Origin of the sequence: Rubrivivax albus, assembly GCF_004016515.1 — a bacterium.
Taxonomy (GTDB): domain Bacteria; phylum Pseudomonadota; class Gammaproteobacteria; order Burkholderiales; family Burkholderiaceae_C; genus Rubrivivax; species Rubrivivax albus.
Genome location: NZ_SACT01000009.1, coordinates 110531 through 165701, shown reverse-complemented (window position 1 = coordinate 165701; position 55171 = coordinate 110531). Strand labels below are relative to the sequence as shown.

54 protein-coding genes, 2 tRNA genes and 1 pseudogene (2 of these 57 cut by a window edge) are annotated in these 55171 nt (G+C 69.5%); 15 read left to right on the top strand and 42 right to left on the bottom strand.

Annotated elements, in window-relative coordinates:
* The 4 genes from ENE75_RS21535 to ENE75_RS21520 all read left to right on the top strand — a co-directional run.
* A protein-coding gene (locus tag ENE75_RS21535) for an ATP-binding protein (RefSeq protein ID WP_128200705.1) crosses the window boundary here: on the top strand, positions 1-401 show its 3' portion. Its footprint begins 973 nt before the window's first position; only the last 401 of its 1374 coding nucleotides appear in the window; the start codon falls outside the window, past its left edge; the stop codon is at positions 399-401.
* A gap of 419 nt (positions 402-820) precedes the next feature.
* Positions 821-3730, top strand: coding sequence for an eCIS core domain-containing protein (locus ENE75_RS21530; RefSeq protein WP_158289039.1), 2910 nt, complete (start codon positions 821-823; stop codon positions 3728-3730).
* The gene (locus ENE75_RS21525; protein ID WP_128200539.1) at positions 3723-4289 is read left to right on the top strand and encodes a T6SS immunity protein Tdi1 domain-containing protein; all 567 of its coding nucleotides are present in this window, start codon (positions 3723-3725) and stop codon (positions 4287-4289) included. The genes ENE75_RS21530 and ENE75_RS21525 overlap by 8 nt, the downstream gene beginning before the upstream one ends.
* Positions 4290-4308: 19 nt before the next feature.
* Positions 4309-4698 (top strand): DUF4280 domain-containing protein, encoded by a 390-nt coding sequence (locus ENE75_RS21520; RefSeq protein ID WP_128200537.1) that lies wholly within the window; start codon positions 4309-4311, stop codon positions 4696-4698.
* A 102-nt stretch (positions 4699-4800) separates the two neighbouring features.
* Here the strand turns inward: ENE75_RS21520 and ENE75_RS21515 are convergent.
* The 6 genes from ENE75_RS21515 to cysS form a co-directional block, all read right to left on the bottom strand.
* Positions 4801-4893 (bottom strand) — tRNA-Ser (locus ENE75_RS21515).
* A 61-nt stretch (positions 4894-4954) separates the two neighbouring features.
* A complete protein-coding gene (locus ENE75_RS21510; RefSeq protein ID WP_128200535.1) occupies positions 4955-6232 on the bottom strand; it encodes an aspartate kinase in 1278 nt (425 codons plus the stop codon).
* A 59-nt stretch (positions 6233-6291) separates the two neighbouring features.
* On the bottom strand, positions 6292-7203 hold the full coding sequence (tilS, locus tag ENE75_RS21505; RefSeq protein WP_233259200.1) for a tRNA lysidine(34) synthetase TilS: 912 nt from the start codon (positions 7201-7203) through the stop codon (positions 6292-6294).
* Between the two features lie 7 nt (positions 7204-7210).
* The gene (locus ENE75_RS21500; RefSeq protein ID WP_128200531.1) at positions 7211-8182 is read right to left on the bottom strand and encodes an acetyl-CoA carboxylase carboxyltransferase subunit alpha; all 972 of its coding nucleotides are present in this window, start codon (positions 8180-8182) and stop codon (positions 7211-7213) included.
* A gap of 13 nt (positions 8183-8195) precedes the next feature.
* Positions 8196-8846 (bottom strand): DNA-3-methyladenine glycosylase family protein, encoded by a 651-nt coding sequence (locus tag ENE75_RS21495; RefSeq protein ID WP_128200529.1) that lies wholly within the window; start codon positions 8844-8846, stop codon positions 8196-8198.
* A gap of 6 nt (positions 8847-8852) precedes the next feature.
* The gene (gene cysS, locus ENE75_RS21490; protein ID WP_128200527.1) at positions 8853-10235 is read right to left on the bottom strand and encodes a cysteine--tRNA ligase; all 1383 of its coding nucleotides are present in this window, start codon (positions 10233-10235) and stop codon (positions 8853-8855) included.
* Between the two features lie 137 nt (positions 10236-10372).
* Between cysS and ENE75_RS25130 the strand changes: the two genes are divergently transcribed.
* Genes ENE75_RS25130 through ENE75_RS21475 form a run of 4 tightly spaced genes read left to right on the top strand, consistent with a single transcriptional unit; the run spans position 10373 to position 13064 of the window.
* Positions 10373-10954, top strand: coding sequence for a peptidylprolyl isomerase (locus tag ENE75_RS25130; RefSeq protein WP_199232384.1), 582 nt, complete (start codon positions 10373-10375; stop codon positions 10952-10954).
* A 3-nt stretch (positions 10955-10957) separates the two neighbouring features.
* The gene (locus ENE75_RS25125; RefSeq protein WP_199232383.1) at positions 10958-11461 is read left to right on the top strand and encodes a peptidylprolyl isomerase; all 504 of its coding nucleotides are present in this window, start codon (positions 10958-10960) and stop codon (positions 11459-11461) included.
* 11 nt (positions 11462-11472) lie between these two features.
* A complete protein-coding gene (locus ENE75_RS21480; RefSeq protein ID WP_128200525.1) occupies positions 11473-12258 on the top strand; it encodes a UDP-2,3-diacylglucosamine diphosphatase in 786 nt (261 codons plus the stop codon).
* Positions 12255-13064: a M90 family metallopeptidase gene (locus ENE75_RS21475; RefSeq protein WP_375138503.1), complete on the top strand. Its 810-nt coding sequence runs from the start codon at positions 12255-12257 to the stop codon at positions 13062-13064. Before ENE75_RS21480 ends, ENE75_RS21475 begins: the two co-directional genes overlap by 4 nt.
* Before the next feature lie 31 nt (positions 13065-13095).
* Here ENE75_RS21475 and clpA read toward each other — a convergent pair whose 3' ends face one another.
* A complete protein-coding gene (clpA, locus tag ENE75_RS21470) occupies positions 13096-15402 on the bottom strand; it encodes an ATP-dependent Clp protease ATP-binding subunit ClpA (RefSeq protein ID WP_128200523.1) in 2307 nt (768 codons plus the stop codon).
* Complete coding sequence (gene clpS, locus ENE75_RS21465; protein WP_128200521.1) at positions 15399-15755, bottom strand: ATP-dependent Clp protease adapter ClpS; 357 nt, start codon at positions 15753-15755, stop codon at positions 15399-15401. The genes clpA and clpS overlap by 4 nt, the downstream gene beginning before the upstream one ends.
* Positions 15756-16020: 265 nt before the next feature.
* Here clpS and ENE75_RS21460 point away from each other — a divergent pair, with 265 nt between their 5' ends.
* Positions 16021-16254 (top strand): cold-shock protein, encoded by a 234-nt coding sequence (locus ENE75_RS21460; RefSeq protein WP_128200519.1) that lies wholly within the window; start codon positions 16021-16023, stop codon positions 16252-16254.
* Positions 16255-16327: 73 nt separating this feature from the next.
* Here ENE75_RS21460 and ENE75_RS21455 read toward each other — a convergent pair.
* The 11 genes from ENE75_RS21455 to ENE75_RS21405 form a co-directional block, all read right to left on the bottom strand.
* Positions 16328-16404, bottom strand: a tRNA-Pro gene (locus tag ENE75_RS21455).
* Positions 16405-16440: 36 nt separating this feature from the next.
* Positions 16441-16884 carry a MerR family transcriptional regulator gene (locus ENE75_RS21450; RefSeq protein ID WP_128200517.1) on the bottom strand — a complete coding sequence of 148 codons (444 nt, stop codon included), beginning with the start codon at positions 16882-16884 and terminating at the stop codon, positions 16441-16443.
* Positions 16885-16918: 34 nt separating this feature from the next.
* On the bottom strand, positions 16919-17296 hold the full coding sequence (locus tag ENE75_RS21445; RefSeq protein ID WP_233259199.1) for an integration host factor subunit alpha: 378 nt from the start codon (positions 17294-17296) through the stop codon (positions 16919-16921).
* A 14-nt stretch (positions 17297-17310) separates the two neighbouring features.
* Positions 17311-19728, bottom strand: a complete 2418-nt coding sequence (pheT, locus tag ENE75_RS21440) for a phenylalanine--tRNA ligase subunit beta (protein ID WP_128200513.1) — start codon at positions 19726-19728, stop codon at positions 17311-17313.
* Between the two features lie 12 nt (positions 19729-19740).
* The gene (pheS, locus tag ENE75_RS21435; protein WP_128200511.1) at positions 19741-20796 is read right to left on the bottom strand and encodes a phenylalanine--tRNA ligase subunit alpha; all 1056 of its coding nucleotides are present in this window, start codon (positions 20794-20796) and stop codon (positions 19741-19743) included.
* An 89-nt stretch (positions 20797-20885) separates the two neighbouring features.
* Positions 20886-21242: a 50S ribosomal protein L20 gene (rplT, locus tag ENE75_RS21430; protein ID WP_128200509.1), complete on the bottom strand. Its 357-nt coding sequence runs from the start codon at positions 21240-21242 to the stop codon at positions 20886-20888.
* Between the two features lie 27 nt (positions 21243-21269).
* Positions 21270-21473: a 50S ribosomal protein L35 gene (gene rpmI, locus ENE75_RS21425; RefSeq protein ID WP_128200507.1), complete on the bottom strand. Its 204-nt coding sequence runs from the start codon at positions 21471-21473 to the stop codon at positions 21270-21272.
* 117 nt (positions 21474-21590) lie between these two features.
* Complete coding sequence (gene infC, locus ENE75_RS21420) at positions 21591-22127, bottom strand: translation initiation factor IF-3 (RefSeq protein WP_128200505.1); 537 nt, start codon at positions 22125-22127, stop codon at positions 21591-21593.
* A gap of 81 nt (positions 22128-22208) precedes the next feature.
* Positions 22209-24116: a threonine--tRNA ligase gene (thrS, locus tag ENE75_RS21415; RefSeq protein ID WP_128200503.1), complete on the bottom strand. Its 1908-nt coding sequence runs from the start codon at positions 24114-24116 to the stop codon at positions 22209-22211.
* Between the two features lie 189 nt (positions 24117-24305).
* Positions 24306-25382 carry a patatin-like phospholipase family protein gene (locus ENE75_RS24930; protein WP_158289038.1) on the bottom strand — a complete coding sequence of 359 codons (1077 nt, stop codon included), beginning with the start codon at positions 25380-25382 and terminating at the stop codon, positions 24306-24308.
* A 7-nt stretch (positions 25383-25389) separates the two neighbouring features.
* On the bottom strand, positions 25390-27717 hold the full coding sequence (locus tag ENE75_RS21405; protein ID WP_128200501.1) for a Tex family protein: 2328 nt from the start codon (positions 27715-27717) through the stop codon (positions 25390-25392).
* 68 nt (positions 27718-27785) lie between these two features.
* On the opposite strand from ENE75_RS21405, the gene ENE75_RS21400 reads away from it, so the two are divergent.
* Positions 27786-28499: a DUF1223 domain-containing protein gene (locus tag ENE75_RS21400; RefSeq protein WP_128200499.1), complete on the top strand. Its 714-nt coding sequence runs from the start codon at positions 27786-27788 to the stop codon at positions 28497-28499.
* A 5-nt stretch (positions 28500-28504) separates the two neighbouring features.
* Here the strand turns inward: ENE75_RS21400 and ENE75_RS21395 are convergent, their stop codons facing one another.
* The 20 genes and pseudogenes from ENE75_RS21395 to ENE75_RS21300 form a co-directional block, all read right to left on the bottom strand.
* Positions 28505-28855: a hypothetical protein gene (locus ENE75_RS21395; RefSeq protein WP_128200497.1), complete on the bottom strand. Its 351-nt coding sequence runs from the start codon at positions 28853-28855 to the stop codon at positions 28505-28507.
* A gap of 175 nt (positions 28856-29030) precedes the next feature.
* A pseudogene (locus ENE75_RS21390) lies at positions 29031-30520 on the bottom strand (mechanosensitive ion channel).
* Positions 30521-30649: 129 nt separating this feature from the next.
* Complete coding sequence (locus ENE75_RS21385; protein WP_375138502.1) at positions 30650-31579, bottom strand: SDR family oxidoreductase; 930 nt, start codon at positions 31577-31579, stop codon at positions 30650-30652.
* Positions 31572-33242: an acyl-CoA dehydrogenase family protein gene (locus tag ENE75_RS21380; RefSeq protein WP_128200493.1), complete on the bottom strand. Its 1671-nt coding sequence runs from the start codon at positions 33240-33242 to the stop codon at positions 31572-31574. Before ENE75_RS21380 ends, ENE75_RS21385 begins: the two co-directional genes overlap by 8 nt.
* Positions 33239-33676, bottom strand: a complete 438-nt coding sequence (locus ENE75_RS21375) for a GNAT family N-acetyltransferase (protein ID WP_128200491.1) — start codon at positions 33674-33676, stop codon at positions 33239-33241. Before ENE75_RS21375 ends, ENE75_RS21380 begins: the two co-directional genes overlap by 4 nt.
* A 10-nt stretch (positions 33677-33686) precedes the next feature.
* Complete coding sequence (locus tag ENE75_RS21370) at positions 33687-34706, bottom strand: NADP-dependent oxidoreductase (RefSeq protein WP_128200489.1); 1020 nt, start codon at positions 34704-34706, stop codon at positions 33687-33689.
* Positions 34703-35146: a PaaI family thioesterase gene (locus ENE75_RS21365; RefSeq protein WP_128200487.1), complete on the bottom strand. Its 444-nt coding sequence runs from the start codon at positions 35144-35146 to the stop codon at positions 34703-34705. The genes ENE75_RS21370 and ENE75_RS21365 overlap by 4 nt, the downstream gene beginning before the upstream one ends.
* Before the next feature lie 13 nt (positions 35147-35159).
* A complete protein-coding gene (locus tag ENE75_RS21360; RefSeq protein WP_128200485.1) occupies positions 35160-35948 on the bottom strand; it encodes an SDR family oxidoreductase in 789 nt (262 codons plus the stop codon).
* Positions 35948-36139 carry a hypothetical protein gene (locus tag ENE75_RS21355; protein WP_128200483.1) on the bottom strand — a complete coding sequence of 64 codons (192 nt, stop codon included), beginning with the start codon at positions 36137-36139 and terminating at the stop codon, positions 35948-35950. Before ENE75_RS21355 ends, ENE75_RS21360 begins: the two co-directional genes overlap by 1 nt.
* Positions 36139-37935 (bottom strand): acyl-CoA dehydrogenase, encoded by a 1797-nt coding sequence (locus ENE75_RS21350; protein WP_128200481.1) that lies wholly within the window; start codon positions 37933-37935, stop codon positions 36139-36141. Before ENE75_RS21350 ends, ENE75_RS21355 begins: the two co-directional genes overlap by 1 nt.
* The gene (locus ENE75_RS21345) at positions 37932-38813 is read right to left on the bottom strand and encodes a haloalkane dehalogenase (protein ID WP_128200479.1); all 882 of its coding nucleotides are present in this window, start codon (positions 38811-38813) and stop codon (positions 37932-37934) included. Before ENE75_RS21345 ends, ENE75_RS21350 begins: the two co-directional genes overlap by 4 nt.
* Before the next feature lie 15 nt (positions 38814-38828).
* Positions 38829-39482 carry a hypothetical protein gene (locus ENE75_RS21340; RefSeq protein WP_128200477.1) on the bottom strand — a complete coding sequence of 218 codons (654 nt, stop codon included), beginning with the start codon at positions 39480-39482 and terminating at the stop codon, positions 38829-38831.
* Positions 39483-39634: 152 nt separating this feature from the next.
* Positions 39635-40810: an acetyl-CoA C-acyltransferase gene (locus tag ENE75_RS21335; protein WP_128200475.1), complete on the bottom strand. Its 1176-nt coding sequence runs from the start codon at positions 40808-40810 to the stop codon at positions 39635-39637.
* Positions 40811-40823: 13 nt separating this feature from the next.
* Positions 40824-42293: a M20 family peptidase gene (locus tag ENE75_RS21330; protein WP_128200473.1), complete on the bottom strand. Its 1470-nt coding sequence runs from the start codon at positions 42291-42293 to the stop codon at positions 40824-40826.
* A gap of 17 nt (positions 42294-42310) precedes the next feature.
* Positions 42311-44419 carry a 3-hydroxyacyl-CoA dehydrogenase NAD-binding domain-containing protein gene (locus ENE75_RS21325; RefSeq protein WP_128200471.1) on the bottom strand — a complete coding sequence of 703 codons (2109 nt, stop codon included), beginning with the start codon at positions 44417-44419 and terminating at the stop codon, positions 42311-42313.
* A gap of 148 nt (positions 44420-44567) precedes the next feature.
* Positions 44568-45263, bottom strand: a complete 696-nt coding sequence (locus ENE75_RS21320; RefSeq protein ID WP_128200469.1) for an ABC transporter ATP-binding protein — start codon at positions 45261-45263, stop codon at positions 44568-44570.
* A 1-nt stretch (position 45264) separates the two neighbouring features.
* Positions 45265-46038 carry an ABC transporter ATP-binding protein gene (locus ENE75_RS21315; RefSeq protein ID WP_128200467.1) on the bottom strand — a complete coding sequence of 258 codons (774 nt, stop codon included), beginning with the start codon at positions 46036-46038 and terminating at the stop codon, positions 45265-45267.
* Entirely contained in the window at positions 46035-47297 is a 1263-nt protein-coding gene (locus ENE75_RS21310; protein WP_128200465.1) for a branched-chain amino acid ABC transporter permease, read from the bottom strand. Before ENE75_RS21310 ends, ENE75_RS21315 begins: the two co-directional genes overlap by 4 nt.
* Position 47298: 1 nt before the next feature.
* Entirely contained in the window at positions 47299-48327 is a 1029-nt protein-coding gene (locus ENE75_RS21305) for a branched-chain amino acid ABC transporter permease (protein ID WP_128200463.1), read from the bottom strand.
* A gap of 97 nt (positions 48328-48424) precedes the next feature.
* A complete protein-coding gene (locus ENE75_RS21300) occupies positions 48425-49663 on the bottom strand; it encodes a branched-chain amino acid ABC transporter substrate-binding protein (RefSeq protein ID WP_128200461.1) in 1239 nt (412 codons plus the stop codon).
* A 150-nt stretch (positions 49664-49813) separates the two neighbouring features.
* Between ENE75_RS21300 and msrB the strand changes: the two genes are divergently transcribed.
* From msrB to ENE75_RS21285, 3 genes are read left to right on the top strand one after another with little or no spacing between them, the layout of a single operon-like run.
* On the top strand, positions 49814-50242 hold the full coding sequence (msrB, locus tag ENE75_RS21295; RefSeq protein ID WP_128200459.1) for a peptide-methionine (R)-S-oxide reductase MsrB: 429 nt from the start codon (positions 49814-49816) through the stop codon (positions 50240-50242).
* Positions 50239-50505 carry a BolA family protein gene (locus tag ENE75_RS21290; RefSeq protein ID WP_128200457.1) on the top strand — a complete coding sequence of 89 codons (267 nt, stop codon included), beginning with the start codon at positions 50239-50241 and terminating at the stop codon, positions 50503-50505. The genes msrB and ENE75_RS21290 overlap by 4 nt, the downstream gene beginning before the upstream one ends.
* 38 nt (positions 50506-50543) lie before the next feature.
* A complete protein-coding gene (locus ENE75_RS21285; protein WP_128200455.1) occupies positions 50544-51341 on the top strand; it encodes a peptidylprolyl isomerase in 798 nt (265 codons plus the stop codon).
* Positions 51342-51368: 27 nt separating this feature from the next.
* Here the strand turns inward: ENE75_RS21285 and ENE75_RS21280 are convergent, their stop codons facing one another.
* Entirely contained in the window at positions 51369-51707 is a 339-nt protein-coding gene (locus ENE75_RS21280; RefSeq protein WP_128200453.1) for a hypothetical protein, read from the bottom strand.
* Positions 51704-52375: an ABC transporter ATP-binding protein gene (locus ENE75_RS21275; RefSeq protein WP_128200451.1), complete on the bottom strand. Its 672-nt coding sequence runs from the start codon at positions 52373-52375 to the stop codon at positions 51704-51706. Before ENE75_RS21275 ends, ENE75_RS21280 begins: the two co-directional genes overlap by 4 nt.
* A 22-nt stretch (positions 52376-52397) precedes the next feature.
* Between ENE75_RS21275 and ENE75_RS21270 the strand changes: the two genes are divergently transcribed.
* The gene (locus ENE75_RS21270) at positions 52398-53054 is read left to right on the top strand and encodes an arylesterase (protein ID WP_128200449.1); all 657 of its coding nucleotides are present in this window, start codon (positions 52398-52400) and stop codon (positions 53052-53054) included.
* Here ENE75_RS21270 and ENE75_RS21265 read toward each other — a convergent pair whose 3' ends face one another.
* Positions 53055-54650 (bottom strand): DUF6600 domain-containing protein, encoded by a 1596-nt coding sequence (locus tag ENE75_RS21265; protein WP_128200448.1) that lies wholly within the window; start codon positions 54648-54650, stop codon positions 53055-53057.
* An 87-nt stretch (positions 54651-54737) separates the two neighbouring features.
* On the opposite strand from ENE75_RS21265, the gene ENE75_RS21260 reads away from it, so the two are divergent.
* A protein-coding gene (locus ENE75_RS21260; RefSeq protein ID WP_233259198.1) for a crotonase/enoyl-CoA hydratase family protein crosses the window boundary here: on the top strand, positions 54738-55171 show its 5' portion. It continues 535 nt past the right edge of the window; only the first 434 of its 969 coding nucleotides appear in the window; it begins with the start codon at positions 54738-54740; its stop codon lies beyond the right edge, outside the window.

The window sequence follows — 55171 nt, the reverse complement described above, 5'->3', positions numbered from 1 at the left end:
GCGTGGCCGATGCGCACGACCGCTACGCCAACCAGGAGGTGAGCTACCTGCTGCAGCGCATCGAGGCCCACGCTGGCGTGGTGGTGCTGGCGTCCAACCTGAAGCACCACATCGACGACGCCTTCCTGCGCCGTTTCCACAGCGTCGTGCACTTCGCCCTGCCACGGGCGGCCGAGCGGCTGCGCCTGTGGCGCGCCGCGGTGCCGGCGATGGTGACCGCAGAGCCGTCACTGGATTTCGCGGCACTGGCGCAGCAGCACGAGATCGCCGGCGGCACCATCGTCGCCGTGCTGCGCCACGCCTGCCTGCAGGCGCTGGCCCGCGGAGACGCCGTGCTGCGCGCGTCCGACGTGGACGAGGGCATCCGGCGCGAGCTGCGCAAGGAGGGCCGCGCGGCCTAGCGTGGCAACCCCATGCATCGCGACGCCGCGCGCCCGTTCCCCGCCATGTCCAGGAGGCACCCGTGAGCGGCGCCGCCGGCACCGCCCGGCAGCTGCTGCGCCCACCTCAGCCCGTCACCCCGAAGCCCGTGCGCAAGCCGCCTTCGGTGCAGGCTGTGCAGGCGGCGCAGGGTCAGCCGACGTTGGCGGTGTCGCAACCCGGCGACCCCGCCGAGCGCGAGGCGGCTGCCATCGCACGACGCGCAGTGGCCGCCCCGATGCCGGCCCGGCAGCGTCCAGCCGCACCGTCGCGCCGCGCAAGGCAGGCACCGGCCGCACCGCGTGTGGCGCCAACCGCCGCAGGGTTGCGCGTTCGACCAGGCCGATCCGCGCCGACGGCGGCCGCACCGGTCGCCGCGGCAAGCGCGGCAGGTCAGGCGATGCCGCTGCCCCTGCGTCGCGAGATGGAAGCGCGCCTGGACGCCGACTTCTCGCCCGTGCGGCTGCACACCGACGACAACGCCGCCCGCGCCAGCCGGCGCCTGAACGCGGCCGCCTTCACGGCCGGGCGCGACATCTTCTTCTCACGGGGAGGCTTCCAGCCCGGCCGCGCCGAAGGCCGTGAGCTGATCGCGCACGAGCTGGTGCACACGGTTCAGCAGCGGGGAAGCACCCAGTCGCCGGCGCTCGTGCAGCGCAGCATGGACACCACGGTGCGCCAGCGAGTGCCGGCCACCACGGTGCACCGGCTGGGTGTGCAGGATGCGCTGGAATATTTCGCCGACAAGGCGGCCTGGTTGCCGGGCTTCACGCTGCTGACCTTCCTGCTCGGCTTCAACCCCATCAGCCTGCGCGACGTGCCGCGCACTGCGGCCACGCTGCTGCGGGCGCTTATCCAGCTGCTGCCCGGCGGCCCGTTGATCACGCAGGCGCTGGACAACCACGGCATCGTCGAACGCGTGGCCGCCTGGGCCGAGGGCCAGCTCTCGGCGCTGGGCGACATCGGCGCGTCGATCCGCGGTGCGATCGACCGCTTCCTCGACGACCTCTCGTGGACCGACATCTTCGACCTCAGCGGGGTGTGGGCGCGTGCGCGACGCATGGTCACCGAGCCCATCGACCGCATCCTGGCTTTCGGCCGCGGGCTGGTCGGCGGCATCGTCGACTTCATCCGCGACGCCATCCTGCGCCCGATCGCCGGCCTGCTGGAGCCCACGCGCGGCTGGCCGCTGCTGTGCGCAGTGCTGGGCTTCAACCCCATCACAGGCGACGCGGTGGCCCGCACGCCGGCGGCGCTGATCGGCGGCTTCATGACGCTGATCGGCCAGGAGGAGGTCTGGCAGAACATCCAGCGCGGCAACGCGGTGGCGCAGGCCTGGGCCTGGTTCGAGGGTGCCGTCGCCGGGCTGACGGGTTTCGTCGCGCAGATCCCGTCGCTGTTCGTCGACGCGCTGCGCGCGCTGCAGCTGGTCGACCTGGTGCTGGTGCCGCGGGCGCTGGTGCGCGTCGGGCGTGTCTTCGCGGGATTTGCAGGCCGCTTTGTCGCCTGGGCTGGCGGCACGGTGCTGCGGCTGCTGGAGATCGTGTTCTCGGTGGTGGCGCCGGGCGCGATGGCGCACCTGCGGCGCGCCGGCGCGGCCATCGCGTCGATCTTCCGCAACCCCATCGGCTTTGCACTCAACCTGGTGCGCGCGGCGCGCCTGGGGTTCCAGCGCTTTGCCGGCAACTTCGTGCGCCACCTGATGGGTGGGTTGCTCTCCTGGCTGACCGGGGCGCTGCCGTCGGTCTACATCCCGCAGGCGCTGAACCTGCGCGAGATCGCGAAGTTCGTCTTCTCGGTGCTCGGCCTGACCTGGCAGAACCTGCGTGCCAGGCTCGTGCGCCAGGTGGGTGAGCCCGCCGTGCGCGCGATGGAGATGGGCTTCCAGCTCGTGACCACGCTGGTGCGCGACGGCCCCATCGCGGCGTGGGCGCAGCTGCGCGAATCGCTGGCCAACCTGCGCCAGATGGCCATCGACAGCATCCGCGACATGATTGTCGGCTTCGTGGTCACGCGTGCCGTGCCGCGCCTGCTGGCGATGCTGATCCCCGGCGCCGGCTTCATCAGCGCCATCGTGTCCATCTACGGTGCCATCTCCGCGCTGGTGCGGGAGCTGCGCCGCATCGCCGAGGTGGTGACGAGTTTCCTGGGCGCCATGGCGGCCATCGCCGCCGGCAACATCGGGGCTGCGGCGGCGCGTGTGGAACAGACGCTGGCCCGGCTGATTCCGCCGGTGATCAGCTTCGTCGCAGGCTTCCTGGGACTGGGCAGCATCGCCGCGCGTGTGCGCGCGCTGCTGACGCGTCTGCGGGCGCCGATCGATCGCGCGATGGATCGCGTGGTGACGTGGATCGTCGCGCAGGCGCGTCGACTGGGGCGCTTCGTGCAGCGCCAGGCGCGGCGCGTCTTCGACTGGCTGGTGCGGCCACGCAGCTTCGCGGCCGGCCGGGCGTCCCACCGCCTGTCGGTGGACGGACGCGGTCGCACCCAGATGGCTTCGGTGGCCGCGCCGGTGACCGTGCACCTGCAGGCCTGGCGGCGCACCGCACGCAACGCACCGGAGCCTCGGCGCGGGCAGGCCGAGGCGCTGATCGGTCAGGTCCAGCCTGCGGCCGAGCGCCTGGAGACGCTGGCAGGTCAGTGGACGGCGGCGCGACGCATTCAGGACGCCGCCGCAGGCGAGCGCGCGCAGGGCGCCATCGAGGCGATCTGGAACACGCTGATTCCCCTGTTGCAGCGGCTGCTGGTGCTGTTGGGCGGTGGCCCCTTCGACCCGCCTTTCCGCTTCAGCCCGTTCATCGCCCATGTCTCCGCGCAACCGGAAGCCGTTCGGCGGGTCTACGCCATGGAGTTCGCCCGCCAGGTGACCGACCACCAGGCTCGTCTGAACACCCTGCGGGTGCGCGACTGGAGCGCCAATCGCGCGGCCTTCGTGGCCCGTGGCCCGGTGTACAACGCCGAGTCGATGACGGCGCGCGAGACCATGGCCGACACCACCTGGCAGACGATCTTCAATGCCACCCTGCAGTCGCAGCTCCGGCGTGGACGGACACAGGTGGAGGCCGAAGCCGAGGCTCGGCGCACGGCCGACGCACAGCTGCGTGGGCGCCACGCAACCCACCGGGCCGATGCGATCTCCGGTGGCGACCACCAGGAGATCTCGCGCATCGGCCTCGGGCTGGCGAATTCGACCATCGGGTCGCAGTGGCGGGCCAAGCAGGCCCGCGAGATGTCCCTGCTCGAGCGTGTGGCCAGCACTGTCGATCAGGACGCGCTGATGAACATCGAGCTCACGGTGATCCATGACTGACACGGACACCTTCTGGGCCGGATCGGCCTTCGATCGGATGTGGGGCGCCGGCCCCGTGCGCAGGCCGGCCCAGGACAGCGAACTCGCGCGCCACGCTGCCCGCGTGGATCCGCTGATCACGGCGTTCTGGCGACGCTATGGATGGGGCCTGTTGGGCAGCGGCCTGCTGGTCGCGCAACCACCTGCGGAACTGGAATCGCTGTATGGCCGTTGGCGGCTGCCGGCCGGTCGTGTTCCGGTGCTGCGCAGCGCCTGGGGACACCTGCTGAGCGTCGATGGCGACGCGAGCTACCTGCTGGATCCACTGTACGGTGACGAGCGCACGTTGGGCTGCGACGGTGTGACTGCGCTCGACGCGCTGCTGGTCGTCGACGCCCTGCTCGACGACGATCTGCTGCGCCCAGCCTTTCGCGACGCGACGGTGCGCATCGGCCGCCCACCGAACATCGACGAATGCCTGGGTTTCGTGCCTGCGCTGCGGCTGGGTGGGCGGCCTGACGCAGAGACTGCAGCCATCGGCGCGCTGGCCGCCACGCTCGACCTGTTGGCCCAGCTCTGAACAACGGAGACCCGATCGCATGTCCCTGCTCTGCTGCACCGGCGCCAGCCTGTCCTGCTCGATGGGCACGGCGCCCGCCACGCTGAATGCCCTGGGCCCCACCGTCGCCACCCGCCCCGGCACGCTGGCGGCCACGGTGGCCGATCACGTGCCGATGCTCCACATCACGCCGTTCGGCCTGTGCCGCAGCCTGGCCAACCCGGCCGTGGCGGCGGCCACCACCGCCGCCGCCGGCACGCTCACACCGATGCCCTGCATCCCGCTAACGCCCGCGCCGTGGACACCCGGCTCGGCCAAGGTGCGAATCGCCGGTCAACCCGCGTTGGGGGACGACGGCATGCTGGTGTGCATGTGGGCCGGCCAGATCCGCGTGGCGGCGGCGGGGTCGACCGTCGAGCTCGCAGGCTGAAGGCCGGCGCCGGCATCGCGGCAACGGCGTACGCAAACAAAAAAGCCCCGCGGTGCGGGGCTCGGTGGCAGCGGATCGGCGTCCGCACGATGTGCTGGGCGGTGGCGGAGTCGGAGGGATTCGAACCCTCGATGCAGGTTTTGCCCACATACTCCCTTAGCAGGGGAGCACCTTCGGCCACTCGGTCACGACTCCCGCACAGCAGCGAGCATTCTAACCGCAAAGTGCAGCAGGTCCGGCGCCTGCCGGCGCGGGCTCAGGCCTGTGCTGCCGCTTCGGCGTCCAGCCCGAAGGCCTTGTGCAGCGCGCGCACGGCCAGTTCCATGTACTTCTCGTCGATGACCACCGAGGTCTTGATCTCGCTGGTGGAGATCATCTGGATGTTGATGCCCTCCTCCGACAGTGTGCGGAACATGTTGCTGGCCACGCCGACGTGGCTGCGCATGCCGATGCCGACGATGGAGACCTTGCAGATCTTCGGGTCGCCGAGCACCTGCGCCGCGCCGGTGGCGGGGCCGACCTGGTTCTTCAGCAGGTCCATCGTGCGCGCGAAGTCGTTGCGGTGCACGGTGAAGCTGAAGTCGGTCTTGCCGTCGTGGGAGACGTTCTGGATGATGACGTCGATGTCGATGTTGGCGTCGGCCACCGGGCCGAGGATCTGGTAGGCGATGCCGGGCTTGTCGGGCACGCCCATCACGGTGATCTTGGCTTCATCGCGGTTGAACGCGATGCCGGACACGACGGCTTGTTCCATCTTCTCGTCTTCCTCGAACGTGATCAGGGTGCCCGAGCGCGCTTCCTCGTCGAGCGGGATGTCCCAGGGGGTGAAGCTCGACAGCACGCGCAGTGGCACGCGGTACTTGCCGGCGAATTCCACCGAGCGGATCTGCAGCACCTTGCTGCCCAGGCTGGCCATCTCCAGCATCTCCTCGAAGGAGATGGTGTGCAGGCGCTTGGCCTCGGGCACGATGCGCGGGTCGGTGGTGTAGACGCCGTCGACATCGGTGTAGATCAGGCACTCGTCGGCCTTCATCGCCGCGGCCACGGCCACGGCCGAGGTGTCGCTGCCGCCGCGGCCCAGCGTGGTGACGTTGCCGGCGTCGTCCAGGCCCTGGAAGCCGGTGATGATGACCACGCGGCCGGCGGCCAGGTCGGCACGCACGCGGGCGTCGTCGATGCTCTGGATGCGGGCCTTGGTGAAGGCGGAATCGGTGCGGATCGGCACCTGCCAGCCGCCATAGCTGACCGCGGCCACGCCTTCGCTCTGCAGCGCCAGCGCCAGCAGGCCCACGGAGACCTGCTCGCCGGTGGCGGCGATGGCGTCGAGTTCGCGCATCGCGGCCGGGCCGGGCATCTCCGGCTGCAGTTCCTTGGCCAGGCCCAGCAGCCGGTTGGTTTCGCCGCTCATGGCCGAGGGCACGACGACGAGCTGGTGGCCTGCGCGCACCCACTTGGCCACGCGCCTGGCCACGTTGCGGATGCGCTCGGTCGACCCCATCGAGGTGCCGCCGTACTTGTGAACGATGAGTGCCATGGGTTGCGGGAGGTCACGGCCCGGCGCCGGTGTGGCACATGCGGGCAAACCCGCGGATTCTAGTCGCTGTGCTGTCCCGGTCCTGACGGGTCGCGCTGGTAGCTGAGGCGCCCCTTGCGCAGCACCAGCCGGCCCCCTGGCGCCGGCCACTGGCCCGATGCGGCACCGGGGAGTTCCGCCTGCAGACGCCGGACGAGCGTGCCGGGCACGCCACGGCCCGACCAGACCTCCACCTGGTGCCGCAACAGCAGCGCCTGCCGTGCCGGGGACAGGGCCCGCCACGCGGCCACGCGCAGCGCATCGCCGTCGGCACAGGCCGCGGCGTCCTGGGCGACGAACTCGCGCAGGGCTGCCGCTTCCTCGGCGGCCCGCGCTGCTGCCTGGGCCAACGCCGCCTCGGCCTGCGGGAAGGCGTCGGTCAGGGCCGGCCACACCACCTGCTGCAGGCGGTTGCGTGCGTAGCGCCCGTCGTCGTTTCCGGGGTCGTCGACCCAGCGCAACCGGTGCTGCCGCAGGTAGGCCTCGATGGCTTCGCGCGGCTGGTCCCGCCACGGCCGCAGCCAGCGGAGGCCGCCGCGCTTGGCGTCGGCCGGCATCGCCGCCAGACCGCGCGCGCCGCCGCCGCGCAGCAGCTGCAGCAGCACGGTCTCGGCCTGGTCGCGCCGGTGGTGGGCCAGCAGCACGATGTCGCAACCCGCTGCGCGCGCCATGGTGGCCAGCGCGGCATAGCGCTCGCGTCGCGCCCAGGCTTCCACGCTCTCGGCGGGCGCGGGTGCGCCGGACAGCCGGGTCGCGTGAAAGATCGCGCCCCAGCGACGGCACTGTGTCCTCACCTGCCGCTGCCACGTGTCGGCCTGCGGGTGCAGGCCGTGGTGCACGTGCAAGGCGTGCACACGCACACCCAGGGGCCTGGCCGCACGCAGCGTGGCATGCAGCAGCGCGGTGGAGTCACGGCCGCCGCTGGCGGCCACCGCGAGTTCAGCGGGCCGTGGTGTCGCTGTAGCGCCCATAGGCCTGCAGACGCTCGTAGCGGCGCTGCAGCAGGTCCTTGGGCTTGAGGTCGGAAACCTGGCGCAGCGCGTCGTTGAGCGCACGCTTGAGCGCCGAGGCCATCCACTTCGGGTCGCGGTGCGCGCCGCCCACCGGCTCGTTGACGATCTTGTCCACCAGACCCAGGGCCTTGAGCCGGTGCGCCGTGATGCCCAGCGCCTCGGCGGCGTCGGACGCGCGTTCGGCGGTCTTCCAGAGGATGGAGGCGCAGCCTTCCGGCGAGATCACCGAGTACACCGAGTACTGCAGCATCAGCACCTGGTCGCCCACGCTGATGGCCAGCGCGCCGCCGGAGCCCCCTTCGCCGATGATGGTGCTGATGATGGGCACCTCCAACCTCGCCATCTCGAAGATGTTGCGGCCGATGGCCTCGGACTGGCCACGCTCCTCGGCACCGATGCCGGGGTAGGCGCCGGGCGTGTCGACGAAGGTGAACACCGGCAGGCCGAACTTCTCGGCCAGCTGCATCAGGCGCAGTGCCTTGCGGTAACCCTCCGGGCGCGACATGCCGAAGTTGCGCGCGGTGCGCTCCTTGGTGTCGCGGCCCTTCTGGTGGCCCAGCACCATGCACGCCTGGCCGTTGAAACGGGCCAGACCGCCGACGATGCTGAGATCGTCGGCGTAGTGGCGGTCGCCGTGCAGTTCCTGGAAGTCGGTGAAGACCTCGGCCACGTAGTCCAGCGTGTAGGGCCGCTGCGGGTGGCGCGCGATCTGCGTCACCTGCCAGGGGCTGAGGCTGGCGTAGATCTCCTTGGTGAGCTGCTGGCTCTTCTTCGAGAGGCGGTCGATCTCCTCGGAGATGTCCACCGCCGACTCGTTCTGCACGTAGCGCAGCTCGTCGATCTTGGACTCGAGCTCGGCGATCGGGGTCTCGAACTCGAGGAAGTGTCGTTTGCTCATCAGGCGTTGCCCGTCAGTAGTCGACCGGCAGGGGATCCAGGCTGCGCCAAATGTACCAAACGGCGACCGAGCGATAAGGGGCCCAGCCGTCGCCCACCTCCCGCGCTTCGGCGCGTGACACCGGCTCGCCGCTGAAGTAGTTGACGCTGATGCCCTTGAGCAGGCCCAGGTCGTCCAGCGGCAGCACGTCGGGCCGCATCAGGTGGAAGATCAGGAACATCTCGGCCGTCCAGCGGCCGATGCCGCGGATGGCCACCAGTTCCTCGATGATGGCGTCGTCGGCCATGGCCTTCCACTGCGTGGGATGCACGCGGCCGTCGTCGAAGTGGCGCGCCAGATCCAGCAGGTACTCCGCCTTGCGCGCCGACAGGCCGGCGCCACGCAAGGTCTCGACTGGCAGCTGCAGCACGGCCGCCGGTGCCAGCCGGTGCGACGGGCCACCGACGGCGGCGGCAAAGCGGTCCCAGACCGACTGCGCCGCCTTCACCGAGATCTGCTGGCCGACGATGCTGCGTGCCAGCGTGGTGAACGCGTCTCCCCGGCTCTGCAGGCGGGCGTCGCCGAACTGCGGGATCAGCTTCTTGAGCACCCGGTCGCGGCGCGCCAGGTGGCGACAGGCGTCGTCCCAGTACTCGGGGGTGGCCGGGGCGGCGGGGCGGGCCATGCGCGCTCAGCCCTTGACGGTCCAGGTCGTGCCCTGCGGCGAGTCCTGCAGCTCGATGCCGGCGGCCAGCAGTTCGGCGCGAATGCGGTCGGCCGCGGCGAAGTCGCGCGCCTTCTTGGCCGCGGCGCGGGCCGCGATCTGCGCCTCGATGGCGGCCGCGTCCAGCGCCGCACCACCCTGCAGCCAGGCGCGCGGGGTCTGCTGCAGGATGCCCAGCACACCGCCGAGCTGCCGCAGCAACGACGCGGCGGCAGCATCACCCCGGTTGGCATCGCCTGCCAACTCGAAAAGCACGGCCAGTGCGGCCGGGGTCTGGAAGTCCTCGTCCATGGCCGCCCGGAAGGCGGCTGCGCGCGGCTCGGTCCAGTCGATCGGCACAACCACGTCCGCCGCCGGCGCCACGCCATCGAGCGCGGTGTAAAGGCGCCGCAGGCCCTGGCGTGCATCCTCGAGGTTCACGTCGCTGTAGTTCAGCGGGCTGCGGTAGTGCGTGCGCAGCATGAAGAAGCGCACCGTCTCGCCGTCGAACTTCTGCAGCACGTCGGCGATGGTGAAGAAGTTGCCCAGGCTTTTGGACATCTTCTCGTTGTCGATGTTCAGGAAGCCGTTGTGCAGCCAGTAGCGCGCAAAGCCCGGGCCGTTGGCGCCTTCGCTCTGCGCCAGCTCGTTCTCGTGGTGCGGGAACTGGAGGTCCAGGCCGCCGCCGTGGATGTCGAAGGTCTCGCCCAGCACGGCGCAGCTCATGGCCGAGCACTCGATGTGCCAGCCCGGGCGGCCGGGGCCCCAGGGGCTGTCCCACTTCGCATCCGCCGGCTCGTCGGCCTTGGCGGCCTTCCAGAGCACGAAGTCCAGCGGGTCGTCCTTGCCCTCGAGCACGGCCACACGCTCGCCGGCGCGCAGTTCGTCCACCGACTTGCCCGACAGCCGCCCGTAGCCCGGGAACTTGCGCACCGCGAAGTTCACGTCGCCGGTGCCTCCCTGGTAGGCCAGGCCGTTGTGCTGCAGGCGGCCGATCATGTCCAGCATCTGCGGCACGTACTCGGTGGCGCGCGGCTCCAGCGTCGGGCGCTGCACGCCCAGCGCGGCGAAGTCGCGGTGCATGGTGGCGATCATCTCGTCCGTCAGCTGGCGGATCGGCAGGCCACGTTCCAGCGCTCGACGGATGATCTTGTCGTCGATGTCGGTGATGTTCTGGACGTAGGTGACCTCGTAGCCGCTGGCCCGCAGCCAGCGCTGCACCACGTCGAAGGCCATCACCATGCGCGCGTGACCCATGTGGCACAGGTCGTAGACCGTGATGCCGCAGACGTACATGCGCACCTTGCCGGGTTCGAGCGGCTGGAAGGCCTCCAGGCTGCGGGTCAGGGTGTTGTGGATGCGCAGGGTCATGGCACGCAGGCAGGACTCGTCGGCACGGCTCGTGATCGTGCCGCCGGCATTGGCTTTCGCGAGGGGGCCGCAGTATAGCGGCGGGCCCCGGCTAGACTTCGGGCCCTGCCGACACCGGCCCATCACCGGAACCTGCGATGACCCCTGCCCTCTTCCGCGGCTCGCCTGTGCCGCGCTTCACCGCCCTGCTGCTGGCCGGCCTGACCAGCATGACGCTGGCCCTGCCCGCCTGGGCGCAGAAGGTGCGCCTGGCCACCAGCGCCGGCGACATCGTCGTCGAGGTCGACGCGGCCAAGGCACCGAAATCGGCCGAGAACTTCGTCGCCTACGTCAAGGCCGGCCACTACGACGGCACCATCTTCCATCGCGTGATCGACGGCTTCATGATCCAGGGCGGCGGCTTCACCAAGGACATGGCGCAGAAGCCCACGCGACCGCCCATCCCGCTGGAGGCTGGCAACGGCCTGAGCAACCAGCGCGGCACGCTGGCGATGGCCCGCACCGGCGATCCGAACTCGGCGACGGCGCAGTTCTTCATCAACGTCGTCGACAACCCGCGCCTGGACAGCTACGGCGGCGGTTACGCGGTCTTCGGCCGCGTGATCGCCGGCATGGACGTCGTCGACAAGATCCGCACCGTGCCCGTGGGCAACCGCGCGGGCCACCAGAACGTGCCGCTCGAGCCCGTCACCATCACCAAAGCCACCCTGGAGAACTGAACCATGTCCCAACAAGTCAAGCTCGAGACGAGTGCCGGCGAGATCCTGATCGAACTCGACGCCGAGAAGGCGCCGCTGTCGGCGCAGAACTTCATCGACTACGTGAAGGCCGGCCACTACGACAACACCGTGTTCCACCGCGTGATCCGCGGCTTCATGATCCAGGGCGGTGGTTTCGAACCCGGCATGAAGCAGAAGGCCACGCAGGCACCGATCCAGAACGAGGCCAACAATGGCCTGAAGAACCAGAAGTACACGCTGGCGATGGCGCGCACGAACGCACCGCACTCGGCCACGGCGCAGTTCTTCATCAACACCACGGACAACGGCTTCCTGAACTTCACGTCGGAGTCGCCCAACGGCTGGGGCTACGCGGTATTCGGCAAGGTCGTCGCCGGGCAGGACGTCGTCGACGCCATCGAGGGCGTGAAGACCAGCCGCAAGGGCTTTCACGATGACGTGCCGCTGGAGGACGTGGTCATCCAGCGCGCCACCATCGTCGGCTGACCACCCCGCTGATGGGCCTGCCGGCGCTGCCGCCGACGATGCGCTGGTCGGCGCCGGCGCACTGGCAGGCCATCGATGTGCTGTCCGACCTGCACCTGTCGGCGGCCACGCCCCGGACTTTCGATGCGTTCGCGGCGCATCTACTGCACACGCCAGCCGATGCCATCGTGCTGCTCGGGGACGTGTTCGAGTTCTGGGTTGGTGACGATCAGCGTGACCAACCTTTCGAGCGTCGGTGCCTGGACGTACTGGCGCAGACCGCGCGCCGGCGTCACCTGGCCTTCATGGCGGGCAACCGAGATTTCCTGGCTGGCGACGCCCTGCGCGAAGCCTGCGGCTGGCAGGTGCTGAGTGATCCCACGGTGCTGCAGGCCTTCGACCGGTCATGGTTGCTGACGCACGGTGACGAACTCTGCCTGGCCGACACCGAGTACCAGCGCTTCCGCACGCTGTCCCGCGGCGATGAGTGGCAGCGCGCGTTCCTGGCCCAGCCGCTGAGCGCGCGCCTGGCGCAGGCCACGGCCGCGCGTGCGGCAAGCGAGGCTCGCAAGCGTGAGACCGGCATCGATCCGGAACTGTGGGCCGATGTCGACCCCGATGCGGCGGCCGCCTGGCTGCGCGCCGCGGGCGCTTCCACCCTGGTGCACGGCCACACGCACCGGCCCGGCGCCGAGACGCTGGCGCCGGGGCTGGACCGTCAGGTGCTGAGCGACTGGGACCTGGACCACGGCAAGCGCGCCGAGGTATTGCGGTTGTCCGTGCGCGGTCTGGATCGCCTGCCGCCGGTGTCCCGGTGAGCGCCTTCGACTGGCTCCGGGCCCCGCTGGCCCGCTGGCGGGCCCTCGCCGAGGCGCGCGCGGTGGCGCGGCGGCCGATCCCCGACGATCTGTGGAAGCGCACGCGCATCCGCTATCCGTTCCTGCAGCGCCGCGATCCCGCCGACGAGGCCACTCTGCGCCGCATGACCAGCCTTTTCCTGGACCGCAAGGAGTTCACCGCCGCCGGCGGCCTGCGGTTGACCGACGACGTGGCCGTGGCCATCGCCGCCCAGGCCTGCCTGCCCGTCCTGCGCCTGGGGTTGGAGCGATACGACGGCTTCGTCGGCATCGTCGTGCACCCACATGCGGTGCGTGCCCGCCGCCAGGTGATCGACGAGGACGGCATCCAGCACGAGTACGACGAGGAACTGGCCGGCGAAGCGATGGAGGGCGGCCCGGTGATGCTGAGCTGGCACGACGTGCGCCAGGCCGGACGTGATGCCGTGGGCGCCTACAACGTGGTGATCCACGAATTCGCGCATGTGCTGGACATGGCCGACGGGCTCTCCGACGGCGTGCCGCCCCTGCCTGCCGACCTGCCGCGCCAGCGCTGGCTGCAGACGCTGCAGTCGGAGTTCGTTGCCTTCTGCCAGCGCGTGGAGGCCGAGGAACACACGTTGCTCGACCCCTACGGCGCCCAAGGTGAGGACGAGTTCTTCGCCGTGGCCAGCGAGGCCTTCTTCGTCGCGCCGCAGCCGCTGAAAGACGAACACCCCGCGCTATACGGGGTGTTCTCGCAGTTCTATCGCCAGGACCCGGCGTCGGACATGCCGAACCGCCGCTGAAGCGCGCGTCGGCCGTGGCCGGTCGTGCCGTTCAGGCCGGCGCCGCCTCGGCCTTGGGTTTGTCGCTCTTCTTCGGCGGCTGGATGTCCAGCACCACCTCGTCCTTGTCGTCCAGGTCCACCGTCAGGCGGCCGCCATCCACCAGGCGACCGAACAGCAGTTCGTCGGCCAGCGCGCGGCGGATCATGTCCTGGATCAGGCGCTGCATCGGGCGCGCGCCCATCAGCGGATCGAAGCCCTTCTTCGCAAGGTGCTTGCGCAGGTTGTCGGTGAAGGTGACCTCCACCTTCTTCTCCGCCAGCTGGCTCTCGAGCTGCAGCAGGAACTTGTCGACCACGCGCAGGATGATCTCCTCGTCCAGGGCGCGGAAGCTGACGGTGGCGTCCAGCCGGTTGCGGAACTCGGGCGTGAACAGGCGCTTGAGGTCGGCCATCTCGTCGCCCTGCTCGCGCTTATTGGTGAAGCCGATGACCGACTTCTGCATGGTCTCGGCCCCCGCGTTCGTGGTCATGATGATGATCACGTTGCGGAAATCGGCCTTGCGCCCGTTGTTGTCGGTCAGCGTGCCGTGGTCCATGACCTGCAGCAGCACATTGAAGACATCGGGGTGCGCCTTCTCGATCTCGTCCATCAGCAGCACGGCGTGCGGCTTCTTGGTGATGGCCTCGGTCAGCAGCCCACCCTGGTCGAAGCCGACGTAGCCCGGCGGCGCGCCGATGAGGCGGCTGACGGCGTGGCGCTCCATGTACTCCGACATGTCGAAGCGGATCAGGTCGATGCCCAGGATGTAGGCCAGCTGCTTGGCCACCTCGGTCTTGCCGACGCCGGTGGGCCCGCTGAACAGGAAGCTGCCGATCGGCTTGTCGGGCTTGCCAAGACCGGAGCGCGCCATCTTGATGGCCGCGGCCAGTGCGTCGATGGCCGGGTCCTGGCCGAAGACCACGCTCTTGAGGTCGCGGTCCAGCGTCTTGAGCTTGCTGCGGTCGTCGCTGCTCACCGATGCCGGCGGGATGCGCGCGATCTTGGCGACGATCTCCTCGACCTCGTTGCGCGAAATCGTCTTCTTCTGCTTGCTCTTGGGCAGGATGCGCTGCGCGGCACCGGCCTCGTCGATGACGTCGATGGCCTTGTCCGGCAGGTGGCGGTCGTTGATGTACTTGGCCGACAACTCGGCCGCCGCCTGCAGCGCGCCCAGCGCGTACTTGACCTGGTGGTGGTCCTCGAAGCGGCTCTTCAGACCCTTGAGGATCTCGATGGTCTGCTCCACCGTGGGCTCGACCACGTCCACCTTCTGGAAGCGCCGCGACAGCGCCGCGTCCTTCTCGAAGATGCCGCGGTACTCGGTGAAGGTGGTGGCGCCGATGCACTTCATCGCGCCGCTGCTCAGTGCGGGCTTGAGCAGGTTGCTGGCGTCCAGCGTGCCGCCACTGGCCGCGCCGGCGCCGATCAGGGTGTGGATCTCGTCGATGAAGAGGATGGCGCCCGGCTGATCCTTGAGCTGCTTGAGCACGCCCTTCAGACGCTGCTCGAAGTCACCACGGTACTTGGTGCCGGCCAGCAGCGCGCCCATGTCCAACGCGTAGACAGTGGCGTCGGCCAGGACCTCGGGCACGTCGTTCTCGGTGATGCGCCAGGCCAGGCCCTCGGCGATGGCGGTCTTGCCCACACCGGCCTCACCCACCAGCAGAGGATTGTTCTTCCGCCGGCGGCACAGCACCTGGATCACGCGCTCGACCTCGTGCTCGCGGCCGATCAGCGGATCGATCTTGCCGTCGCGGGCCTGCTGGTTGAGGTTCTGCGTGAACTGCTCGAGCGGCGAGCCCTTGCCTTCGGCGGCGGTGGTCTCTTCCTTCTCGCCTTCGCCGCTGCCCTCGGCCGGCTTCTGCGGCTCCGGCGGGTCGCTCTTCTTGATGCCGTGGGCGATGTAGTTCACCACGTCCAGGCGCGTCACGCCCTGCTGGTGCAGGTAGTAGACGGCGTGCGAATCCTTCTCGCCGAAGATCGCCACCAGCACGTTGGCGCCGGTGACTTCTTTCTTGCCGCTGCCCGTGCTCTGAACGTGCATGATGGCGCGCTGGATCACCCGCTGGAAGCCCAGCGTGGGCTGCGTGTCCACCTCTTCCGTGCCGGACACGGTGGGCGTGTTCTCCTTGATGAAGGTGGACAGGCTCTTGCGCAGCTCGTCGATGTTGGCGGCGCAGGCGCGCAGCACCTCGGCGGCGCTGGGGTTGTCCAGCAGCGCCATCAGCAGGTGTTCCACGGTGATGAACTCGTGCCGCTGCTGGCGTGCTTCCACGAACGCCATGTGCAGGCTGACTTCCAGTTCTTGCGCGATCATGCGGCCTCCATAATGCACTGCAGCGGATGCCCGTCTCGACGGGCGGCTGCAAGGACGAGTTCTACCTTGGTCGCGGCGACGTCCTTGGTGTAGACGCCGCAGACCCCGCGACCTTCGTGGTGGATCTTCAACATGATGTGGGTGGCCGTGTCCACATCGTGCTGGAAGAAGTGCTGCAGCACCATCACGACGAATTCCATCGGCGTGTAGTCGTCGTTCAGCAGCACCACCTGGTACAGCCCCGGTGGCTTGGTGCGCGCCCGCTTGCGCTCGACGACGACGGCGCCATCACCACCATCCCGCCGCGGTGCGGAGGGTGGCAGCTTGGGTGTCTTCGGGGTGTCATCGGACATGGGTCATTCTATGCACAGGGCGCTGCCGTAACGCCAGGCGGGGGCTTCGGCGACCGTGTCATCTTGCGCCCTGGCGGCGCCGGCAAAGGCGGGGAATTCGCGGCCACTTCGGTGGCTGATCGTGACTTCGACACGCTTCGCGTGTCGCCCAAGTGCGCCATGGTCGCGACCAGTGCGTGACCAACGAGAGGGTCGCCGAAGGGTTGACACCCTTTTCCGACCGACGCCAGAATTTCGCGGCGCCCGGGGGCGACGAGGAGTTGGCATGCCTGCAGGTACCGTCAAGTGGTTCAACGACGCCAAGGGCTTCGGCTTCATCGAGCCCGATGGCGGCGGCGGTGACGTGTTCGCCCATTTCTCGGCGGTGCAGATGGACGGCTTCCGCACGCTGAAGCAGGGCAGCCGCGTGACCTTCGAGGTGGTCAAGGGCCCCAAGGGTGATCTGGCGCAGAACATCCAGCCCGATCGCAGCGGCGCGGAGACCGCCGGCAACGATTGAGGCTTGCCGACGCGTCTGACGAGCAGCAAAGCAAAAGCCCGGTGCCTTGTGGACACCGGGCTTTGCCGTTCGATGGTCGGGACGGCGGGATTCGAACTCGCGACCCCTTGCACCCCATGCAAGTGCGCTACCAGGCTGCGCTACGCCCCGACGAAGCGCGCAGTATAACCCGCGGAACGGGCGATTTCACGTCCGCAGCAGCGCGGCGATTGCTTCGAGTTCGGCGCGCAGCTGGCGGGCGTCCATCACCGGTGCTGCCGCTGGAGCGGACGCCGCCGGGGTGTTGTGGCGGGCCGGGGGCTCGACGGTTTCATCGGGCATATCTGCCGCTGCCAACGCGTTGTCTTCGGCGCGCTCCGGGCTGCTGATCAGACCGCCGTGGTCGGTGAGGCGATTGCGGGCCCCGCTGATCGTGAACCCCTGGTCGTAGAGCAGCTCGCGGATGCGCCGGACCAGCAGCACCTCGTGGTGCTGGTAGTAGCGCCGGTTGCCCCGGCGCTTCATGGGCTTGAGCTGGGTGAACTCCTGCTCCCAGTACCGCAGCACGTACGGCTTGACGCCGCAGAGCTCGCTCACCTCACCGATCGTGAAGTAGCGCTTGGCAGGGATCGGTGGGAGCTGATTCTCCATTCAAATCAAGGAGATCGGAGGAAGTTTCCAGACTTTACTCGAAGTCTTCCCCCCCCGGCGTGTCGCCCTGCACGAGTGACTTCAACTTGTGACTGGCGTGGAAGGTGACCACCTGGCGCGCCTTGATGGGGATGGACTCGCCCGTGCGCGGGTTGCGCCCGGGGCGCGGGGCCTTGCGCCGGATGTTGAAGTTGCCAAAGCCCGACAGCTTGACATCCTGACCGCTCACCAGGGTGCCGTGCACGATGTCGAAGAAGGCTTCGACCATGTCCTTGGATTCGCGCTTGTTCAGGCCCAGGCGGTCGAACAGCAGTTCGGCCAGGTCGGCCTTGGTCAGCGTAGGCGTCTCCAGCGACGGCAGGATCACCGGCCGGCCGGCGTCGCCACTGCGCGGGTTGTCTTGGTCGTTCATGGGCATGTGCTCCTTCAAGCCCGCAGGCGCGCGCCATGGGCCTGTGCTGCACGCGCCACGGCGGCGGTGACCACGGCGTCGATGCGCTCGTCGGTCAACGTGGCCGTGGGGTCGAGCAGATCCAGGCGCAGTGCCAGGCTGCGCTCACCGGCGGCCAGGCCACCACCAGGTTGCGCCGGTCGGTAGATGTCGAACAGCGTCACCTGGCGCACCAGCGGGTCGTCGGCCAGGGTGGCGATCAGCGCGTCGTGCGCCACGCCATCGGTCACCACCAGCGCGATGTCGCGCACGGCGCCGGGCTGGCGGGGCAGCGGCTGCGGTGCCGGCAGCGGGCGCGCCATGACGGTATCGAGGTCCAGTTCGAACAGCACCGGCGCCGACGGCAGGTCGTAGGCCTGGCGCCAACGTGGGTGCAGTTCGCCGACATGGCCGATCAGCTGACCGTCGATCTTGACCGCAGCACAGCGGCCCGGGTGCAGCGCCGGATGCGTGTCGGCGACGAAGCGCGGGCGCATCGGCGCCAGCAGCGCCTCGACATCGCCCTTGACGTCGAAGAAGTCGACCGCCCGCTCCGCCTCGCCCCATTGCAGCGCAGCGGCCGGGCCCCAGGCCAGCCCGGCCACCCTGCGCGGCTGCACCAGGCCGGCCACGCTGATGGCGCCGTCCCGGGCCCGTGGGTCGCGGCGGAACACCCGGCCGGTCTCGAAGACGCGCACGCGCGGCGCGCGGCGGGCCAGGTTGTGCCGAAGCACCCCCACCAGGCTCGCCAGCAGGCTGGACCGCATCACGGCCAGCGGAGCCGCGATGGGGTTGAGCACGCGGATCGGGTCGGGGTTGTCGGCCAGTTCGTGCTCCCAGCGCGCCTCGACGAAGCTGAAGTTGATGGTCTCCTGGTAGCCGCGGGCAGCCAGCGCATGCTTGACGGCATGCACGCTGCGGCGGCGTTCGGGCTGCGCACGCGCCATGACAGGCGCCACCGGCGCCGTCGGCGGCAACTGGTCGTAGCCGACGATGCGTGCAACCTCTTCGATCAGGTCCTCTTCGATGCGCAGGTCGAAGCGCCAAGACGGCGGCGTGACGGTCAGAGTGCCCTCGCCTTCCACGCACGCCAGACCCAGGCCACGGAACACGTCGGCGCACTGCGCCTGGGTCAGCGGCATCCCGATGACCTTGACCGCCCGCGCCACGCGCAGCGTGACGGGTTGAGGCGAAGGCAGGTTCAGGATCTGGTCGTCCATCGGTCCGACCATGGTGTCGGGCGTGCCGCAGATCTCCACGATCAGTGCGGTGATGCGCTCGATGTGCTCGACCGTCAGCGCCGGGTCCACGCCACGTTCGAAGCGATGGCCGGCGTCGGTGGCGAAACCGTAGCGGCGCGAACGGCCGGCCACGGCATCGGGCCACCAGAACGCGGCCTCGACGTAGACGCTGCGCGTGCTGTCGGAGACGGCGGTGTGTTCGCCGCCCATGATGCCGGCCAGCGACTCCACGCGCGCACGGTCGGCGATCACGCCCACGCTGCCGTCCACGCTCACGGTGTTGCCGTTGAGCAGTTCCAGTTGTTCGCCGTCGCGGCCCCAGCGCACGACCAGTTCGCCGTCGATCTTGTCGAGGTCGAAAATGTGGGAGGGTCGCCCGTACTCGAACATCACGTAGTTGGAGATGTCCACCAGCGCCGAGACGCTGCGCTGCCCGCACCTGGCCAGGCGGTCGACCATCCACGCCGGCGTCTTCGCCTGGGTGTCCACGCCGCGCACGATGCGGCCGGAGAAGCGGCCGCAGAGGTCGGGCGCCTCCACGCGCACCGGCAGCTTCGCATCGTGACTCGGTGGCACCGGCAGGAAGGCCGGCGTCTTCAGCGGCGCACCGGTCAGCGCCGACACCTCGCGTGCGATGCCGTACACCGACAGCGCATGCGCCAGGTTGGGCGTGAGCTTGAGCGTGAACAGCGTGTCGTCGAGCTTCAAGTGGTCGCGGATGTCGGCACCCACGGGCGCATCGGCCGCCAGTTCGAGCAGGCCGCCGTGGTCGTCGGAGAGCTTGAGCTCCTTGGCCGAGCACAGCATGCCTCGGCTTTCCACGCCGCGCAGCTTGCCCACGCCGATCTTGAAGGGCTTGCCATCGTCGCCAGGGGGCAGTTCGGCGCCCACCATGGCCAGCGGCGCCTTCAGGCCGGCGCGCGCGTTGGGCGCGCCGCAGACGATCTGCAGCGGGTCGCCCTGCCCCACGGCGACGCTGCACACGCGCAGGCGGTCGGCCTGCGGGTGCGGCTCGGCCGTCAGGATCTCGGCGACCACGATGCCGCTGAACGGCGGCGCCACGGGACGGGTCTCCTCGACCTCCAGGCCGGCCATGGTCAGCAGTTCGGCCAGGTCAGCCGTGTCCAGCGGGGGGTTGCAGAACTCGCGCAACCAGGATTCGGGGAATTGCATCTCGGGTGCGGCTTACTTGAACTGGGACAGGAAGCGCAGGTCGTTCTCGAAGAACAGGCGCAGGTCGGTGATGCCGTAGCGCAGCATGGTCAGGCGGTCCGGACCCATGCCAAACGCGAAGCCGATGTAGCGCTCCGGGTCGAGCCCGAAGTTGCGCACCACGTTGGGGTGCACCTGGCCCGAGCCGGCCACCTCCAGCCAACTGCCCTTCAACGGGCCGTCGCCGAAGGCCAGGTCGACCTCGGCCGACGGTTCGGTGAACGGAAAGAACGATGGCCGGAACCGCACGGTCAGGTCGTCGGTCTCGAAGAAGCGGCGCAGGAAGTCGCTGAAGACGGCCTTCAGGTCCTTGAAGCTGACGTTCTCACCGATCCACAGGCCTTCGCACTGGTGGAACATCGGTGAGTGCGTGGCGTCACTGTCCACGCGGTAGGTGCGGCCCGGCGCAATGACGCGGATTTCCGGGATGGGCTCACCGCGGGCCAGGGCCTCGGCATGCCGCGCGACATGCGCCTTCGCATAGCGCACCTGCATCGGGCTGGTGTGCGTGCGCAGGTTCAGCGGCCGGCCTTCGGCGTCCTTCAGGTCGACATAGAACGTGTCCTGCATCGACCGCGCCGGGTGGTTTTCCGGGCTGTTGAGCGCAGTGAAGTTGAACCAGTCGGTCTCGATCTCGGGGCCGTCGGCCACGTCGAAGCCCATGCTGCCAAAGATGGCCTCGATGCGCTCGATCGTGCGGCTGACCGGGTGCAGGCCACCCATGCCGCGCTGGCGACCGGGCAGCGTCACGTCCAGGGCCTCGGCCTGCAGCTGGCGTTCGAGTTCCGCGGCAGCCAGGGCTTCGCGCCGTTCGCCGAGAAGTCCCTCGATCTGCTGCTTGGCCTGGTTGATCTGCGCACCGCGCGCCTTCTTCTCCTCGGGCGGGAGCTGGCCCAGCGCCTTGAGCTGCTCGGTCACGCGGCCGGCCTTGCCGAGGTAGCGCGCCTTGGCGTCCTCCAGCGCGGCCGGGCTGGCTGCGGCGGCGAAATCGCTGCGCGCGGCGTCGACCAGTTGTTCGAGTTCGGACATCGGGGGCAAAGAAAGAATGAAAAAAGGCCGCCCCGAGGTGACGGCCTTGAGAAGCTCGACTCATGCCGGCACGAGGCCGGCATGGCGGGTCAAGCGAGCTGGGCCTTCACCTTCTCCACGATGCTGCCAAAGGCAGCCGGGTCGTTCACGGCCATGTCGGCCAGGACCTTGCGGTCGAGCCCGATGTTGGCCTTCTTCAGGCCAGCCATGAATTTGCTGTAGGTGACGCCAAGCTCGCGAGACGCGGCGTTGATCCGCGCGATCCAGAGCTGGCGGAACACCCGCTTGCGGGTGCGGCGGTCACGGTAGGCGTACTGCCCGGCCTTCATCACCGCCTGCTTGGCGATGCGGAAGACGTTCTTGCGGCGGCCCCGGAAGCCCTTGGCGAGCTTCAGGATCTTCTTGTGACGCGCATGGGCGGTGACACCACGTTTGACGCGAGGCATGTGTTCTCTCCTAGTCCGTCTTGAAGATCAGAGGCCAGCGAAGGGCAGCATCGCGGCGATGTGGCCCATGTTGGTCTCGTGCACGTTGGCAGCCCCACGCAGGTGGCGCTTGTTCTTCGTGGTCTTCTTGGTCAGGATGTGGCGCTTGAACGCCTGGCCCCGCTTGACGGTGCCACCCGGACGGACGCGAAAACGCTTCTTCGCGCTGCTCTTGGTCTTCATCTTGGGCATGAATGCTCCTTCTATGTATGCCCCTGCAGGCGACCACGGGCGTGGTGCTTGCTGGCCTGCAGCGGCTTCTCTCGTGGGCCAGGCGACCAACCTGACCCGCGAATGCGGTGATCTCTTCTACTTTCGCTTGGGCGCCAGCACCATGATCATCTGGCGCCCTTCGAGCTTGGGCATGTGCTCCACGACCGCGACGTCGGCCAGTTCGTCGCGGATGCGCTCGAGCAGCCGCATCCCGATCTCCTGGTGGGTGATCTCGCGCCCCCGGAACCTCAGCGTGACCTTGCCCTTGTCGCCGTCCTCGGCGATGAAGCGGCGCAGGTTGCGCATCTTGATGTTGTAGTCGCCTTCGTCGGTACCGGGCCGGAACTTGACTTCCTTGACCTCGATGACCTTCTGCTTGGCCTTGGCCTCGGCGGCGCGCTTCTGCTCCTGGTACTTGAACTTGCCGTAGTCCATCAACCGGCACACCGGCGGGTCGGCGGTGGCGGCGATCTCGACCAGATCGACGTCCAGCTCCCCGGCCATGCGCAACGCTTCGTACGTGGGGACGATACCCAGTGGCTCGTTCTCGACCCCGTTCAGGCGCACCTGCGGCACCATGATCTCCCGGTTCAACCGGTGCTTGCGCTCCGCGTTCGGGACGCGGCGGTCCATGAAGGTAGCGATGGTTCAGACCTCTCTGCGCGACGCTCAGGCCCTGGCGCCGCAAATGAAAAACAAGGCGCGGCGGAGCGGTCAGACCTTGCGGGCGATGTCGTCGGCGAGCTTCTGCGCGAAGTCGTCGACCGGCATGACCCCGAGGTCCCGGTTGCCCCGGGCGCGCACGGAAACGGCCCCGTTGGCCTTTTCCTTGTCACCCACGACAAGGATGTACGGGACCTTTTGCATCGAATGCTCGCGGATTTTATACGTGATCTTCTGGTTCCGCAAATCGCTCTGGACCCTAACTCCTTGTTTTTGCAGCGTTTTCACGACGGATGCGGCGTAGTCGGCCTGATCGTCGGTGATCGGGGCCACCACCACCTGCACCGGCGCCAGCCAGGCGGGCAGCGCACCGGCGTGCTGCTCGATCAGGATCCCGATGAAACGCTCCAGGCTGCCGACGATGGCCCGGTGCAGCATCACCGGGTGCTGGCGGCTGCCGTCCTCGGCCACGTATTCGGCGTCCAGGCGCTGCGCCATGCTGAAGTCGACCTGCATCGTGCCGCACTGCCACTCACGGCCCAGGGCATCCTTGAGCGTGTACTCGATCTTCGGGCCGTAGAAGGCGCCGTCGCCCGGGGCGATGACGAACTCGACGCCGGCCTGGCGCAGGCTCTCCTTCAGCGCGTGTTCGGCCTTGTCCCAGATGGCGTCCGACCCGATGCGCGCCGCCGGCCGCGTGGCCACCTTGTAGAGGATCTCCGTGAAGCCGAAATCGGCGTAGACCTTCTGCAGCAGCGCCGTGTACGTCACGCACTCGGGCAGGATCGCATCCTCCGTGCAGAAGATGTGGCCGTCGTCCTGCGTGAAGGCGCGCACGCGCATGATGCCGTGCAGGCCACCCGTGGGCTCGTTGCGGTGACAGGCGCCGAACTCGCCGTAGCGCAGCGGCAGGTCGCGGTAGCTCTTGATGCCCTGCTTGAAGATCAGGATGTGGCCGGGGCAGTTCATCGGCTTGAGCGCGTAGTCGCGCTTCTCCGATTCCGTCGTGAACATGTTCTCCCTGTACTTGTCCCAGTGGCCCGTCTTCTCCCAGAGGGCCTGGTCCAGGATCTGCGGGCCCTTGACCTCCTGGTAGCCGTTGTCGCGGTAGACGGCGCGCATGTACTGCTCCACCACCTGCCACACCGCCCAGCCCTTGGGGTGCCAGAACACCGTGCCCGGGCTGTGCTCGTCCAGGTGGAACAGGTCGAGTTCGCGGCCGAGCTTGCGGTGGTCGCGCTTCTCGGCCTCCTCCAGCATCAGCAGGTACTTCTGCAGGTCGTCCTTCGTCGCCCAGGCCGTGCCATAGATGCGCTGCAGCATCTCGTTGCGGTGATCGCCGCGCCAGTAGGCGCCGGCCACCTTCATCAGCTTGAAGTGCCGGAGCTTGCCCGTGCTGGGCACGTGCGGACCGCGGCACAGGTCCTCGAAGCCGCCTTCGCGGTACAGGCTCACATCCTCGCCAGCCGGGATGCTCCCAATGATCTCGGCCTTGTAGTGCTCCCCCATGGCCTTGAAGTGCGCCACGGCCTCGTCACGCGGCAGCACGCGGCGCTCGACCTTCTCGTCCTTCTTCGCCAGTTCGGCCATGCGCTGCTCGATGGCGGCCAGGTCCTCCGGCGTGAAGGCTCGCTTGTAGCTGAAGTCGTAGTAGAAGCCGTTGTCGATGACCGGGCCGATCGTCACCTGCGCGTCGGGGAACAGTTCCTTCACCGCATAGGCCAGCAGGTGGGCCGTGGAGTGGCGGATCATCTCCAGGCCGTCGGCGTCCTTGTCCGTGACGATGGCCAGCTGCGCATCGGCCTCGATGCGGTGGCTCGTGTCCACCAGCCTGCCGTCGACCTTGCCCCCGAGTGCTGCCTTGGCCAGGCCGGCGCCTATGGAGGCGGCCACATCGGCCACCGTGACAGGGCCCGGGAACTCGCGTTTCGAGCCGTCGGGCAGCGTGATCTGGATCATCGTGAATCTCCTGCAGGAAAACAAAAAGCGCGGGCTGTGCCGCGCTTGCTGACCAGGGTACGTAGGGGTACGGGCGTGACGGCGCGGCCAGGGCTCAGGGCCTGGTGAAGGTGGTGCGCGTAGTCCGCGGTGTCATAACCCGTCGTGCCTTTCCTGCTCTTGGATCGTTTTGGACGAAGCCGATTGTAGTCACGGCAGCGACAGCGCGTCGACCGTGTCGCGCTCGCACAGGCGTGCAAACTCTTCGGCCAGGCGCTGGCTCTCGGCGATGGCACCGCGCCAGACGCGCTGCCGGCCGGCGTGGTCGTCGCCGTAGACCTTGAAGTCGTTGCGGTCGGGCAGCTTGCCGCCCGGCAGCGCCCGCACCCAGTCCGGGTGCGGCACCAGCACCACCAGCGGGTCCAGCCAGCGCGTGGCCCGATGCCGGGCCTTGAAGGCCTTGTCCAGCCAGCCGGGTACGATCTGCGGCTGGAAGTGCGGGTACAGCGCGATCCCGTCGGGCAGCGCGTCGTACGGCAGGTGAAGGTGGTAGTCGGTGATGCCGCCGTCCCAGTAGGCGCCGCGCGGGCCGCCGGGGATGTCGTGCACCGCGTCCAACCAGAACGGGATCGAGCAGCTGGCCAGGATGGCCGGCTGCAGGTTGGCGGCCGACAGCGGCACGACCTGGCTGCGGAAGTCCGAGGTCGGCAGCGGGAAGGGTTCGCGCGCATCGGCGAACACCACCCTCTCGATCCAGCCGCCCAGCGCGCGCCGATGCACGGCGTTGCCGAAGAAGGCACCGGCGTAGCCCAGCGGCGTGCGCCAGCGGCCCTGGCGTGACAGCAGGTGGCGGCCGTGGCTGGTGAACACGTGCAGCCGGTAGCGCGGGTGCGCCAGCACCTCGGCCTCGCGGCCGGCGAAATGCTCGTCGAGCTTGGCGCCGAACACCGCCGAGACGTGGCTGGCCAGCGGCGCCTTGCCCGGCGCATGCTGGTAGGACTGCATCACATAGTCCTCGGCCAGGCGGGCAAGCGCCGCTTCCGGGTCGGCCAGGCAGCCGGCGGCCATGCGCCAGGCACCGATGGAGGCGCCCATCAGGTGCACGGTCTGGTCCGCGCGTGGCAGCCAGTGGCCGAAGAGGAAGCGGTCCAGCGGATTGAGCACCAGGCCCTTGGCACCGCCGGCGGCCGCCGGGATCACGCGCACGTCCTGCGCTCGCAATCCGCGTTCGCGCAGCAGCGCACGGGCGCGCGGCCCGGCGTAGACCTGCAACGCGGGCGTGCTCACCGCCGGTTCACCGCCGCTGCAGCTTCGCGAAGGCCGCGGCCATCGCGCTCTGCCCGGCCGGCTCCGGACGCGCGCCGCCGCGGCTGCGTTCGTCCCGGCCCGCGGCACGGTAGCGGTTGTCGCCGCCCGCGCCGGGCTTCGGCGCAGCCGCGTCCAGCTTCATCGTCAGCGAGATCCGCCCGCGCTGCAGGTCCACCTCCAGCACGCGCACCTTGACCACGTCGCCGGTCTTGACCACCTCGCGCGCGTCGCTGACGAACTTGTTGGACAGCTGGCTCACGTGCACCAGCCCGTCCTGATGCACGCCCAGGTCGACGAAGGCGCCGAACTGCGCCACGTTGCTCACCGTGCCCTGCAGCACCATGCCCGGCTGCAGGTCCTTGATGTTCTCGACGCCGTCGTTGAAGCGGGCGACGACGAAATCAGGCCGCGGGTCGCGGCCGGGTTTCTCCAGCTCGGCCAGGATGTCCTTCACCGTGATCGGCCCGAAGGTCGCGTCGGCCAGCGTCTCGGGCTTCAGCGCCTTGAGCACCTCGCCGCGGCCCATCACTTCGGTGATCGGCCGCTGCGTGGCGGCCAGGATGCGCTCGACCACCGGGTAGGTCTCCGGGTGCACGCCGGTCATGTCCAGCGGGTTGTCGCCGTCGCGGATGCGCAGGAAACCGGCGGCCTGCTCGAAGGTGCGAGGGCCCAGACCCGAGACGTCCAGCAGCTGCTGGCGCGAGCGGAACGCACCGTGCGCATCGCGCCAGCGCACGATGGCACCGGCCACCGTGGCGCTCAGGCCCGACACGCGCGACAGCAGCGGTGCGCTGGCGGTGTTGAGGTCCACGCCGACCTTGTTGACGCAGTCCTCCACCACCGCGTCCAGGCTGCGCGCCAGGCCGCTCTGGTTCACGTCGTGCTGGTACTGGCCCACGCCGATGCTCTTGGGGTCGATCTTCACCAGCTCGGCCAGCGGGTCCTGCACGCGGCGCGCAATGCTCACCGCACCGCGCAGGCTCACGTCGAGTTCCGGCAGTTCCTTGCTGGCGTACTCGCTGGCCGAATAGACCGAGGCGCCGGCCTCGCTGACCACCAGCTTCTCCAGCTTCACATCGGGCGTGATCTTCTGCACCCGCTTGATCAGGTCGCCGGCCAGCTTGTCGGTCTCGCGGCTGGCGGTGCCGTTGCCGATGGCGATCAGTGCCACGCCGTGGGTGGCCACGAGACGGCCCAGCACATGCAGGCTGCCTTCCCAGTCGTTGCGGGGCTCGTGCGGGTAGACGGTGGCCGTGTCCAGCACCTTGCCGGTGGCGCTGACCACGGCCACCTTGACCCCGGTGCGGATGCCCGGGTCCAGGCCCATCACCGCGCGTGGGCCGGCGGGTGCGGCGAGCAGCAGATCACGCAGGTTGTCGGCGAAGACCTTGATCGCCACCGCCTCGGCGTCCTCGCGCAGGCGGGCGAAGAGGTCGCGCTCCAGGCTCAGGCTGAGCTTGACCTTCCAGGTCCAGGCCACGGTCTTGCGGATCAGGTCGTCGGCCGGGCGCTTGGCGTGGCTCCAGCCCAGGTGGCGGGCGATCCTTCCTTCCGCAAGCGAAGGCTGACCCGGGACGAGTTCCTCGTCCAGCACCAGCTTGGCATCCAGCCACTCCTGGGTGCGCCCACGGAACACGGCCAGCGCGCGGTGGCTGGGCACGCGTGCGATCGGCTCGTCGTACTCGAAGTAGTCGCGGAACTTGGCGGCGTCGGCATGCGTGCCGTCCTTGCCGGCGGCCAGGCGGCTCTGCAGCCGGCCCTCGGCCCACAGCCATTCGCGCAGGCTGCCGACCAGCGTAGCGTCCTCGGCCCAGCGCTCGCTGAGCAGGTCGCGCACGCCATCCAGCACCGCGTGGGCGTCGGCAAAGCCGGCCTCGGCGTTCACGAACGCGGCCGCCTCGGTCAGCGGCGCCAGGCTCGGGTCGGCGAACAGCCGGTCGGCCAGCGGCTCCAGCCCGGCTTCGCGGGCGATCATGCCCTTGGTGCGGCGCTTGGGCTTGTAGGGCAGGTAGAGGTCCTCCAGGTCCTGCTTGGTGGCCGCGGCCTCGATGGCCGCACGCAGGTCCGGGGTCAGCTTGCCCTGCTCCTCGATGCTGCGCAGCACGGTCTCGCGCCGGTCCTCCAGTTCGCGCAGGTAGGCCAGGCGGGCTTCCAGCTCGCGCAGCTGGATGTCGTCGAGGCCGTCGGTGGCCTCCTTGCGGTAGCGGGCGATGAAGGGCACGGTGGCGCCGCCGTCGAGCAGGTCGACGGCCGCCTTCACCTGGGCCGGCCGAACCTTCAGTTCGGCCGCGATCTGGAGCAGGATCTTGTCCACGGAAACCGGGGTGCGCAGCGGAAAGCGCGGGAGTGTAAGCGCCGCGCCCCGGCACCCGACCCAAGGGCATGCGCACCACTATCCTCCTGGTCACCACGCTGGTCACGACCCTGCAGGCCACGGCCGCCGAGCCCGTCTGCGAACGGCATTCCGGTGCCCGACCGCCCCTGGTGGTGGAGCTCTACACCTCCGAAGGCTGCAGTTCCTGCCCTCCGGCCGACCGCTGGCTGTCCACCCTGAAGGGCCGCGACGACCTGCTGCCGCTGGCCTTCCACGTCGGCTACTGGAACCGGCTGGGCTGGGTGGACCGCTTCGCCACGCGCGAGACCACCGACCGCCAGTACCAGCTGGCACGCGCCATGGGTGCGCCCAACGTCTACACGCCACAGGTGGTTGCCCAAGGTCACGACTGGCGGTCGTGGCCCGCCCTGCCCGATCGTCCGGCACCCGCGCCAATGACGCTGAGCCTGCGCCGGGATGGCAGCCAGGTGACGGCCGATGTCGGCCTGGCGATGACACAGCTCAACCGTCGCTGGATCGGGTACTGGGCCGTCGTGGAGGACGGCCACCGCAGCCGCGTCACCGCAGGCGAGAACTGGGGCGAGACCCTTGGCCACGACCACGTGGTCCGCCTCTACCAGCCCGTTTCTGCCTGGCAAGGCGCTCGGCGATGGACACTGGACCTGCCGCCCGCCGATCCGGCCCACCCACGCCGGGTGGTCTTCGTGGTCGCGGACGCGGTGTCCCAGCGGCCGGTGCAGGCGCTTGGTCTGGGCTGCTGACCCGTTCAGTGCATGCCGACACCAACCTCGTCGCAGCCCGCGAGCAGGCTCATATGGTGCGCGGCATCGGCGATGCGGCGGGCCATGAGGGCCTGCTCCCGGTCGGCGGCCCGGCCGGACCGGGCCGATATCGCCTCGGCTTCTTCCGCATCGCGAGCGCAGCATCTCGCCAGTTCCGAGAGTTCCTGCGTCAGCCGCACCCGCAGGGGGCCAGGTGGACACTTCCCCAGCGCCGCGTGGGCGCCGGACAAACAGTCGCGCATGACGCGCTCGTACGGATCGGTGTCGTGACTGGCACTGCGCGACAGCAAGGCGCGCGTCGCGAGTTCGGCTTGCCGGGCGAGATGGGATCTCATGGTGGTGGGTTGTCTGATGACCGCTGGATCATCGGCGATGCATGACGCCCACTGAGCACCAAATCAGTGCAAAAGCAACAAATGATCATTTAAAGCGTGAAATGATCAGTCGGCGAACGCATCCTGCTCGCCTGGTCGGCCGATCGGCCGCGACCTGCCGCGCTGGCCCGCGCTTTCAGTCCGACCCGCGGGAGGCACGTTCACGCCAGCGCCGCAACCAGTCGCCAGCCAACTGTCCGGCAGCTTCCCGCCCACCCAGGCCGAACGACAGCGCCACCGCCACGGCAACGGCAACGGCAACGGCACCGAGCGCGAGCCCGAAGGCCAGCACGACGATCTCATTGGCCACGCCCATGGCCCGCAGTCCCATCGCCAACACGATGCCCAGGATGCCCATGCGCGCCACCGGTGCCAGCCCACGGGTGCCGGCACCACTGGCGCGATCGATCGCCGCGTGGGCCAGATTGGCCAACCAGAAGCCGACCGCGAAGATCACGCCGCCCAGCACGATATCGCCGGAAAAGCGGATGAACGCGGTGGTCAGCTCACGCAGCTGTCCGAAACCGAGCTGCCCCGCGGCCTCCGCCACGGCAACAGCATGGCGAAGAACATGATCGCACCGCGGACCAGCGTCGCCTGCCGCGTCGGCCCGGACAGTACCGCCTCGAGCCCGATGCGCGTCGGCAGCGCATCGACGCCCGCGTTCTCCAGCAGGCGGGCAACCAGCCCGGCCACGAAGCGCGCCACCGCCCACGTCAGCAGCAGGATGACGATGGCCGCCAGGATGTGCGGCACCGCCGCCAGCATCTGCGACAGCATGGCCGTCGCCGGCGCGGAGATGGCCTCGATCTTCAGCGCGTCCAGCGCCGCGATCAGCGACGGCACCAGCACGAACAGGAACACCAGCGTGCCCGCCAGCCGCGACAGCTTGACCGCATCGTCCAGCCCGGCGCGTTCACCGACCCGGTCGATGCCGGCCGCCCCCAGCAGATTGCTGACCAGGCCGCGCAGGACCCTCGCCACCAGGTAGCCCACACCGGCGATCACCGCGGCGCCGAGGGCATTGGGCAGCCAGCCCAGTGCCATCACCAGCATCTGCTCCACCGGCGCCAGCGTGCCCGACAGACGGAAGGCCGACAGCACGGACGGCAGGAACAGCAGCAGCGCCAGCCAGAACACCACGTTGCCGGCCGCCGGACCGCTGGGCTTCATGCCCGCGTGGCGCTGCAGCGAGTCGTCGATCGTCGTGGCCGCCAGCGCCCGCACGACCAGCGTGCGCAGCAGCGACGCCACCAGCCAGGCCACCAGGGTCAGCACGGCACCGCCCAGGGCATACGGGAGGTAGCCGACGATATCGCCCATCATCGCGGCAATGGGCGCCGACACGCTGGCCAGGTCCAGCACGTTGAGCACGGCGATCAGCGTGACCAGCAGCAGCAGCCAGAACACGGCCACGCCCAGGCCCCGCTCCGACTGCACCGTCACCCCGGTGCTCTCTGCGATGCGGGTGTCCAGACGGGCCAGCGCCAGCGGGCGCAGCACTGCAGCGCGCGCCGCCACGGCAATGATCCAGCCCAGCGCGAACACCGCCAGGGCGCCCACGATGCGCGGCAGGTGGTGGCCCAACTGACCCTGCAGCGTCGACCAGAAGCTCGCGAAGTCCATGTCCGTGCCCTTCTCCGGGCGGCGCCCGGTCACCTTCAGTGAATGAAGGCACGGACTTTACATTTGTGCAAAAGTATGAAATCGGAGTTCGGCTCGTGTGCAGCCCGGCAGCGTTCGCAAGGGGCCTTGTCAGTCCTGACCGTCACCCGGCATCTGCGCCAGCTGCGCCCGCAGGCGGGCGCCGATCTCCGGCCGCTCGTGGAACGGATCGGTCGGGTTGCGCTGCAGGACCTGGTCCTCCATGCGCGTGCGCACGCCGCCCAGCGCCTGCGGGTGGGTGTAGACGTAGAAGCGGTCGGCGTCCATGGCGTCGAAGACCAGTTGCGCGGTCTGCGCCGCCGTCACCTTGCCGCTGGTGACGGCCTTCTCGCTCATCGCCGCGGCGATCTGCTGGCTGCGCGTGATGGGTTCGTTGGCGCCGCCGGGACGGTTGCGCTCGCTGCGGTGGATGCCGGTGGGCACGAAGTACGGGCACAGCAGGTGGGCGCGGACCTGGGTGCTGACCAGCGACAGGTCGTGGTACAGCGTCTCGGTCATCGACACCACCGCGGCCTTGCTGACGTTGTAGACGCCCATGTTCGGTGGCGTCAGAAGGCCGGCCATGGACGCCGTGTTGACGATGTGGCCGCGATAGGTCGGGTCGGCCGCCGCGGCTTCCAGCATCATTGGCGTGAACACGCGCACGCCATGCGCCACGCCCAGCAGGTTGACGCCCAGCACCCAATCCCAGTCGGCGGCGCTGTGCTCCCAGACCAGGCCGCCGGCGCCCACGCCGGCGTTGTTGAACACGAAATGCGGCACGCCGAAGCGCTCGCGCGTGGCAGCGGCCAGGGCCTCGACCTCGGCCGCCTTGGACACGTCCAGCCGGAACGGCAGCACCTCGGCGCCCTGCCCGGCGCCCAGCGCCAGCACATCGTGCGCCGACAGTTCCAGCGCATCGGCCTGCACGTCGGCCATCACGACCTTCATGCCGGCCCGTGCCGCGATGCGGCTGGCCTCCAGGCCGAAGCCCGACGCCGCGCCGGTGATCACGGCCACTCGTCCTTGCCATTCACTCATCAAAGCTCTCCTCAGGGGTTGGCATGGCCCGCGCCACCAGGGCATCCAGCGGCAGCGTGCCGGGCAGCAGCCCGAACGCGTCGCTGGCCTGGTCGAGGCGGGCGGTGCAGAAACTGTCGAACACCTCGGTCGGTGCGTGGGCGTGCAGTTGGGCCGCCTGCAGCAGCAGCGCCGTGTCGCGCGCCAGGCGGCGGGCGCCGGCTTCGTCGGCCGCGCCGTCCAGCGCCTCGGCGACCCATTGCGCACGGCGCTCCACGGCGGCATGGGCACGGCGCGCGGCGGCGGTCTCGTGCATCACCGCGTCCTTCACCGGGCCGCTGCGCAGCGCGCGCAGCAGGTCCAACGCCATGATGTTGCCGGCGCCTTCCCAGATGGAGTTCAGCGGCATCTCGCGGTAGATGCGGGCCATCACGCCCTCGCCACCACCTTCGACGTAGCCGTTGCCGCCCAGGCACTCCATGGCCTCCTGGCCGAAGGCACTGCCGCGCTTGCAGATCCAGAACTTGGCCACCGGCGTGAGCACGCGGCGCATCACGGCCTCGAAGCCGTCGGGGTCCTGGCCGTGCTCGGTGCGGTCCACCGCCCGCGCCAGGCGAAGGGCCAGCGCGGTGGCGGCTTCGCTCTCCAGCGCCAGGTCCGCCAGCACGGCCGTCATCGCCGGCTGCTCGATCAGGCGGCGGCCGAAGGCCTGGCGTTGCGCGCAGTGGTGCAGCGCGATGGACAGCGCCTGGCGCATCAGGCCCGCGGTGCCCAGCGCGCAGTCCAGCCGCGTGAGCGTGCCCATCGCCAGGATCTGCGGCACGCCGCGGCCTTCGTCGCCCACCAGCCAGGCCTCGGCGTCCTGGAACTCGACCTCGCTGCTGGCGTTGGCCTGGTTGCCCAGCTTGTGCTTCAGGCGCTGTACATGGATGGCGTTGACCCGCCCGTCGCGCGTGAAACGCGGCAGGAAGAAGCAGCTGAGCCCGCCCTCGGCCTGCGCCAGCACCAGAAAGGCGTCGCACATCGGCGCCGACATGAACCACTTGTGGCCGGTGAGGCGGTAGCGGCGGCCCCAGTCGTCATCGCCGTCGAAGACCGCGCGCGTGGTGTTCGCCCGCACATCGGAGCCGCCCTGCTTCTCGGTCATGCCCATGCCCATCGTCAGGGCGGTCTTTCCGTCGAAAGGCCTGAATGCCGGGTCGTAGGCGGTGGCCGCCAGGCCCGGGCCCCAGTCGCGGGACAGCGCGGCATTCGGGCGCAGCGCGGGCGCCACGGCGTAGGTCATCGACACCGGGCACAGCACCGACGGCTCCAGTTCGGTGAAGAGCATGAAGGCCGCAGCGCGTTCGATGTGGCCGCCGGGCCCCAGCGTCCAGGGCGTGCCGTGCAGGCCGTGGCGCAGCGCGCTGGTCATCAGCGCGTGGTAGCTGGGGTGGAATTCCACCTGGTCGACGCGGTGGCCGCGCAGGTCGTGGGCGTGGAGCACCGGCCCGTGGGTGTTGGCCAGCCGCGCATGCACCTGCATCTCGGCCGAGCCGGCTTCGGCGCCCAGCGCCACGAACCGGGCGCGGTCGTAGCCAGGGTGGTGGTGGGCCAGCGCGTCCTGCAGCGCCCGGTTGCCGCTGAACAGGTTCACGTCGGTCAGGGGCTCGGCCTGGTTGAAGACCTCGTGTGTGGCGTTCATCGCAGCATCTCCACGTGCGGAATGTCGTCCTCGGCGTAGGGTTCGCCCACGGTGGTGAAACCGAAGCCGCCGTAGAAGCGCTGCAGATGGGCCTGGGCGCTGATGCGGTGGCCGCGGCCGGGCCAGGCGGCGTCGCTGCGCGCCAGCCCTTCGGCCACGAGGGTACGCCCCAGACCGGTGCCGCGCACCTCCGGCGCCGTGATCACGCGGCCCATGGACGGCTCGGCGAACTTGCACCCCGGATCGACGATGCGCAGGTAGGCCTGCAGGTGGCCCGCATCGTCGCGACCCAGCAGGTGCCAGGACACGCGGTCCAGGCCGTCGGGATCCTGGTACGGCCCCTGCTCCAGGATGAAGACGCGGCAGCGCAGCGCCAGCGCGTCGTACAGGTCATCCAGGCTCAGGGCGGCAAAGTGCGCCCAGGTCCAGTCCATCGCTGCCCGGTCAGGCCAGCTTGACGAGCTGCTTGCCGAAGTTGCGGCCCTTGAGCAGGCCGAAGAACGCCTCCGGCGCCGCGGCCAGGCCCTCGGCGATGCTCTCGCGCGGGCGCAGCTTGCCGGTGCCCACCAGCGTGCCCAGTTCCTTCAGCGCCGCCGGCCAGAGTTCCATGTGCTCGCTGACGATGAAGCCCTGCACCTTCAGGCGTGAGACCAGGATCAGCGCCGGGTTGGCCATCGGCAGCGGCTGGCCGTTGTAGCCGGCGATCATGCCGCACACGGCGATGCGGCCGAAGGCGTTCATGCGCAGCATCACGGCGTCCATGATCATGCCGCCGACGTTCTCGAAGTAGCCGTCGACGCCGTCCGGGCAGGCGTCCTTCAGCGCCTTGGACAGGCTCTTGAGGTCCGGGTGCGCCTTGTAGTCGATGCAGGCGTCGAAGCCGAGCTCGTTCACCGCATAGGCGCACTTCTCCGGACCGCCGGCGATGCCCACGGCGCGGCAGCCGCGCGCCTTGGCCAGCGCGCCGAAGGCCGAGCCGACGGCGCCGGTGGCGGCGCTGATCACCATGGTCTCGCCGGCCTTGGGCGCGATGATGTGATTCAGGCCCACCCAGGCGGTGACCCCGGGCATGCCCACGGCGCCCAGGTAGTGCGACAACGGCACGTGCGTGGTGTCGACCTTGCGCATCATGCCGCGCTGGCCGCCGTCCACCACCGAGTACAGCTGCCAGCCGCCCATGCCGACGACGGGGTCACCGGGCGCGTAGTCGGGGTGCTTCGAGGCCACCACCTCGCCGGCGGTGCCGCCGATCATCACCTCGTCCAACGGCTGCGGCTGGGCGTAGCTCTTGCCGTCGTTCATGCGCCCGCGCATGTACGGGTCCAGGCTCAGCCACAGGTGCTTGACCAGCACCTGACCGTCCTGGAGTTCCGGCACCGGCACCTCCACGAGCTTGAAGTTGTCGTGCGTGGGCTCGCCCATGGGGCGCGAGACGAGCTGGATCTGCTGGTTGACGAGGCTCATGTCTTCTCCTGGAGGTTCTTGAGCGTGCGGCCGCGCGACGGCAGCGCACGCAGGTACTTGAAGGTGGCAGTGGCGTGCGCGCAGAGCTCGCCATGGCCGTCGAGCACGCGGCCTTCGCAGAAGGCCATCGTGCTGGTGCGGTGCATCAGGTGGCCGAGTGCGCGCAGTTCGCCCTCGGCCGGGCGCATGAAGGTGGTCTTCATCTCGATGGTGGCCACGCCCGGCGCCGTCATCGGGTCGCTGGAGCTGCTGGCCCGCGCCGCATGCGCCATGGCCACGTCCAGCAGCGTCATCAGCACGCCGCCGTGGGCCACCTCCCAGCTGTTGAGGTGGCTTTCCTGCAGGTCCACGCGCAGTTCGGCCTTGCCGTCGCCGAAGCCCCAGAGCTCCAGCCCCAGGTGTTCGACGAACGGGATGCGCAGCGGAAAGTCACGCTTCATCGGCTTGCCGGGCTCATTCGCCGTGCACGGCCGAGACGCCGCCGTCCACCGCCAGGATCTGCCCGGTGATGTGCTTGCCGGCGGCGCTGGCGAACAGCAGCGCCGCGCCCTTGAGGTCGTCGTCGTCACCGATGCGGCCCAGCGGCGACATGGCCGCGAGCTTGTCTGCGCCCACCGCCTCCAGCGTGCCGCGCGTCATCTTGCTCGGGAAGAAGCCCGGCGCCAGCGCGTTGACGGTGATGCCATGGCGGCCCCATTCACCGGCCAGCGTGCGCGTGAAGTTGACCACCGCGCCCTTGCTCGTGCCGTAGGCCAGGAACTGCATCTTCGACGAGCCCGACAGCCCGGCGATCGAGGCCACGTTGACGATGCGCCCGTAGCGCCGCGGGATCATGCAGGCCTTGCCGATGGCCTGCGACATCATGAACACGCTGCGCACGTTCAGGTTCATCACCTTGTCCCAGGCCTCCAGCGGGTGGTCCTCGGCCGGCGCACCCCAGGTGGCGCCGGCGTTGTTGACGAGGATGTCCACGTGACCGAGGCGCTGCAGCGCGTCCTCGACGACCTTCTGCACTCCCGCGGGCTCGCTGGCATCGGCCGCCACCCAGCGCGCGTCGATGCCCTTGTCCTGCAACGCCGCGGCGGCGTGCTCCAGGTCGGCCGCCTTGCGTGACGTGAGCAGGATCTTCGCCCCCGCCTCGCCCAACGCCTCGGCGATCTGCAGGCCCAGCCCGCGTGATCCGCCCGTGACCAGGGCCGTGCGGCCCGTGAGGTCGAAAAGTTTCTGCACCGGCGTGCTCATCAGTCGGTCTCCTTCATTCGCGATCGCCACCAGATCAATCCCACGCCGACGGCCACATCGGCCAGACCGGCGATCCACACGGCGTGGCCCCAGGCCGCACCGCCGTCCTGCACGAACCAACCCAGCGCCGCCAGCAGCAGCCCGCTGTAGATCAGCACCCAGGCCAGGGTCTGGAGGGCCTTGGGGCGCATCAGAACCAGGCCTCGTCCATCGTCCGGCAGACGTCCTCGCGGGCCGCCACCACGCCCAGCCACGCGTCGATCTTGGGCAGCTCGTAGGCAAAGAAGTAGCGCATCGCGGCGCGCCGCCCCGGCTCGGCCGCCGCCGTGGCCACGTCCAGCCAGATCCAGGCCAGCACCACGTGGCCGAAGGCCTGCAGGTAGGGCGTGGCGTTGGCCAGCGCCTCTTCCGGCACGCCGGTGGCCCAGGCGGCCTTGGTTGCTGCGCCCAGGCGCTGCAGCGCGCCGGCCAGCGCGGTGGCGTGTTCCGCCAGGCCGTCCACCTGCCCCGCCCGCGTGATGCTCGCCTGCATGCGCCCGGCCAGCAGTTTCAGGCCGGCGCCGCCGTCCATCACCACCTTGCGGCCCAGCAGGTCCAGCGCCTGGATGCCGTGCGTGCCCTCGTGGATCATGTTCAGGCGCTGGTCGCGCCAGTACTGCTCCACCGGGAAGTCGCGCGTGTAGCCGTAGCCGCCATGCACCTGGATTGCCAGGCTGTTGCCTTCCAGGCACCACTCGCTGGGCCAGCTCTTGGCGATCGGGGTCAGCACCTCCAGCAGCAGGCGGGCTTCCGCGGCAGCCGTCTCGTGGCCGGTGTGCTGTTCGTCGACCAGACGCGCGCAGTACAGCTCCAGCGCCAGCGCGCCTTCGGCATACGCCTTCTGCGCCAGCAGCATGCGCTTGACGTCGGCGTGCTCGATGATGCGCACCTGCGGCTGGGTTGCGTCCTTGCCGGCGCCGGTGATCGGCCGGCCTTGCGGGCGCTGCTTCGCGTAGTCGAGCGATGCCTCGTAGCCCGCCATGCCAAGCATTGTGGCCGCCAGGCCGACGCCGATGCGCGCCTCGTTCATCATGTGGAACATGGCGCGAAGGCCCTGACCCGGCTGGCCCACGAGGTAGCCCACGGCGCCCGCCTGCCCGCCCGGCCTGAACTTGCCTTCGCCGAAGTTCAGCAGCGTGTTGGTGGTGCCGCGCCAGCCGCACTTGTGGTTCAGGCCGGCCAGCGCCACGTCGTTGCGCTCGCCGGTCAGGCGGCCTTCGGTGTCCACCAGCTTCTTGGGCACGATGAACAGCGAGATGCCGCGTGTGCCCGGCACGGGCCTGCCGTCGGCATCGGGGATCTTGGCCAGCACCAGGTGGATGATGTTCTCGGTCAGCTCGTGCTCGCCAGCCGAGATCCACATCTTGTTGCCGAAGAGACGGTAGCGCGGGCCCAGCGGGTCGGCCTCGAAGCCTGCGCCATCGGGCAGCGCCTTGGTGGCCACGTCCGACAGGCTGGAGCCGGCCTGCGGCTCGCTCAGGCACATGGTGCCCGACCAGCGGCCGGCGAACTCGTTCATCGCGAAGACCTGGCGCTGCATCGGCGAACCGTGCGCCATCAGCAGGTTGGCGTTGCCGGTGGTCAGCATGCCGGCGCCGATGCTGACGCTGGCCTTGGCGAAGAAGGCGTTGGCCGCCGCTTCCACCACGTACGGCAGCTGCATGCCGCCGATCTGTGCGTCCTGCGCCGCGGCCAGCATCCCGGATTCGGCATACGCGGCCCAGGCGTCGTGCGTGGCCTGCGGCAGGATCACCTTCTCGCCGTCGAAGTGCGGCTCCTGCGTGTCCACCAGGCGGTTGAAGGGCGCGTACTTGTCTCGAGCGATGCGCTCGCAGGTGTCGAGCACGGCGTCGAAGGTCTCGCGGGAGTGGTCGGCGAAGCGATCGCGGGTGCACAGCGACTCGACCTTCAGCCAGTCGTGCAACAGGAAGTCGACGGTGGATCTCATGCCAGCTCGAAATGTTGGAGGGCGGCGGCGGCCACGGGTGCACCCCATTCCTGCACGAAGTGGCCGGCGTCGGCCACCTCCATCGGGGGCGGACAGCCGCGGATCGCGGCGTGCAGGCCGCGCATGGCCGGCGGGCCCAGCACCGGGTCCTGCATGCCGATGGCCATGAAGCTCTGGCCCGTCCAGCGGTGCTTCCAGAAGTCCAGGGCCTCGCGGCTGATGGCCGCACCAGGCGCGTCGTCGTGGTCGGGCACCAGGTTCGGGAAGCGGCGCACGCCCGCCTTGTGGCGGACGTCGGGGAACGGGGCGTCGTAGGCCGCGACCTCGGCATCCGTCAGGTGCGGCGTGCCGCGGCGGATCAGCTTGCCCACGGCCAGGTCGGGCTGCGTGTTGGCGTAAGCCCGCCATTGCCGGAAGCCCTCGGTCACGGTGCCGGTGCCCAGGCCGGTGTTCATCACCAGCAGCCGCGTGAAGCGTTCGGGCATGGCCATCGGCAGCGTCAGCCCGATGAGACCGCCCCAGTCCTGCACCACCAGCAGGATGTTCTGCAGGTCCAGCGCCTCGATCACCCGCAGCGCCGTGTCCCGGTGCCGGTTGAAGGTGTACCAGGCGTCGTCGACGGGTTTGTCGGACCGGCCGAAACCGAAGAAGTCCGGCGCCACCACGCGCAGCCCGGCCTGCAGGAAGACCGGGAGCATGCGCCGGTAGAGGTAACTCCAGGTGGGCTGGCCATGCAGGCACAGCACGGTGGCCGGGGCGTCGCGCGGTCCTTCGTCGACGAAATGCAGGCGCAGGCCGTCGAGGTCGAGGTAGCGCGGCGCGTAGGGCCAGTCGAGCAGGCCGTCGAAGCGGAGTTCCGGGGTACGCAGCAGGTCCATGGCAGTCCTAGGTAGTCATTCCACGCTCATGCGCAGGACAGAACTGAACTGCCACGACGGGTCGATTCCGGCCGGCGTCGGGAACCGGGCCAACGCCCTCTTGCCGACCGACTCAAGATACTCTCGCACGTCGGCATGGAACTGCTTCGCCCATCGGGCACTGACCACTGCCGGCGGCTCGACGAACTGGCGATAGGTGATCGTGAAGTCCGGTACGGTCCAGTCGATTCGGCCCTCTGCCGGGTGGAAGACCATCTGGAACTGACCGTTCATGCCGCGGCCCACGACGTCGCCCGGGTACTCGACCTCGCCGTGCACCGCGGCCATGACCCCGGCCACATGCGCACAGGCCGTCAGCCGCCCGGGCGGCCAGGCGTGCAGTGCCGCGGCATAGGCCTCAGCGTCCCCATGGACCTCGGGCGGGACCTGGCATTCGGCGGGGACAACCGGCGCGGAACCCTGCTGGGTCCACCACAACGCCACGGCCGGATCACGCTCGGCGAACCCGGCCACTATCCGGTAGTGGCCGGCCCGATGGCCCACCGCCACGGCGCTGCGGTAGTAGCCCTGCGCGCGATCCCACTCCGGCTTCACGCACAGCCCCTGCTCGAACATGGAGCCGGCCATCAAGAAGGCGTTCGGGTGGCGAGCTTGGAGGCCGTCGTTCAAGCGCGAAACTGCCAGAGGGCAGTCGTGCTGCTGTAGTGCAGCATGCACGCTGGCCGTCCAGGCCTGCTCCGCGGCTGAGGTGTTGGGGCGCAACAACTCGGCCGGCACAGCCGGTGCGCAGGCCAGAAGACCGATGACCGCCAGTGCGGCCCTCACAGCACCTCGAACACGCCCGCCGCACCCATGCCGCCGCCGATACACATCGTCACGCAGACGCGCTTGGCGCCGCGGCGCTTGCCCTCGATCAGCGCGTGCCCGGTCAGGCGCTGGCCGCTGACGCCGTAGGGGTGGCCCACGGCGATGGCACCGCCGTTGACGTTCAGCCGGTCCATCGGGATGCCCAGCGTGTCGGCGCAGTACAGCACCTGGACGGCGAAGGCTTCATTCAGCTCCCAGAGGTCGATGTCGTCCACCGTCAGGCCCAGGCGCTTGAGCACCTTGGGCACGGCGAACACGGGGCCGATGCCCATCTCGTCGGGCTCGCAACCCGCCACGGCAAATCCCAGGAAGCGGCCCAGGGGCTTCAGGCCGTGCTTGCTGGCATAGGCCTCGTCCACCACCACGCAGGCACCGGCGCCGTCGCTGAACTGGCTGGCGTTGCCGGCCGTCACCACGCCGCCGGGCAGCGCGGCGCGGATGCCCTGGATGCCTTCGACCGTCGTGCCCGGGCGCAGGCCCTCGTCGGCCTTCACGGTGACCTGCTTGCTGCGCAGGCCGAGCACCGGGTCGGCCACGCCGGCGGTGACGGTGACCTCGATCATCTCGTCGGCGAACTTGCCCGCCTCCTGCGCCGCGCAGGCCTTCTGCTGGCTGGCCGCGCCGTACTCGTCCATGCGCGACTTCGGGATGCCGTAGCGCTTGGCCACCTGCTCCGCGGTCTGCAGCATGTTCCAGTAGATCTCCGGCTTGTGCTCCACCAGCCAGGGGTCGGCGATCATGTGGCGGTTGGCCTCGTTCTGCACGCAGCTGATGCTCTCCACGCCGCCGGCGACAAAGACGTCGCCCTCACCGGCGATCACGCGCTGCGAGGCCATCGCGATGGTCTGCAGACCACTGCTGCAGAAGCGATTGATGGTGACGCCGCCGGTCGTGATGGGCAGCCCCGCGCGCAGCGCGATCTGGCGCGCGATGTTGCTGCCGGTGGCGCCCTCGGGCGTTGCGCAGCCCATCAGCACGTCGTCCACCGCCGCCGGGTCGACGCCGGCGCGCTGCACGGCGGCCTGCACCGCCAGACCGCCCAGGGTGGCGCCGTGCGTCATGTTGAAGGCGCCCTTCCAGCTCTTGGCAAGCGGCGTGCGGGCGGTCGATACGATGAGGGCGCGGGTCATGAGGGGAACTCCTTCAGCGGGCCGCCTGGTCGACCAGGCGGTGGTAGAAGCGGATCATCTCGACGAGGTTGTCGATCGACAGACGCTCGTCGGTGCCATGGAAACGGGACAGGTCGGCCGGCTTGGCGCGCACCGGCGAGAAGCGGAACACCTGGCCGGCGTAGCCGTCGAAGTGGCGGGCGTCGGTGCCGCCGACCATCAGGCCGGGGGCGACTATGGCCTCGGGGAAGACCTCGCGCAGCGTGCGCTCGATCAGGCGGTAGCCGTCGGAGTCGGTGCTCGACACCTTGGACGGCAGCGACGGTTCGCCACTGACCGCCATCTGCACGCGCTCGTCGGCGATCACCTGCTTGAGGTGCGCCATCACGGTGTCGGGCGTGTCGCCAGGCAGCAGGCGGAAGTTGACGATGGCGTCGGCACGGCCTGGGATCACGTTCTCCTTGTTGCCGCCGGAGACGATGGTCAGCGCCGTGGTCGTGCGCATCAGCGCATTGGTGCTCGGGCCCTTGGACAGCATGCGCTCCACCAGCGGTCCCGTGAGCCAGAGGTTGGACAGCGCGACGCGGTTGAAGCCGTGCATCTCGGGTGCCACCGCGTTGAACATCTGCTCAGCCACCCCGGTGATGCCGCCAGGCATGGGGCTTGCGTCGACCTTGGCCAGTGCCGCGGACAGCACGGCGATGGCCTGCTGGCCGGCCGCGGGGGGCATCGACGAATGCCCGGGGATGCCCGTCACGGAGAGCTTGATCGACACGAAGCCCTTTTCCGCCACGCCCACCAGCGCCGCCGGCGGATGCAGGCCGGGCAGCATGCCATCGGCGATCAGCAGGCCTTCGTCGATGACGAAGTCCACCTTCACGCCGCGCTGCTTCAGCAGCTCGACGATCGGTTTCGCGCCGCGCAGACCACCGACCTCCTCGTCGTGGCCCGCCACCAGCAGCACGGTGCGCCGCGGCTGGAAACCGGCCGCCGCGAGGCGTTCCAGGGCCTCGAACTGCGCGATCAGGTTGCCCTTGTCGTCCCAGGCGCCGCGGCCCCAGACGAAACCGTCCTTCACCGCGCCGCTGAACGGGGGCTGCTGCCACAGGCCCTCGGTGCCCGGGGCCACCGGGGCCACGTCCTGGTGTGCCATCAGCACGACGGCCGGCGCGGCCGCATCACGGCCCGCCCAGGTGTAGAGCAGGCTGTGGCCACCGACGATCTCGCGCTGCGCCACCGCATGGAAGCGCGGGTAGGTCGCCTGCAGGTGCGCCTGCAGCGCATCGAAGGCCGCTGCCGTGCCCGCCGGGTCCAGCAGGCCACTGACGGTGCGCGCCTGCACCGCGGCCGACAGCGACGCCGCGGCCGCGGCACCGTCGACGGCCAGCGGCGCCAGTGGTGGCACCGTCACCTGCCTGGACGCCTTGCCCAGCGTGCCGACGGCCAGCACCAGGCCCAGGCCACCCAGCAGTGCCAGCAGCGCGATCAGCGCCTTGCGGATCACGGGTTGCGCCGTTCAGCTCAGGGGTTGAAGCTCTTGCCCTCGGCCGCCAGCTTCGCCAGCAGCGGCGCCGGCTGCCAGAAGCTGGCGTCGTCGTGCGGGTTCTGCGCAAAGCGCTTCATCTGCTGCACCACGTTGAACAGGCCCACCGTGTCGGCGTAGCACATCGGGCCGCCGCGGAACAGCGGGAAGCCGTAGCCCGTGAGGTAGACCATGTCGATGTCGCTGGCCTTGCTGGCGATGCCCTCCTCCAGGATCTTGGCCGCCTCGTTGACGAGCGAGAACACCAGCCGGTGCACGATCTCGTCGGCGCTGATCTTGCGTGGCGTGATGCCCAGGTCCTTGCGGTGCTGCCCGATCATCTCGACGACGACGGGGCTCGGGATCGGCTTGCGCTGGCCAGGCGCGTAGTCGTACCAGCCGGCGCCGGTCTTCTGGCCGTAGCGGCCCATCTCGCACAGCAGGTCGGCCGTCTTGCTGTAGCGCATGTTTGGCTTCTCGACGTAGCGGCGCTTGCGGATCGCCCAGCCGATGTCGTTGCCGGCCAGGTCGCCCATGCGGAACGGGCCCATCGCGAAGCCGAACTTCTCGATCGCCTTGTCCACCTGCTCCGGCGTGCAGCCCTCCTCCAGCAGGAAGCCAGCCTGGCGGCTGTACTGCTCGATCATGCGGTTGCCGATGAAGCCGTCGCAGACGCCCGAAACCACCGCCGTCTTGCGGATCACCTTGGCGATGCCCATCACCGTGGCCAGCACGTCCTTGGCGGTCTTCTCGCCGCGTACCACCTCCAGCAGCTTCATCACGTTGGCCGGGCTGAAGAAGTGCATGCCGACCACGTCCTGCGGCCGCTTCGTGAACGAAGCGATCTGGTTCACGTCCAGCGTGCTGGTGTTGCTGGCCAGGATGGCGCCAGACTTGGCCACCTCGTCGAGCGTGCGGAAGACCTTTTCCTTGACGCCCATCTCCTCGAACACGGCCTCGATGATCAGGTCGGCGTCCTTCAGGCCGGCATAGTCCAGCGTGGTGGACAGCAGCGCCATGCGCTGCTCGTACTTGTCCTGCTTGAGCTTGCCCTTCTTGACCTGCGACTCGTAGTTCTTGCGGATGGTGGCGATGCCGCGGTCCAGCGCCTCCTGCTTCATCTCGAGGATGGTCACCGGGATGCCGGCGTTCAGGAAGTTCATCGTGATGCCGCCGCCCATGGTGCCGGCACCGATGACGCCCACGGTCTGGATGGCACGCACCGGCGTGTCGTCGGCCACGTCGGGGATCTTGCTGGCGGCGCGCTCGGCAAAGAAGGCATGGCGCAGCGCCTTGCACTCCGGCGTCATCATCAGCGCCATGAAGGCTTCGCGCTCGTAGGTCATGCCGGCATCGAAGCTGCCGCTGCGGGCGTTGGCGACGGCCTGCTCCACGCAGTCCACGCAACGCGCCGGCGCCGGGAACTGCGGTGCCATGGCCTTGACGGTGTTGCGCGCGAACTGGAAGAAGGCGTCGGCGTTCGGGTGCGTCAGCGGCAGGTCACGCACGCGCGGCAGCGGCCGCGCATCGGCGATCTCCTGCGCGAAGGCGATGGCCCCGGCCAGCAGATCGCCGTCGACGATCTTCTGGAACAGCTGCTGTCCGGGCAGGCCGGCGAGCACCTCGCTCTTGACCGGGTCGCCCTTGACGATCATGTTCAGCGCGGTCTCCACGCCCACCACGCGCGGCAGGCGCTGCGTGCCGCCGGCGCCCGGCACGAGGCCGATCTTCACCTCCGGCAGGGCCACGTTGGTCCCTGGCGCGGCCACGCGGTAATGGCAGGACAGCGCCAGCTCCAGGCCGCCACCCATCACCGTGCCGTGCACCGCGGCCACCACGGGCTTGGTGGCGTTGTCCATCTGCTTGAGCAGGGACAGCAGGTTGGGCTCCTGGATCGCCTTGGGGCTGCCGAATTCGCGGATGTCGGCGCCGCCGGAGAAGGCGCGGCCGGCACCGGTGAGCACCACGGCCTTGACGGCCGGGTCGGCCAGCGCGCGGTCCACGCCATCGGCGATGCCGCGCCGGGTCTCGTAGCCCAGGCCGTTGACCGGCGGGTTGTTCAGCGTGATGACGGCCACGCCGTCGCGCACTTCGTAGCTGGCGCTCATCGCGTCTCCTCAGCGGGATGGAAGGCTAAAAATAGAACGATCGTTCGATTCTAGGGACCGTCGCACGAACGACCTTGTCGCTGGTGCGACAGCCCCGGAAAAACCCTGATCCAAGGCGCCGCCGCAGGCGGCCCGTCAGCGCCGGAGGCTACACCTCCAGCCACTCCTTGCGCACCTCCGCCGAGGCGCGCAACGCATCCGGCGTGCCCTCGAAGACGATCTCGCCATGGCCCATGACCAGGCAGCGGTCGGCCACCTGCAGCGCGATGGTGAGCTTCTGCTCCACCAGCAGCACCGAGATGCCACGCCGGCGCAGTTCGTTCAGGTACTCGGCCACCAGTTCCACGATCTTCGGCGCCAGGCCCTCGGTGGGCTCGTCGATCATGATCAGGTCCGGGTCGCCCATCAGCGTTCGGCACAGCGTCAGCATCTGCTGCTCGCCGCCGCTGAGCACGCCGGCGGCGGTGTGCTGGCGCTCCTTCAGCCGCGGGAACAGCCGGTACATGTCGTCGAAGCTCCAGCGCGGCGACTTCTTGGCCCGCTGCTCGCCCATCATCAGGTTCTGGTGCACCGTCAGGTCGGGAAAGATGTCGCGGTTCTCCGGCACGTAGCCCACGCCCTGCCGCGCGATCTCGAATGGCGTGCGGCCCAGGATGTCCTGGCCGCGCCAGCGGATCGTGCCTTCGCCGTCGACCAAGCCCATGATGGCCTTGACCGTGGTGGAGCGGCCGGAGCCATTGCGCCCAAGCAGGCTGACGATCTCGCCGGCACCAACCTCGAAGCTGACGCCATGCAGCACGTGGCTCTTGCCGTAGTAGGCGTGCACGCCTTGCAGCTGCAGCATCTCAGTGTCCTCCCGCGGCCTGCTCGGCCAGCACGGAGCCCAGGTAGGCCTCCTGCACCTTCGGGTCGGCGCGCACCTTCTCCGGCGTGTCGAAGGCGATCACCTCGCCGTAGACCACCACCGCGATGCGGTCGGCCACGTTGAAGACCACGCCCATGTCGTGCTCCACCGTCAGCAGCGTCTTGCCGGTGGTGACCTCGAGCATCAGGTCGATGAAGTGCGAGGTCTCGCTTCGGCTCATGCCGGCGGTGGGCTCGTCGAGCAGCACCACGTCGGCGCCGCCGGCGATGGTGATGCCGATCTCCAGCGCACGCTGCTCGGCGTAGGTGAGGTTCATCGCCGCCACGTCGCGCCGGTTCTCCAGGTGGATCATGCGCATGATCTCCTCGGCACGGTCGTTGGCATCCTTGGCGCGGCTGAGGAAGCGCCAGAACGCGTAGCGGTAGCCCAGGCTCCAGAGCACGGCGCAGCGCAGGTTCTCGAACACGGACAGGCGCGTGAACAGGTTGCTGACCTGGAAGCTGCGCGCAAGGCCGCGGCGGTTGACCTCGTACGGCGGCAGCGCCTCGATGCGCTGGCCGTGCAGCAGCACCTCGCCGCTGGTCGGCGCGAACCGGCCGCTGATCAGGTTGAAGAGCGTGCTCTTGCCGGCGCCGTTGGGGCCGATGATGGCCACGTTCTCGCCCGGGTTCACGGCCATGCTGACGCCGCGGATGATCTCGGTTCGGCCGAAGCTCTTGCGCAGGTCGCGCAGTTCGAGTGCGGGCTGACTCATGCGCCCTGCTCCCTGGCCCGCAACGCGGCCTCGATTTCCGTCTGCGCCTGGCCCCAGCGGGCGGCGAAACGCCGACGGACCAGTTCGAACAACACCACGCCGACCACGAGCACGATGCCGGCGCCGACCCACGACCCCGTGCCTTCGATGTTCAGCGGCACCCCCATGAACGTCATCTCCGGCCCCAGGGCCTGGTTGAGCTGGCCGTGGTAGACCATCTCGATCATCGCGCCGGCGCCGGCCAGGATCAGGAAGCCGGTCACCGCCAGCGCGGCGTACATCCCGGTCAGCGGCTTGAGCTTGCCGAAGGCGTGCATGCGCAGGTTCATCATGATCAGGCTGGCGATACCGCCCGGCGCGTACATCACCATGAACAGGAACAGCAGGCCCAGGTAGAGCAGCCAGGCCTGCGTGAGCTCCGACAGCAGTACCAGCGCCAGCACCATCAGCACCGCGCCGATGATCGGGCCGAAGAAGAAACCGGCGCCGCCCAGGAAGGTGAACAGCAGGTAGGCGCCGGAGCGCGCCGCACCCACCACTTCCGCGGTGACGATCTCGAAGGTCAGCGTGCCCAGACCGCCCGCAATGCCCATGAAAAAGCCGCTGACCATGAAGGCCAGGTAGCGCACCACCTGCGTGCGGTAGCCGATGAACTCCACGCGCTCCGGGTTGTCGCGCACGGCGTTGAGCATGCGGCCCAGCGGCGTGCGCGTGAAGGCATAGAGCGCCGCGGTGCTGACGAAGCAGTAGACGGCGATCAGGTAGTAGAGCTGGTTCGCCGGGCCGTAGGTGATGCCGAAGAAGGCTTCGCCGGACGTGCGGTCACCGGTGATGCCTCCTTCGCCGCCGAAGAAGCCCGGGAACATCAGCGACATGGCCCAGACGAGTTCGCCGATGCCCAGCGTGATCATCGCGAAGGGCGTGCCCGCCTTCTTGGTCGTCACGTAGCCCAGCAGCGCGGCCATCAGCAGGCCGAACAGGCCGCCCACCAGCGGCACCAGGCTCACCGGCAGCGCCAATGCGCCATCGCCGATCATGTTGAGCGTGTGGATGGCGAAGTACGAGCCCAGGCCGGAATACACCGCATGGCCGAAGCTCAGCATGCCGCCCTGCCCCAGCAGCACGTTGTAGGCCAGGCAGGCGATGATGGCGATGCCGATCTGCGTGAGCATGGTCAGCGCCAGGCTGCTGGACCACACCATCGGCGCGATCACCAGCACGGCGGCGTAGACCGCCCAGAGGATCCAGGGGCGCTTCATGTCAACCCTCCCGCGTGCCCAGCAGGCCCCGGGGCCGGAAGATCAGGATCAGCACCAGCAGCAGGTAGGGCAGGATGGCGGCCACCTGCGAGACCTTGACGCTGTAGATGGCGTAGCCGAAGGTCTCGTGCGTGACGGCGATGTCCGCCCAGGCTAACAGGTCCAGCAGCGAACGGTCGCTGCCGATCGCGAACGACTCGATCACGCCCAGCCCGATCGACGCCACGAAGGCACCCGCCAGCGACCCCATGCCGCCGATGACGATGACGGCGAACACCACGGCGCCCACCTGCAACGCCATCGATGGCTCGGTGACGCGCAGGGCCCCGCCGATGACGCCGGCGAGCGCCGCCAGCGCGGTGCCGCCGCCAAACACGCCCATGAACACCCGCGGCACGTTGTGGCCCAGCGCCTCGACCATGTGCGGGTGCGTCAGCGCCGCCTGGATCACCAGCCCGACGCGGGTGCGCGTGAGCAGCAGCCACACCGCCACCAGCATCGCCACGGCCACCGCCATGCCGAAGGCGCGGAAGGCCGGGAACTGCGTGCAGATCATGTCGGCCACCGCACGGCAGGCTTCGGGCGGTGCGCCCCAGGCCAGGCTCAGGCCCTGGCTGTCGGACGACAGGATGGTGAACAACGGGCCCGACAGCGACTCCGGCTGCTGGAAGTCCACCGCCGAGCGCCCCCAGATCAGCTGCACCAGCTCGAGCACGATGTAGCTCAGCCCGAAGGTCACCAGCAGTTCCGGCACGTGGCCGAACTTGTGCACCCGGCGCAGCACATGGCGCTCGAACAGCGCGCCCAGCAGGCCCACCAGCGGCGGCGCCAGCAGCAGCGCCCACCAGAAGCCGACCACGCCGCTGAGCGTGTAGGCCACGTAGGCGCCGAGCATGTAGAAGCTGGCGTGTGCGAAGTTCAGCACGCCCATCATGCTGAAGATCAGCGTCAGCCCGGAGGCCAGCATGAACAGCAGCAGCCCGACGGACAACCCGTTGAGCAGCGAGATCAGGAAATAGGTCGCGTCCATCGCCCGTCGTGGGTGAACCGCCGGCGCACGCGCCGGCGTCAAACGAAAAGGCGCGGCACCCGCTCAGGTGCCGCGCCCGGCACGCAGCAGACCCAGGTCAGGGCTGCTTCATCTGGCAGGAGGTGGGCGTGCTGGCCACGTAGGGCTCGATGGTCTTCACCGTCTTGAAGGTCATGCCGGTGTTCTCGACGTTGTACTTGTTCTTCGCGTCGATCTTCTCCCACGACGTGATGAACATGCCCTGCTGCAGCTGGTGATCCTGCTTGCGCATCGTGACCTCGCCGTTGAAGCCGGGGAAGCTCAGCCCCGACATCGCGGCGGCCACCTTCACCGGGTCGGTGCTCTTGGCCTTGGCCATGGCGTTGGCCAGCAGCGAGATGCCGTTGTAGGTGGCGTAGGTGTACCAGTCGTCGTTGAACTTGGCCTTGAACGCGTCCTGCAGCTTGCCGACCACGCCGCCCATGTTCGGGCTGCCGTAGGCCACGACGCGCACCTTGCCGGCGGTGTCGGTGCCCAGCGCGGTGGGCGTGCCGCTGACGCCGGCGTAGTAGGTGTACATCGCGGCAGTCAGACCGGCGTCCTTGGCCGCCTTGACCAGCAGCGTCAGGTCCTGGCCCCAGTTGCCGGTGACCACCGCGTCGGCGCCCGAGGCCTTGATCTTGGCCACGTAGGGCGCGAAGTCCTTGACCTGGCCGATCGGGTGCAGGTCGTCGCCGACGATCTGCACGTCGGGCCGCTTGCGCGCCATGTACTCCTTGAAGAAGCGCGAGACCTGCTGTCCGTGCGAGTAGTTCTGGCCGATGATGTAGACCTTCTTGATGTTCGGCTGATCCTTCATGTAGCTGGTCAGCGCTTCCATCTTCATCGTCGTGTCGGCGTCCAGCCGGAAGTGCCAGTAGCTGCACTTCTCGTTGGTCAGCGCCGGGTCCACCGCGGCGTAGTTCAGGTAGACGACTTCCTTGCCCGGGTTCCGCGCGTTGTGCTTGCTGACGGCGTCGGAGATGGCCGCGGCGGCGCCGGAGCCGTTGCCCTGCACCACATAGCGGATGCCCTGGTCGATGGCGGCCTTGAGCGCGGTGAGGCTTTCCTGCGGCGAGCCCTTGTTGTCGAAGGACGCGAACTCGAACTTCACGCCGGCCGGATTCTTGGCGTTGAAGTGCTCGGCCACGAACTGCCAGCTCTTGAGCTGATTCTGGCCGACGTTGGCGAACGGGCCGGACAGCGGGTCGATGAAGCCGATCTTCACGGTCTCGCCCTGCTGGGCCCACGCCAACCCGGCGGGGAGGACAGCTGCGGCAGCAGCCAACGCAACGACGGTACGGCGGGCAAGGGTCATGGTGATGTCTCCTGTGGGGCGAAATGTATGGGGACGCACGGTAGCGGACACGACGCCACTGGGGTTTCAGGGACTACCCCGAAGCCCTGTCACCTGCGCGACCTACACTTGTGACCCGTGCCCCATGCGGGTGCGCCACCCACGCCTGCCATGTCCGCCGACCACGACCACGACGACACCCGCTACCCGGTGCGCAAGACCGACGCCGAATGGCGCCAGCAGCTCGACCCGATGCAGTATCAGGTGGCCCGCCACGCCGCCACCGAGCGCGCCTTCACCGGCAAGTACTGGGACCACTGGGGCCGCGGCGTCTACAACTGCGTGGGCTGCGGCACGCCACTGTTCGCCTCGGGCACCAAGTTCGATGCCGGCTGCGGCTGGCCGAGCTACTTCGAGCCCATCGACGGCACCGTGGTCGAGCGCGTGCGCGACACCAGCCACGGCATGGTGCGCGTGGAGGTACGCTGCAACCGCTGCGGCAGCCACCTGGGCCATGTCTTCGACGACGGGCCGCAGCCCACCGGCGAACGCTTCTGCATCAACTCCGCGGCCATCGACTTCAAGCCAGAACCGACATGAGCGTCAGCGCCCAGGACATCGAGGCCGCACTGCGCGCGACTCTGCAACCCGACGCGGTGGAGGTGCAGGACGACAGCCACCTGCATGCCGGCCACGCGGGCGCCCGCGAGGGGCGCCATTTCACCGTGCGCATCACCGCCCCCGCCTTTACCGGCCAGACACGCATCGCCCGTCATCGCCTTGTGTATGATGCCCTGGGCTCGTTGATCCCCAAGGGCATCCACGCGCTGGCCATCGTGGCCCGCGCCCCGGGCGACGCCTGACGCGCCCCCTGATCCACCCCTACCCCCTCCCCTTCGCCATGAAGATCCAACACCTCGTGCGCGGCGTGGCCGTGGCCGTCGCCCTGACCCCGCTGTTCGTGCAGGCGCAGAACATCGCCATCGTCAACGGCAAGGCCGTGCCCAAGGCGCGCGTCGATGCCCTGCTGCAGCAGGCCCAGCGCGCCGGCCAGCAGCTCGGCCCGGAACTCGAAGCCCAGGCACGCGACCAGGTCGTGCTGCGTGAGATCTTCGTGCAGGAAGCCGAGAAGCGCGGCCTGGCCAAGTCAGCGGCCTACAAGGACCAGATGGAGATCGCGCGCCAGAGCATCCTGATCCGCGAACTCTTCGAGGCCCACAAGGCGGCCAACCCCGTCACCGACGCGGCCGCCCAGGCGGAGTACGACAAGTTCAAGGCCGCCGCCAGCGGCCAGGAATACCGCGCCCGCCACATCCTGGTGGAGAGCGAGGACGAGGCCAAGAAGCTCATCGCCCAGATCAAGGCCGGCGGCAGCTTCGAGGAACTGGCCAAGCAGCATTCCAAGGACCCCGGCTCCGGCGCCAACGGCGGCGACCTGGACTTCGCCAAGCCCGACAGCTACGTGCCAGAGTTCAGCCAGGCCATGGTGGCGCTGAAGAAGGGCGAGATGACGCCGGCGCCGGTGAAGAGCCAGTTCGGCTTCCACATCATCAAGCTCGAAGACACCCGCGAGGCGCCGTTCCCGGCCTTCGACGACGTGAAGGCCCAGCTCAAGCAGCGCCTGGAGCAGCAGCAGATGCAGCAGTTCCAGGAAGAACTGCGGGCCAAGGCGAAGACCGACTACAAGTTCGCCCAGTAAGGGCGCAGGCCACCGCCGGGAGGCCGGCTACGGTGTCGCCCCCGTGCGTGCCGAGCGCAGGATCCCGCCGGACGCGCAGCCCTGCGGCCCGGCACAGCGCTGCCCGGCCCGCGGCAGCAGCACCTGCTGCCGCGGGCCCTGCGCACCGCACAACTGCAGGCGCTGCCCCTTGGGCAGCCCGCGGTACAGCGCCGCATCGGCTTGCGGGCCGGTGAACAAGGGCACCGGGTCCAGCAACTGAACGACCTTGGTCGCACACCGTGCCGGGGCACTTGCAGGCGGCGCCACGCAGCCGGCCAGTCCGACGGCCACCGCCAGCGCGGCCCAGCCCGCCACCCTGCGCATGCCGTGCACCATCTCGGTCATGGCAGCAAGCGCCCGGCCTCGATGCGCAACTGCCGGTCGCAGCGCGCCGCGATGCCGCGGTCATGCGTCACCAGCACCAGCGTGGTGCCGGCCTCGCGGTTGAGTTCGAACATCAGGTCCATCACCGTCTCGCCAGTGGCGAAGTCCAGGCTGCCGGTGGGCTCGTCGGCCAGCAGCACGGCCGGGCGCATCACGAAGGCCCGCGCCAGCGCCACCCGCTGCTGTTCGCCCCCCGAGAGCAGTTTCGGGTAGTGTCCCAGCCGTTCGCCCAGGCCCACGCGCTGCAGCATCTCCGTGGCCTGGCGACGCGCGTCCGAGTGGCCGGCCAGTTCCAGCGGCAGCATCACGTTTTCCAGCGCCGTCAGGTTGCCCAGCAGCTGAAAGCTCTGGAACACGAAGCCGAGCTGTCGGGCGCGCACGTCGGCGCGAGCATCCTCGTCGAGCGCGAACAGGTCAGTGCCGGCCAGCAGGACGCGCCCCGATGTCGGCACGTCCAGCCCGGCCAGGATGCCCAGCAACGTGCTCTTGCCCGACCCCGAGGCCCCGACGATGGCGGCCGACTCGCGTGCAGCGAGCGTGAAACCAATGTCGTGCAGTATGGTCAACGTCCCCGTGGCGTCGCTGACTTCCTTGCGAACGCCCTGGACTTCGATGATGGGATCAGACATGCAAAGAGGCACCGTGCCGCGCATGACGCGCCGCACCCTGCTGTATTGGGGAATGGCGCACTGTAGCGTCATCGGTCTGGCCGCCGCTGCCGCGGGGTCTCGTGCCGCCACGCCCGCTGGCGCCGTGGTGCTGGTGGTGGGCGACAGCCTGTCGGCCGAGTACGGCCTGCCGCGCGGTGCCGGCTGGGTGGCGCTGCTGCAGCAGCGGCTGCAGGCGCAGATGCCGGGCGTGCAGGTGGTCAACGCCAGCATCAGCGGCGACACCACCTCCGGCGGCCGCTCGCGTCTACCGGCGCTGCTGAAGCAGCACCGGCCCACGCACGTGATCATCGAACTCGGCGGCAACGACGCGCTGCGTGGCCTGCCGCTGAAGATGACGGCCGACAACCTGCGCACGATGACGCGTGCCGCCAAGGCCACAGGCGCGCGCGTGCTGATCACCGGCATGCAGGTGCCGCCGAACTACGGCAAGCGCTACGCCGATGACTTCGCCGCCGTGTTCGGCACCGTGGCGCGCGAGGAGCAGGTGGTGCTGGTCCCCTTCCTGCTCGCCGGCGTGGCCGACGGGCCCGACGCGGACCGGCTGTTCCAGCCCGACCGCATCCACCCCACGGCCGAGGCCCACCCGCGCATCCTGGACAACGTCTGGCCGGCGCTCAGGCCGATGCTGGCCGGCTGATCACTTCACCCGCTCGGCACCGCGGGGTGAGCGGTCGTCCCACTCGTCGCGCGCCGGCTTCTGTTCACGCGCGGCCGCCGGGGCAGGCCGCGGCGGTTCTGCACGCGGCGGTGCGCTGAACGGTGCGGGGCGGGGTGCGCCCGACTCCACCCTCACCGGCGCGGCCGCGGGGGGCGCGGGCCGGTCCGCGCGCGTGCCCGGTCGCTCGGAAGGCAGGGGCGCACGGGTCGGCGGGCGCGGTGGCGGCGTGTCGCCCCTTGGCGGCCGCGATGGCGCTTCGGCCTGTGGCGGCCGCGGCACCTCCGGCACCGCGGCGGCAGCCGGCGCCACCTGCACCTGGGTGGGCAGACCGTCACTGCCGTAGCGCACCGAACCGGGGGCCATCGGACGGCCAGGCTGCGTGCCCACCGAAACGCCGCCGCCACGCCCGTCCACGAACCGGGAAATGGGCTCGGACGGCGGCGGCAGCCGCCGTGGCGGCGGCCGTACATGGTGGTGAGGCGGCTTCGGCGGCCGCGGCGCGACGATGGGCACATAGGGCTGCCACGGCTGCAGCGGCACCCAGGCCGACGGCGGCCGGCTGCCGATTTCGATGCCCACGCTGAAGTGCGAGCCGCCGACCCAGGCCACCACGGCTGGCGAGAAGACCGGGCGCACGTGGCGCGGGCCGGGCCACCAGACCCAGCGGCTGCGCCACTGCACCCAGCGCCCGTAGTGGCTGGTCGCGAAGGCCCAGGGCTGCGCATCCACCCAGGTCCAGCCCCAGGGGCGCATCCAGACCCAGCGGCCATCGGTGAACGGCGCCCAGCTGACCGACACGCCGTAGGGTATCCACACGCTGCCGTACTCGGGGTGGGCGTCCCAGCGCCCATGCGCCGCGAGATCGTCGATGCCGGGAATGTCCGCCGGGCCAGGGTAGCGGTCCCGGTAGCGCGCCTCCCGGCGGTCCTCGTCGTCGAAGCGGTCGTCGGCCCAGGCCGCAAAGCGGTCCTGCGGCATGCGGGCCACGCGGCTGCGTGCCGTGTCGCCCCGGCGCTCGTCGCGCCAGACCTCGTAGCGCTCACCGGCGCCCACCAGCAGCAGGTGCCCGTGGCCGGACACCTCCAGCGCGCCACGCCACACCGCGGCGAAGGTCGAGGACTCGTCCTGGTCGATGCGGTAACGGCCGGCCCGCTGCGGGCGCACCAGGGCCGCCAGCGTGCGGACCTCGGTGCCCTCCGCCGCATCCCGGCTGGCCAGGCGCAGGGCCAGGCTGCCGTCGTACAGGGTCAGCCGCAGGCGGTCGTCGTCCAGCGCGTCGATGGCCACGTCGGCGCCCTGGCCAAGCAGCAGCACGGTGTCGCCGACCCGCACCTCCGCCCGCGCACTGCGCTGCAGCACCAGCCGGTCGCCGGCCACCACCGGCCGGTTGCGCTGCGCGTCGGACCACTCGCCGTACTGCTCGTCGTACAGCGCCACGTCGCCCTGCACGTCGACGATGCGGCCGACCCGGCCGGGGTCGAAGGCCTCTCCGGCCTCCACCGGCAGCGCCAGCACCAGGGAAAGCCCGGCCAACCAGCGGGCCAGGGGCGGCTTCAGGGATGGAATGATGGCCATGCGCCCTCGAGGTGTGCTCAGCATGCACCATCAACGAGCCTGTCCGCCACGTGGACGACAGGCGCCGATGTAAACCAAGGTTTCCCGATGCCCGTCCCGACCGATACGACCCCACCTGCCGCCCTGCCCGCCTTCGGCACCCTGGCCATCGGCCGGGAACCCACGAACCCGCGCATCCTGCGCCTCACGCTCAACCGGCCCGAGCGCCTGAATGCCATCTCCGAAGGCATGCCGGCCGAGATCCGCGCCGCCGTGGCGTGGGCCGAGGCCGACGAGACCACGCACGTGGTCGTGCTCGACGGCGCCGGGCGCAGCTTCTGTGCCGGCTACGACCTGGTGGACTTCGGCTCCGGCCGCACGGCCCACCCCTGCCAGCAGGAGGCCTACCCCTTCGATGCCATGGACGACTACGCGGCGATGAAGGGCTACACCGAGGACTTCATGGCCCTGTGGCGGTGCCGCAAGCCCACCATCGCCATGGTGCACGGCCACGCGGTGGCCGGCGGCAGCGACATCGCGCT

Bases quoted from the DNA above. Each gene is read 5' to 3' on its own strand.
- ENE75_RS21530 (WP_158289039.1), top strand. From the start codon at position 821: ATGCCGCTGCCCCTGCGTCGCGAGATGGAAGCGCGCCTGGACGCCGAC.
- ENE75_RS21525 (WP_128200539.1), top strand. From the start codon at position 3,723: ATGACTGACACGGACACCTTCTGGGCCGGATCGGCCTTCGATCGGATG.
- ENE75_RS21520 (WP_128200537.1), top strand. From the start codon at position 4,309: ATGTCCCTGCTCTGCTGCACCGGCGCCAGCCTGTCCTGCTCGATGGGC.
- ENE75_RS21510 (WP_128200535.1), bottom strand. From the start codon at position 6,232: ATGGCACTCATCGTTCACAAGTACGGCGGCACCTCGATGGGGTCGACC.
- ENE75_RS21500 (WP_128200531.1), bottom strand. From the start codon at position 8,182: ATGAGCAAACGACACTTCCTCGAGTTCGAGACCCCGATCGCCGAGCTC.
- ENE75_RS21495 (WP_128200529.1), bottom strand. From the start codon at position 8,846: ATGGCCCGCCCCGCCGCCCCGGCCACCCCCGAGTACTGGGACGACGCC.
- cysS (WP_128200527.1), bottom strand. From the start codon at position 10,235: ATGACCCTGCGCATCCACAACACCCTGACCCGCAGCCTGGAGGCCTTC.
- ENE75_RS25130 (WP_199232384.1), top strand. From the start codon at position 10,373: ATGACCCCTGCCCTCTTCCGCGGCTCGCCTGTGCCGCGCTTCACCGCC.
- ENE75_RS25125 (WP_199232383.1), top strand. From the start codon at position 10,958: ATGTCCCAACAAGTCAAGCTCGAGACGAGTGCCGGCGAGATCCTGATC.
- ENE75_RS21480 (WP_128200525.1), top strand. From the start codon at position 11,473: ATGGGCCTGCCGGCGCTGCCGCCGACGATGCGCTGGTCGGCGCCGGCG.
- clpA (WP_128200523.1), bottom strand. From the start codon at position 15,402: ATGATCGCGCAAGAACTGGAAGTCAGCCTGCACATGGCGTTCGTGGAA.
- clpS (WP_128200521.1), bottom strand. From the start codon at position 15,755: ATGTCCGATGACACCCCGAAGACACCCAAGCTGCCACCCTCCGCACCG.
- ENE75_RS21460 (WP_128200519.1), top strand. From the start codon at position 16,021: ATGCCTGCAGGTACCGTCAAGTGGTTCAACGACGCCAAGGGCTTCGGC.
- ENE75_RS21450 (WP_128200517.1), bottom strand. From the start codon at position 16,884: ATGGAGAATCAGCTCCCACCGATCCCTGCCAAGCGCTACTTCACGATC.
- ENE75_RS21445 (WP_233259199.1), bottom strand. From the start codon at position 17,296: ATGAACGACCAAGACAACCCGCGCAGTGGCGACGCCGGCCGGCCGGTG.
- pheT (WP_128200513.1), bottom strand. From the start codon at position 19,728: ATGCAATTCCCCGAATCCTGGTTGCGCGAGTTCTGCAACCCCCCGCTG.
- pheS (WP_128200511.1), bottom strand. From the start codon at position 20,796: ATGTCCGAACTCGAACAACTGGTCGACGCCGCGCGCAGCGATTTCGCC.
- rplT (WP_128200509.1), bottom strand. From the start codon at position 21,242: ATGCCTCGCGTCAAACGTGGTGTCACCGCCCATGCGCGTCACAAGAAG.
- rpmI (WP_128200507.1), bottom strand. From the start codon at position 21,473: ATGCCCAAGATGAAGACCAAGAGCAGCGCGAAGAAGCGTTTTCGCGTC.
- infC (WP_128200505.1), bottom strand. From the start codon at position 22,127: ATGGACCGCCGCGTCCCGAACGCGGAGCGCAAGCACCGGTTGAACCGG.
- thrS (WP_128200503.1), bottom strand. From the start codon at position 24,116: ATGATCCAGATCACGCTGCCCGACGGCTCGAAACGCGAGTTCCCGGGC.
- ENE75_RS21400 (WP_128200499.1), top strand. From the start codon at position 27,786: ATGCGCACCACTATCCTCCTGGTCACCACGCTGGTCACGACCCTGCAG.
- ENE75_RS21395 (WP_128200497.1), bottom strand. From the start codon at position 28,855: ATGAGATCCCATCTCGCCCGGCAAGCCGAACTCGCGACGCGCGCCTTG.
- ENE75_RS21385 (WP_375138502.1), bottom strand. From the start codon at position 31,579: ATGAGTGAATGGCAAGGACGAGTGGCCGTGATCACCGGCGCGGCGTCG.
- ENE75_RS21380 (WP_128200493.1), bottom strand. From the start codon at position 33,242: ATGAACGCCACACACGAGGTCTTCAACCAGGCCGAGCCCCTGACCGAC.
- ENE75_RS21375 (WP_128200491.1), bottom strand. From the start codon at position 33,676: ATGGACTGGACCTGGGCGCACTTTGCCGCCCTGAGCCTGGATGACCTG.
- ENE75_RS21370 (WP_128200489.1), bottom strand. From the start codon at position 34,706: ATGAGCCTCGTCAACCAGCAGATCCAGCTCGTCTCGCGCCCCATGGGC.
- ENE75_RS21365 (WP_128200487.1), bottom strand. From the start codon at position 35,146: ATGAAGCGTGACTTTCCGCTGCGCATCCCGTTCGTCGAACACCTGGGG.
- ENE75_RS21360 (WP_128200485.1), bottom strand. From the start codon at position 35,948: ATGAGCACGCCGGTGCAGAAACTTTTCGACCTCACGGGCCGCACGGCC.
- ENE75_RS21355 (WP_128200483.1), bottom strand. From the start codon at position 36,139: ATGCGCCCCAAGGCCCTCCAGACCCTGGCCTGGGTGCTGATCTACAGC.
- ENE75_RS21350 (WP_128200481.1), bottom strand. From the start codon at position 37,935: ATGAGATCCACCGTCGACTTCCTGTTGCACGACTGGCTGAAGGTCGAG.
- ENE75_RS21345 (WP_128200479.1), bottom strand. From the start codon at position 38,813: ATGGACCTGCTGCGTACCCCGGAACTCCGCTTCGACGGCCTGCTCGAC.
- ENE75_RS21335 (WP_128200475.1), bottom strand. From the start codon at position 40,810: ATGACCCGCGCCCTCATCGTATCGACCGCCCGCACGCCGCTTGCCAAG.
- ENE75_RS21325 (WP_128200471.1), bottom strand. From the start codon at position 44,419: ATGAGCGCCAGCTACGAAGTGCGCGACGGCGTGGCCGTCATCACGCTG.
- ENE75_RS21320 (WP_128200469.1), bottom strand. From the start codon at position 45,263: ATGCTGCAGCTGCAAGGCGTGCACGCCTACTACGGCAAGAGCCACGTG.
- ENE75_RS21315 (WP_128200467.1), bottom strand. From the start codon at position 46,038: ATGAGTCAGCCCGCACTCGAACTGCGCGACCTGCGCAAGAGCTTCGGC.
- ENE75_RS21310 (WP_128200465.1), bottom strand. From the start codon at position 47,297: ATGAAGCGCCCCTGGATCCTCTGGGCGGTCTACGCCGCCGTGCTGGTG.
- ENE75_RS21305 (WP_128200463.1), bottom strand. From the start codon at position 48,327: ATGGACGCGACCTATTTCCTGATCTCGCTGCTCAACGGGTTGTCCGTC.
- ENE75_RS21300 (WP_128200461.1), bottom strand. From the start codon at position 49,663: ATGACCCTTGCCCGCCGTACCGTCGTTGCGTTGGCTGCTGCCGCAGCT.
- msrB (WP_128200459.1), top strand. From the start codon at position 49,814: ATGTCCGCCGACCACGACCACGACGACACCCGCTACCCGGTGCGCAAG.
- ENE75_RS21290 (WP_128200457.1), top strand. From the start codon at position 50,239: ATGAGCGTCAGCGCCCAGGACATCGAGGCCGCACTGCGCGCGACTCTG.
- ENE75_RS21285 (WP_128200455.1), top strand. From the start codon at position 50,544: ATGAAGATCCAACACCTCGTGCGCGGCGTGGCCGTGGCCGTCGCCCTG.
- ENE75_RS21280 (WP_128200453.1), bottom strand. From the start codon at position 51,707: ATGACCGAGATGGTGCACGGCATGCGCAGGGTGGCGGGCTGGGCCGCG.
- ENE75_RS21275 (WP_128200451.1), bottom strand. From the start codon at position 52,375: ATGTCTGATCCCATCATCGAAGTCCAGGGCGTTCGCAAGGAAGTCAGC.
- ENE75_RS21270 (WP_128200449.1), top strand. From the start codon at position 52,398: ATGACGCGCCGCACCCTGCTGTATTGGGGAATGGCGCACTGTAGCGTC.
- ENE75_RS21265 (WP_128200448.1), bottom strand. From the start codon at position 54,650: ATGGCCATCATTCCATCCCTGAAGCCGCCCCTGGCCCGCTGGTTGGCC.